This is a genomic window from Bartonella ancashensis, from assembly GCF_001281405.1.
Classification (GTDB): domain Bacteria; phylum Pseudomonadota; class Alphaproteobacteria; order Rhizobiales; family Rhizobiaceae; genus Bartonella; species Bartonella ancashensis.
In genome coordinates, this window is the sequence record NZ_CP010401.1 from 1,421,101 (window position 1) to 1,467,695 (window position 46,595).

At 38.3% G+C, this 46,595-nt stretch carries 32 protein-coding genes and 8 pseudogenes (1 of these 40 running past the window's edge); 8 read left to right on the forward strand and 32 right to left on the reverse strand.

Annotation, left to right across the window (positions count from 1 at the left end; translation table 11 throughout):
• Positions 1 to 509, forward strand: partial view of a sn-glycerol-3-phosphate import ATP-binding protein UgpC gene (locus PU02_RS06250; protein WP_053944553.1) — the 3' end only. It extends 529 nt beyond the left edge of the window; 509 of the gene's 1,038 nt are visible here — the last part of the coding sequence; its start codon lies off the left edge, out of view; the stop codon is at positions 507 to 509.
• 120 nt (positions 510 to 629) lie between these two features.
• Here PU02_RS06250 and PU02_RS06255 read toward each other — a convergent pair whose 3' ends face one another.
• From PU02_RS06255 to PU02_RS06275, 5 genes are all read right to left on the reverse strand, one after another.
• Positions 630 to 1,352 (reverse strand): glycerophosphodiester phosphodiesterase, encoded by a 723-nt coding sequence (locus tag PU02_RS06255; protein ID WP_053944554.1) that lies wholly within the window; start codon positions 1,350 to 1,352, stop codon positions 630 to 632.
• A gap of 134 nt (positions 1,353 to 1,486) precedes the next feature.
• Positions 1,487 to 3,043 (reverse strand): glutamine-hydrolyzing GMP synthase, encoded by a 1,557-nt coding sequence (guaA, locus tag PU02_RS06260; RefSeq protein WP_053944693.1) that lies wholly within the window; start codon positions 3,041 to 3,043, stop codon positions 1,487 to 1,489.
• Positions 3,044 to 3,183: 140 nt separating this feature from the next.
• Positions 3,184 to 4,470, reverse strand: a complete 1,287-nt coding sequence (locus PU02_RS06265) for an RsmB/NOP family class I SAM-dependent RNA methyltransferase (protein ID WP_053944555.1) — start codon at positions 4,468 to 4,470, stop codon at positions 3,184 to 3,186.
• Positions 4,471 to 5,178: 708 nt separating this feature from the next.
• Positions 5,179 to 6,678 carry an IMP dehydrogenase gene (gene guaB / locus PU02_RS06270; protein WP_053944556.1) on the reverse strand — a complete coding sequence of 500 codons (1,500 nt, stop codon included), beginning with the start codon at positions 6,676 to 6,678 and terminating at the stop codon, positions 5,179 to 5,181.
• Positions 6,679 to 7,495: 817 nt separating this feature from the next.
• Positions 7,496 to 8,866 (reverse strand): sigma-54-dependent transcriptional regulator, encoded by a 1,371-nt coding sequence (locus tag PU02_RS06275; protein ID WP_053944557.1) that lies wholly within the window; start codon positions 8,864 to 8,866, stop codon positions 7,496 to 7,498.
• A gap of 279 nt (positions 8,867 to 9,145) precedes the next feature.
• On the opposite strand from PU02_RS06275, the gene omp10 reads away from it, so the two are divergent.
• On the forward strand, positions 9,146 to 9,523 hold the full coding sequence (gene omp10, locus PU02_RS06280) for an outer membrane lipoprotein Omp10 (RefSeq protein WP_053944558.1): 378 nt from the start codon (positions 9,146 to 9,148) through the stop codon (positions 9,521 to 9,523).
• 233 nt (positions 9,524 to 9,756) lie between these two features.
• On the opposite strand, the gene PU02_RS06285 is transcribed toward omp10, so the two are convergent.
• Positions 9,757 to 10,731: a KpsF/GutQ family sugar-phosphate isomerase gene (locus tag PU02_RS06285; protein ID WP_053944559.1), complete on the reverse strand. Its 975-nt coding sequence runs from the start codon at positions 10,729 to 10,731 to the stop codon at positions 9,757 to 9,759.
• Between the two features lie 58 nt (positions 10,732 to 10,789).
• Positions 10,790 to 11,674: a UTP--glucose-1-phosphate uridylyltransferase GalU gene (gene galU, locus PU02_RS06290; protein WP_053944694.1), complete on the reverse strand. Its 885-nt coding sequence runs from the start codon at positions 11,672 to 11,674 to the stop codon at positions 10,790 to 10,792.
• A 290-nt stretch (positions 11,675 to 11,964) separates the two neighbouring features.
• Here galU and PU02_RS06295 point away from each other — a divergent pair, with 290 nt between their 5' ends.
• Positions 11,965 to 13,218, forward strand: coding sequence for a lytic murein transglycosylase (locus PU02_RS06295; protein WP_414947397.1), 1,254 nt, complete (start codon positions 11,965 to 11,967; stop codon positions 13,216 to 13,218).
• 507 nt (positions 13,219 to 13,725) lie between these two features.
• On the opposite strand, the gene PU02_RS06300 is transcribed toward PU02_RS06295, so the two are convergent.
• A complete protein-coding gene (locus tag PU02_RS06300; protein ID WP_053944561.1) occupies positions 13,726 to 15,750 on the reverse strand; it encodes a M3 family metallopeptidase in 2,025 nt (674 codons plus the stop codon).
• A gap of 276 nt (positions 15,751 to 16,026) precedes the next feature.
• Here PU02_RS06300 and mgtE point away from each other — a divergent pair, with 276 nt between their 5' ends.
• The 3 genes from mgtE to ppa all read left to right on the forward strand — a co-directional run bounded on the left by mgtE (position 16,027) and on the right by ppa (position 20,064).
• Positions 16,027 to 17,403: a magnesium transporter gene (gene mgtE / locus PU02_RS06305; RefSeq protein WP_053944562.1), complete on the forward strand. Its 1,377-nt coding sequence runs from the start codon at positions 16,027 to 16,029 to the stop codon at positions 17,401 to 17,403.
• Between the two features lie 255 nt (positions 17,404 to 17,658).
• Complete coding sequence (gene typA, locus PU02_RS06310; protein WP_053944563.1) at positions 17,659 to 19,485, forward strand: translational GTPase TypA; 1,827 nt, start codon at positions 17,659 to 17,661, stop codon at positions 19,483 to 19,485.
• 36 nt (positions 19,486 to 19,521) lie between these two features.
• Complete coding sequence (gene ppa / locus PU02_RS06315; RefSeq protein WP_053944564.1) at positions 19,522 to 20,064, forward strand: inorganic diphosphatase; 543 nt, start codon at positions 19,522 to 19,524, stop codon at positions 20,062 to 20,064.
• Positions 20,065 to 20,091: 27 nt separating this feature from the next.
• Here ppa and PU02_RS06320 read toward each other — a convergent pair whose 3' ends face one another.
• From PU02_RS06320 to PU02_RS06420, 24 genes and pseudogenes are all read right to left on the reverse strand, one after another.
• Entirely contained in the window at positions 20,092 to 20,415 is a 324-nt protein-coding gene (locus tag PU02_RS06320; RefSeq protein ID WP_053944565.1) for a DUF167 domain-containing protein, read from the reverse strand.
• A gap of 29 nt (positions 20,416 to 20,444) precedes the next feature.
• Positions 20,445 to 20,738, reverse strand: coding sequence for a YggT family protein (locus PU02_RS06325; RefSeq protein WP_053944566.1), 294 nt, complete (start codon positions 20,736 to 20,738; stop codon positions 20,445 to 20,447).
• A gap of 196 nt (positions 20,739 to 20,934) precedes the next feature.
• Positions 20,935 to 21,495: an invasion associated locus B family protein gene (locus PU02_RS06330; protein ID WP_053944567.1), complete on the reverse strand. Its 561-nt coding sequence runs from the start codon at positions 21,493 to 21,495 to the stop codon at positions 20,935 to 20,937.
• A 107-nt stretch (positions 21,496 to 21,602) separates the two neighbouring features.
• Positions 21,603 to 22,124, reverse strand: a complete 522-nt coding sequence (locus PU02_RS06335) for an RNA pyrophosphohydrolase (protein ID WP_053944568.1) — start codon at positions 22,122 to 22,124, stop codon at positions 21,603 to 21,605.
• 59 nt (positions 22,125 to 22,183) lie between these two features.
• Positions 22,184 to 23,493 (reverse strand): annotated as a pseudogene (locus PU02_RS06340) (S41 family peptidase).
• The gene (locus tag PU02_RS06345) at positions 23,483 to 24,685 is read right to left on the reverse strand and encodes a murein hydrolase activator EnvC family protein (protein ID WP_082311431.1); all 1,203 of its coding nucleotides are present in this window, start codon (positions 24,683 to 24,685) and stop codon (positions 23,483 to 23,485) included. Before PU02_RS06345 ends, PU02_RS06340 begins: the two are co-directional and overlap by 11 nt.
• Positions 24,686 to 24,823: 138 nt before the next feature.
• A complete protein-coding gene (gene rlmH, locus PU02_RS06350; RefSeq protein WP_053944571.1) occupies positions 24,824 to 25,306 on the reverse strand; it encodes a 23S rRNA (pseudouridine(1915)-N(3))-methyltransferase RlmH in 483 nt (160 codons plus the stop codon).
• 1 nt (position 25,307) lies between these two features.
• Entirely contained in the window at positions 25,308 to 25,754 is a 447-nt protein-coding gene (gene rsfS, locus PU02_RS06355; protein ID WP_053944572.1) for a ribosome silencing factor, read from the reverse strand.
• A gap of 30 nt (positions 25,755 to 25,784) precedes the next feature.
• Entirely contained in the window at positions 25,785 to 26,408 is a 624-nt protein-coding gene (locus PU02_RS06360) for a nicotinate-nucleotide adenylyltransferase (protein ID WP_053944573.1), read from the reverse strand.
• Positions 26,405 to 27,643 (reverse strand): glutamate-5-semialdehyde dehydrogenase, encoded by a 1,239-nt coding sequence (locus PU02_RS06365; RefSeq protein WP_200903963.1) that lies wholly within the window; start codon positions 27,641 to 27,643, stop codon positions 26,405 to 26,407. Before PU02_RS06365 ends, PU02_RS06360 begins: the two co-directional genes overlap by 4 nt.
• Before the next feature lie 58 nt (positions 27,644 to 27,701).
• Positions 27,702 to 28,841: a glutamate 5-kinase gene (proB, locus tag PU02_RS06370; protein WP_053944574.1), complete on the reverse strand. Its 1,140-nt coding sequence runs from the start codon at positions 28,839 to 28,841 to the stop codon at positions 27,702 to 27,704.
• A 4-nt stretch (positions 28,842 to 28,845) separates the two neighbouring features.
• Positions 28,846 to 29,868: a GTPase ObgE gene (gene obgE / locus PU02_RS06375; RefSeq protein ID WP_053944575.1), complete on the reverse strand. Its 1,023-nt coding sequence runs from the start codon at positions 29,866 to 29,868 to the stop codon at positions 28,846 to 28,848.
• Between the two features lie 163 nt (positions 29,869 to 30,031).
• A complete protein-coding gene (locus PU02_RS06380; protein ID WP_053944576.1) occupies positions 30,032 to 30,754 on the reverse strand; it encodes an RlmE family RNA methyltransferase in 723 nt (240 codons plus the stop codon).
• A 730-nt stretch (positions 30,755 to 31,484) separates the two neighbouring features.
• Positions 31,485 to 32,057, reverse strand: a complete 573-nt coding sequence (locus PU02_RS06760) for an invasion associated locus B family protein (protein ID WP_144417883.1) — start codon at positions 32,055 to 32,057, stop codon at positions 31,485 to 31,487.
• Positions 32,057 to 32,840: pseudogene (locus tag PU02_RS07020) on the reverse strand (YadA-like family protein); the annotation flags it as partial. The pseudogene PU02_RS07020 and the gene PU02_RS06760, both read right to left, overlap by 1 nt.
• Positions 32,841 to 33,629: 789 nt before the next feature.
• A pseudogene (locus tag PU02_RS07050) lies at positions 33,630 to 36,860 on the reverse strand (hypothetical protein); the annotation flags it as partial.
• A 634-nt stretch (positions 36,861 to 37,494) separates the two neighbouring features.
• Positions 37,495 to 40,674 (reverse strand): Vomp family autotransporter, encoded by a 3,180-nt coding sequence (locus tag PU02_RS06390; RefSeq protein WP_158404021.1) that lies wholly within the window; start codon positions 40,672 to 40,674, stop codon positions 37,495 to 37,497.
• 375 nt (positions 40,675 to 41,049) lie between these two features.
• Positions 41,050 to 41,601: pseudogene (locus PU02_RS07030) on the reverse strand (YadA-like family protein); the annotation flags it as partial.
• Between the two features lie 363 nt (positions 41,602 to 41,964).
• Positions 41,965 to 42,342 (reverse strand): annotated as a pseudogene (locus tag PU02_RS07035) (hypothetical protein); the annotation flags it as partial.
• 652 nt (positions 42,343 to 42,994) lie between these two features.
• Positions 42,995 to 43,261 carry an invasion associated locus B family protein gene (locus tag PU02_RS06400; RefSeq protein ID WP_053944580.1) on the reverse strand — a complete coding sequence of 89 codons (267 nt, stop codon included), beginning with the start codon at positions 43,259 to 43,261 and terminating at the stop codon, positions 42,995 to 42,997.
• 359 nt (positions 43,262 to 43,620) lie between these two features.
• Positions 43,621 to 43,836 (reverse strand): hypothetical protein, encoded by a 216-nt coding sequence (locus PU02_RS06405; RefSeq protein ID WP_053944581.1) that lies wholly within the window; start codon positions 43,834 to 43,836, stop codon positions 43,621 to 43,623.
• Positions 43,769 to 43,993, reverse strand: a pseudogene (locus PU02_RS06410) (hypothetical protein). The gene PU02_RS06405 and the pseudogene PU02_RS06410 overlap by 68 nt, the downstream one beginning before the upstream one ends.
• Positions 43,990 to 44,652, reverse strand: a pseudogene (locus PU02_RS06415) (lysozyme). The pseudogenes PU02_RS06410 and PU02_RS06415 overlap by 4 nt, the downstream one beginning before the upstream one ends.
• A 67-nt stretch (positions 44,653 to 44,719) precedes the next feature.
• Complete coding sequence (locus tag PU02_RS06420) at positions 44,720 to 45,007, reverse strand: type II toxin-antitoxin system RelE/ParE family toxin (RefSeq protein WP_053944582.1); 288 nt, start codon at positions 45,005 to 45,007, stop codon at positions 44,720 to 44,722.
• 166 nt (positions 45,008 to 45,173) lie between these two features.
• Here PU02_RS06420 and PU02_RS07040 point away from each other — a divergent pair.
• Positions 45,174 to 45,909: pseudogene (locus tag PU02_RS07040) on the forward strand (ERF family protein); the annotation flags it as partial.
• Between the two features lie 24 nt (positions 45,910 to 45,933).
• The gene (locus PU02_RS06775; RefSeq protein ID WP_053943610.1) at positions 45,934 to 46,557 is read left to right on the forward strand and encodes a lambda exonuclease family protein; all 624 of its coding nucleotides are present in this window, start codon (positions 45,934 to 45,936) and stop codon (positions 46,555 to 46,557) included.
• The last annotated feature ends 38 nt before the right edge of the window (positions 46,558 to 46,595 follow it).

A 46,595-nucleotide genomic window follows, 5' to 3' on the forward strand; every position in this document is an offset into this window, starting at 1 on the left:
TCAAGAAATTACAACGTTCATTAAAAACAACAAGCCTTTATGTTACTCATGACCAATTAGAGGCAATGACGTTAGCTGATAGAATAGTCGTTATGAATAAAGGATCCATAGAACAAATTGGGACTCCAACAGAAATTTATGACTACCCTGAAACAATCTTTGTTGCAGATTTTGTTGGTTCTCCTCCTATGAATTTTGTTGATCGTCATATCCTAGAGCAATCCTCAAATCTTTTACTTTCTTACAGCAAAGAAACTGATCTTTTAGCGTTTAGACCAGAAAAAATTTTATTGGGAGAATATCCTAATAAGGGCCTCGTTTTTCATACGCATATTGAACTGATTAAACCTATAGGTGTAGGGTGCCAGGTTTTAACATGTTGGAATAATATTCTCCTTACTATTGACATGAAAGAACGCATTACAGCAGACTATGGGCAAACTTTAAGTTTTACCGTTTCTTATGAAAATTTTCATACTTTTAATAAAAAAACGGGAAAACGCACGTAACCGGCTTAAGTAAAATCTTAGATCCTAGACAACCATGTCCATTAGTGAAAAAGTCTCATTACACATTCTTTATTGTGCCTCAGAACGACTGTCATATCCCTACATATCAAAAAATATCTGCTATTTTTTTGAACGCAATTTCAGGGCAAGGTCAGGTTGGTCCGTTGTGATGTAGTGCACAGGCATATCCAACCAATATGATAAACGCGCTACTCCATTTATGGTCCATACACCTACGGTAAATCCAGCATTTAGTGCAGATTCAATAAAACCATGAGATACAATTGAACCATCCAAGCTTAACTCGGAATATCCTAATTTTTTCCATTGAGAAAAGTGATGCGTCATGTCACCTTCAAAATGATCAATACATGGACCAGATGGAATTCCTTCCTCAATGAAAGGAACAAGGCTAACAGCATCAAAACTAATTGCCGAAACACGCTCTGTTAAATTTCTTTTACGAATCAATTCAAGTGCTCTCTGAGATAAAGCACTCTCATTATCAGGCTGACCACGTGTTTTAATCTCAAGGCGAAGAGAAACATTCGTTGGAACAAGAAGATCGAGAACTTCTTCTAATAAAGGAGGAGGTTCTGTACTTCCCTTTACATGCATCTTCTTGCGCATTTCATTATCAATATTGTGAATATATTCTTTTTGCCCAACTAATTGTTCAAGATAAAAATCGTGAAATACAACCACCTCTCCACTTTTCAAAAGATGAACATCACATTCAATTTCATCAACTTCCATTTCAACTGCATGACGAAAAGCTGACAGCGTATTTTCAGAATAGAAATTTGTTCCACCACGATGAGCAACAATCTTTGGCTTATGCATACACAATTTCATACCTCAAGATTTTATCAACTAAAACAAAGTAAAACGATGATTTGGTGACCAATATAAACCCACATACTTCCAAAGAGAAACCTCTTTCCAAATAATTCTCAAAAAAAAGCGGTTATGCTCAATCATTCCCACTCAATGGTGCCAGGAGGTTTTGAAGTCACATCATAAACAACACGATTAATACCTCGAACCTCGTTGATAATACGTGCAGCTATTTTACCTAAAAAATCCATATTATATGGATAAAAATCAGCAGTCATACCATCTACAGATATTACAGCACGGAGAGCACAGACAAACTCATAGGTACGCCCATCTCCCATAACACCAACAGTTTGAACAGGAAGAAGAACAGCAAAGGCCTGCCAGATTTTATCGTAAAGCCCAGCTTTACGAATTTCATCGAGATAAATTGCATCAGCTTCACGCAAGATTGCTAACTTACCATGTGTAATTTCCCCTGGACACCGAATTGCAAGACCTGGGCCTGGAAAAGGATGACGACCTATAAACTCTTCAGGCAACCCTAATTCTCTCCCTAGTGCACGAACATCATCCTTGAATAACTCACGCAACGGCTCTACAAGTTTCATATTCATTTGTTCCGGCAACCCTCCTACATTGTGGTGGCTCTTAATTGTCAGCGTCTCACCAATGGCTGAAACACTCTCAATAACATCTGGATAAAGCGTTCCTTGCGCTAAAAATTCTGCACCACCTATTTTTCTCATTTCTTCTTCAAAAATTTCAATGAAGAGACGACCGATTATTTTACGCTTTTTCTCTGGATCCACTTCACCTTTTAATGCATTGATAAATATTTCTGCGGCATTAACGTGCCTAAGTGCTATATTGTAGTGGTCTCGAAAAAGTTTAAGGACTTCTTCCGCTTCATTTTTGCGCATTAATCCATGATCTACGAAAACACATGTTAGCTGATCTCCTATCGCTTCGTGAAGTAACACAGCTGTAACTGACGAATCAACACCACCAGAAAGGCCGCAAATTACACGGCTCTTTCCAACTTTTTTACGTATCTCAATGATAGCTTGATCACGGTAAGCAGCCATAGACCAATCTCTTTTTAGACCAGATATTTTACAAACAAAATTCTGTAAGATTCTTTCTCCATCTAATGTATGGACAACTTCTGGATGAAACTGCACTGCATAAAAGTGTCTTTTTTCATCAGCGATAATAGCATAAGGTGCGCCTTTTGATGTTCCAATTACGCGAAATCCATCTGGCAAAACTGTCACGTAATCACCATGACTCATCCACACCTGCGGAGATGATCCTTTTTCCCAAATCCCCTCAATAAGAGCGCTTTCCTCTTTTATTGCTAAGGACGTACGCCCATATTCATGTTCAGACCCAACTTCAACTTTTCCACCAAGCTGAACACACATAACGTGTTCACCATAACAAATACCAAGAACTGGAACACCCGCTTTAAAAACCTCCATAGGAGCACGCGGAGATCCTTCATCAATAACTGAATGGGGACTCCCTGATAAAATTATGGCCTTAGGATTTATCCGCTTAATTGCTTCCAAAGACCGTTGAAAAGGAACAATTTCAGAGTACACACCTATCGCTCGCACCCGTCGAGCTATCAGTTGTGTAAATTGCGAACCAAAATCAATAATAAGGACCGTATCTGAACGTAATGTATACATAAAAAAACCAATCAATAATAGCAAAATAGCAAACGTTCTCTCCCCCTTACTATTTAATCATTCCTATTTCAACAAGGCCATTGTTGCAAGAAAAGTACTGTTTTAGTGAAATTCCTGATAAAAATGCAAAAAAATAGATCTCAACACCCTTTCTGCAAAATAGATAAAAAGAAGCCGTCTGTTTGTGTCACCGCCGGAGATAAAGTCAAACCGTGTTTTGAAAATGTCGGCTGCACACCTGAAGAACCAAAATGCCGTTGCCAAAGTGCCTTCATATCAACTGGATAAAAAACAGGATACCGCTTAAGAAAATAAGAAATTTGTTCTTCATTCTCACTGATAAGAAGAGAACACGTCATATACACTAGACGGCCACCCTGTTTAAGATAGTTAAGAGATGAATTTAAAATGGCACACTGTTCAGCTTGACGCCGCTTTACTTGCTCTGGTGTCAAGCGCCATTTCGCATCTGGACGGCGACGCCATGTTCCTGTACCACTGCATGGTGTATCCAATACAACAATGTCCATCTGCCCGATTAACGGTTTCAACTCCTCTGTATGCCCCCGAATTTGCACATTACGGACGCCTGCTCGCCGAAGACGATCAAAAATAGGAACCAAGCGAGTCTTATCAGAATCATAAGCGTAAATCTGCCCCTTATTACCCATATGAGCAGCCAAAGCCAGTGTCTTGCCACCAGCTCCTGCACAATAATCTAATAACTGCATCCCCGCTTTTGCCTCTACAAGACAAGAAATAATCTGAGATCCTAAATCTTGAATTTCAAAAAATCCCCTTTGAAAAGACGGCTCAACTTGAACGTTTGGATGGCGGCTTAATTTTTCAATAGGTGCAATTCGTAACGCTTGCGAAAACCATGGTAGAGCGTAAGCTTTTACTTTAGATAATTCTTTGCTTACCTTCTCCGGTGTTGCTTTTAAGCTATTTACACGCAAATCCAATGAAGGACGTGTTGCCAAAGCAGCTGCTTCAACAACCCAATTATCTGAAAACAAAAAAGAAAAATGTGTCTTACACCACTGAGGAATATCACCCCGAATATAATCTGGAGCATCACGTAACGAACGTTCTTCCCACAATTTACGCTGCTTAGGTTCTGGTAGATGAGGCGCGAATCGATCTCCTTCCAAAGATTTTTCAACTTGTTCAATAGTCATCCCCCCAAAATCCAAAAGGGCTCCAAAAGCTAAATCCCGAACATTACTGCTATCCATACGCCACTGTAATGAATGACGTCGTCTCAGGGCATCATAAACAATGTTACCAATTGCTGCACGATCACTTACTCCGGCAAAGCGATGAGAAAGCCCCCAATCTTTCAAAGATTCATTTGCAGGACGATGTTGCATTTCTACTTCTTTGAGAATATCTATCGCTGCCTGTAAACGCCCACCCAATCGCATTCATTCATCCTTTTCTAAATTTATAAAATTGATACACAAACAAAAACAATAATGAGCACATTTATTGCCCATATTACCATCAAATTAAACATTGAAAATTGAATATTTTTAACACTTTAATACGAATTTTTTAAAAAAACTATTGAATTAGAAAAAACAGAATTACCTCTAATATACAAAGCCATAAATAAAAATAGCATTATGCAAAACCCGCATATTTTCCTAATAAATCTATCAATTTATGAAAAATTTATACAATGAGCTGGTACACAATTATTAGTGTTTAAGTAGCGTATTTTTCTACGAAATTTATATCCCTTAATCATTCACTTATGGATAATTCCCACCACATTGAAACATATAATTTCAACTCTTAAACTAAAATAATCTTCTAAGGTTTATCATTCTAGCTACAAACCGACGAGAATAATACTCGCACTCTAGATCCATGAGAAACAAACGACCAAGAAGAAAACATCACTCATAGAGTATTTATCTTTACTAAAAAGAGAACAGAATCCCCGTATTAAAGAATAACTTGCTCCCTTCTTCAAATCATCTCGATCTAAAAGAGCACTACCAATTCATTCCTGCACAAATCATACACACATCCAAACTGCCTCATGCACCTCAGATAATTACAGATAAAAAAATTATATCGCCAGAAAAATTATTACACCACGACAAAAAAATACAAAAATCCATACTTCAAATCGGACCACGATAATTTGGACTTTCACGCGTAATAGCAACATCATGTGTGTGACTCTCATAGAGTCCCGCATTTGTGATGCGAACAAACGCTGCTTTTTCGCGAAACTCTGCCAAATTTTGCGCTCCAACATACCCCATTGAAGCACGTAACCCCCCAGCCAACTGGTGCAGAACAGATGCTATAGGTCCCTTATAGGCAACCTGCCCCTCAACTCCCTCAGGAACTAATTTGAGCTCATCACGCACTTCATCCTGAAAATAACGATCCGCAGATCCCCTTGCCATCGCCCCGACAGAACCCATACCGCGATATGCTTTAAAAGATCGACCTTGATAAAGATACACCTCACCAGGACTCTCTTCCGTACCCGCCAAAAGAGAACCAATCATAGCTGCACATGCCCCACCTGCTAAAGCTTTAGCAAAATCACCTGATGATTTTATACCACCATCTGCAATAACTGGAATACCTACCCTATCAGCAACTTCTACGGCATCCATAATAGCCGACAGTTGGGGCACACCAACGCCTGAAACAATCCGTGTTGTACAAATAGAACCAGGACCTATACCAACTTTCACAGCATCTGCACCACTATCGATTAAAGCTTGCGTTGCCTGCGGTGTAGCTACATTGCCAGCAATAACCGCCACAGAACGTGCCATTTTCTTAATCCGTTGAACCGCCTCCAGAACACGTTGGGAATGCCCATGGGCTGTATCTATTACCAAAACATCAACACCCGCATCAATCAATCGTTCCGCGCGTTCAATACCATCATTTCCAACACTGCTTGCCGCAGCAACACGCAAGCGACCTTGAGAATCTTTAGCTGCATTCGGATGCAGCTGTGCTTTCTCAATATCTTTAACTGTCACTAAACCAACACAACGATCCTGCTCATCAACAACCAATAATTTTTCAATACGATGATGATGCAGAAGATATTTTGCTTCATTCAATTGTACATTCTCACGCACCTTAATCAGATTTTCACATGTCATCAACTCGTGAATTTTTTGCTTTGGATCCGATGCAAAACGCACATCTCTATTCGTTACAATACCAATAAGCCTGCCAGAAACTCGACCTTCAACATCATTTTCAACGACAGGAATACCTGAAATACCATGAAAAAGCATAAGAGCCTTTGCTTCTTCAAGCGTTGCATCTGGTCCAATCGTCACTGGATTCACAACCATGCCAGACTCAAACTTCTTTACTTGGCGAACTTCTTCAGCTTGCTCAACAGCAGACATATTACGATGAATAACACCAAGCCCCCCTGCTTGAGCCATAGCAATAGCTAAACGCGACTCTGTTACTGTATCCATCGCGGCAGAAAGCAATGGTAAATTGAGCTCAATATCTGCAGCAATGCGCGTCTTAACATCAACTTGACTCGGCATAACAAGAGAATAACCCGGCTGCAACAACACATCATCAAAGGTAAGCGCCAATGCACCTGTTCTCGTCTCAATAATTTTTGCCATAACCAAATTCCTTTAACAGAAAAATACCGCAAAAACTCTAATATGCAACTACGGTTCTCATAAATCTCGGGTCTGAGCAAAATTATGCCATGCTATAAAAAAATTAAAAGAAAAATATTCCCTCTGTACCACACCTCACATAGATGGTAGTTATAATTTATTCGGTCATTAAGGAACATATTTAAATAAAATATTCGTTCCTATGCTTAACAAAAATAACTACTAAACAAAGCTTTAAGATCTAACAAGAATAATTTTACAATCAATTTTAAAACCGTATATACGAACTTTCTTGCAAGGTCGTAATTACCACAACTTATACTTAATATTATCTCACTTAAACTTATAAGATCTATCATACTTTCTTTGATAGATCCCTACTACAAAGGTGCACAATCAGCACATGCTACCCAAACAGCACTGGATGCTAAATAATTAGCAAACATTCTCGGTGTAAACATTTGTGAAGAGCAGTAATATTGAATTTTATATGCCTATTCCATCCCAAAAAATCCCGATGCCATATTGGAATTTTTTATCTTTTCGCCATATAGCGGTAAATTAAGTATACTGCAAACATAATGGCAATAAAAACACAGAGAAACCCGTAAATATCATACATATTCAAAAGCTCTGATTACTTAGGAACCATTTCAAACCTGTAAACCCTAGATAATAAAGTAATTTTCGCAACGAACCTAAAAACACAATCCCTACGAAACTTTGAAAAAAAGAATCCCAAATCTCCATTTTGTTGTCTGACATTTCCATCACGTATCCATCAACAAAATATCATAAATTTTACTTTCATCTGCAATTATTTATTGCTTTCATACTCTTCCATTTTACGATAAAGCGTTGAACGCCCTATACAAAGACGGCGAGAAACTTCGCTCATACGCCTTTTATAATGCTTGACTGCCTTTTGAATAATGTCACGCTCCATATCTGCAAAAGGGCGAACATGTCCATCAACATTCAAAAAATCTATAAACTTCTCCCCATAATACTCTCGGATATCACCCTTCATATTATTCGAAGAATTAAACAGCGGATTTCCTACCAATTGCGGAAAATCTCGAACCGTTAATAATGGCCCTTCACTAAGTAAGACTGCACGAAACAGCAAATTTTCGAGTTCACTATGATTTCCAGGCCAATCATACTGCATGAGTAACGCAAGAGCTGATCCCGTTAAACCATGTATATGAGATCGACCCGTTTCCACAATGATACGATCGATCAAACGCTGAGAAATTTCTAAAAGATCCCCTCTCAATTCTCTTAAAGCTGGGGCATTAACATGTAATGGAGAAAGAAATTCAAACAAACTGCGTAAAAAACTATCTTCATTAACCAAATCTGCAAGATGCGACGTCGAAGTAGAAATGATCCTAAACTGTGAATTTTCATTTTTCACAGATTCTGCTTTTTCTTTAAAGTAATGCATAAGGCGCTTTTGCTGCATCAACCCGAGCTTATCAACATCACAAAGGCACAAAGTCCCCTTTTTAAGGGAGGAAATCAATGGCAAAAAATTTTCAAACCATGCACGCTTCTCCTCCTCCGGATCAACGATAGATAAACATTGAAAACGAACGAAAGAACCTTCTGAAAAGATACTTTCATTGTGAATAATATGAGCTAAAGTCTCACGGTCAGTTCCAACCTCACCTTCTATTAAAAAATTTTGTACAGAGGAAACAGAGTTTCTTAGCTGCTCCAAAATCTTCTGCATCGCACTACTCTTCATATGAAGATCAGAAAATCGTAACTGATTCTTATTTTTTTTCTGAATATAACAAACTTCACGTTCTAGTGCAGAAATCAACAAAAGATTGCTAAGGGTAACTTGCAGCCGCAATGGTGTAACTGGGTAAATCCAATAATCGATAGCTCCAGCTTTTAAAGCCTTTTGGAGTAATTCTTGATTATCTTGCTGGGCTATAACGATAATAGGAGAAAAAATTCCAGCATTCCTAGCCATTGTGATAACATCACCCACACCTAAATCACTCATAACAACATCAAGCAACGCAAGTACTATATTCTTACGTCTATGTAAAAGATCAATCGTACGTAAGCTATTTTCTGCTTCAATAACACGATAACCAATACTTCGAAGCATAGCGGAAAACTCTAAACGTTTCCCGTGGTCTTCACTCGCAACAAGAACTGGACCAATCATAACTTTAATAATCTCCTTATGAGATTACTAAACGCGTCAATATAGGAATCACTATCGGAGTCACTGCAAACCATAAGAATGTATTTCACCTCTTGTGCCCCGCGTGCTCACTCTATGAACAATTTCCATTAGATACACTATTAAGATATTTTTTTCCAATTTTTTGCTTTTTCATTGATTTTCATAAAAAATTTCATATTGCTAAGAGTAATTCAACCGTGCTTTAAACTAAGATTTGACACAAAAATTAAAAAATAGACCAATTTAAGAGTAAAGTGAATGAAACGCACCTACAGCATTTTAAGCCTTACAATCACCGTTTTTATATTAACAGCCTGTGGTATCTTGCAAGATTATAAAAGATATTTCCCCCTGCAAAACATACCAAAGGGAATTGATGGTGAATGGATCGATACAAATGGTATCGTTTCCTCTTTCCACAATGGTATTTTTGAAACACGGGCCGTAGATACGGAGGAAAAATTATCAGAGGGAACCTATAATTATGTTGGCACCAAACATGTTGCAATTGAGATCCGCTCGATTATCCGCGGAACAATATCTCGAGCAGACTGCACAGTATCAAACGATGTAATGCGACTCTTCTGCACATCAAACGCTGGCTTGGAATTTTCTCTTAAACGCAAAATGAAATGAAAACTTCTGTTGTAGCGTCACAAGTACCCTCACTCTAATGAGAGTGGTTATATCTACTACTCTCAGAGGGTATTATGCTAATATCTTAATCAAAATGGCGATTTTGCGTCTACACATATAATAAGATATACAAAAGAACAACATCCGCAAACAATGTTTAATATAAATAACTTACATATAGAATTTTGTTGTTACTTGTAAAAGAAAAATCTTTTAAAGATTCCTTCCCAAATTTAAGCAGCACCGACGCGCAAAAGATCATGAAAATGAACAATCCCGATAGGTTTTTTGCGTTCAACAACAAAAAAAGCACCAATTTTATGCTCGTGAATGAAAGCCATTGCAGCACCAACAAGCGTATCTGGACTCAAAATCTTCGGATTTTTCATCATAATTTCATCTACATTGAACTTTGACAAATCATAATGAAGGGTTCGCGCAAGATCACCATCCGTTACAATCCCAACCAATTCCCCTTTTTTATTCACAACACCAACACAACCGAAATGCTTTTCAACTAAAACACGCATCGCTTCAGTCATAGAAACCCCCTGTGAAACTAAGGGGATATTCTGTCCGTGATGCATAATATCACCCACAGACTTGAGGTGCGCACCAAGACAACCTCCAGGGTGATAAATTTTGAAATCCGTCGCTGTAAAACCACGCATTTTTAGGAGAGCCACAGCCAATGCATCACCAATAGCTAATTGCATAATTGTGGAAGTTGTTGGGGCAAGACCATAAGGACAAGCTTCTTCCACTCTTGGTAACAATAACACTATATCAGCCTGCCGCCCCAATGTAGAATTCTCACCAGATGTCACTGCAATAAGTGGTATACGAAACCGCACCGCATGATTTATAACACCGCCCAGTTCTACAGTTTCACCTGACCACGATAAAGCAAGAATCACATCATCTGCACTAATCATACCAAGATCACCATGGTTCGCTTCTGCAGCATGCACAAAAAAAGAAGGTGTTCCTGTTGAAGCTAAAGTTGCAGCAATCTTTGTCCCTATATGACCACTCTTACCAAGCCCTGTAATTACTACACGGCCTCTTAAATTCCTAATAGTCTGCACAGCTGCTTTAAAAGGACTAGAAAGATCCTCTAAGAGAGCCTTTTCAAGAATTTCAAGTCCTGTTTTTTCACTGGAAATGGTTTTAAGCGCTGATGCAACAGCGCATTGTAAAACTGACATATCAATAGACTACCTTATCACGACAAAATTCAAGCGGAACCAGAAAGCTTACACTACCTTACACTTTAATGGTTTCAAGCAAATTTTTTAGTAAATCAGACACCTGCTGATGCAACTCATGACGAGATAAAGCAAAGGCAACATTAGCTTCAATAAAACCAATTTTAGAGCCACAATCAAAAGTGCGTCCATCGAGCTGAAAACCAAAAAAACGTTGTTTATCTAAAAGCCTTACCATAGCATCTGTTAATTGAATTTCATTCCCTGTTCCTCGTTCTTGATTAGACAAAATGTCGAATATTTCTGGCTGCAAAATATAACGTCCATTAATGTATAAATTAGATGGAGCTTTTCCTTTCGCTGGTTTTTCCACCATTTGTGTAATCTCAAAACCATTCTCAACTTGCTTTCCTCTACCGACAATACCGTATTTGTAAGTATCTTCAAAATCACACTCGTGAACTGCAATGATATTTCCCCCTTGAGTGTTTTCATAAAGACGTATCATTTCGGAAAGGCAGCCTTTTTCAGCTTGCATCAACATATCCGGCAATAATAAAGCAAAAGGCTCTCTGCCAACCAACTCACGAGCACACCAAAGAGCGTGTCCAAGACCTAATGGCTGCTGTTGCCGAGTGAACGAAGTCATTCCAGGACGCGGCTGTAAATCTTGTAAATACTCAAGCTCCTCCCTTTTTCCTCGTTCAGCTAAGATCGCATATAACTCAGCTTGTATATCAAAATAGTCTTCAATTACCGCCTTATTGCGTCCTGTGACAAAAATGAGATGTTCAATGCCAGCTTCAAGCGCTTCATCAACGACATATTGAATAGCAGGCTTATCAACGATAGTCAGCATTTCTTTGGGGATGGCCTTCGTTGCTGGAAGAAAGCGAGTCGCCAGACCTGCTACAGGGAAAACTGCTTTGCGAATCTTATGCACATACATTATCTTAGTTTCATTATCCTAGTTTTTACCATAATATTTATTCAGAGTTTATTATCCCAGTGATTATTTATCATATCTTAACCAAACTGTTAGAAGGATATTCTGCTATCTTTTTCACGCTTATTAAATGGTGCAATAAACAACTACGTAGGAAACTCTTAAAGCATTCATTTCAGCTTTTTTTGTAATATCTGATGATATCACTTATCAAGTAAAATACTAAAATATACAAAATTCAAGCTGATATTTTTTATACTGGGGGGAATTAAAAAATGAGAAAAATAATGTCCAATATATCCCTGAAGAAATTTATGAATAAAAAGATTCTCGCTATTAATGTAACTTTTATAATTTTTACCTTTTTAACATTTTTCTCTTCATTTACGCACGCTAACGATGGTTTTAAACTGTGGATTCAAGACTTTAAAAAAGTAGCCTTATTCTACGATATTTCATCATCTACATTCGATGCAGCCTTTGAAACAGTCCACACAATTGATCCTGAGGTACTGAGACGTGCAGCTTATCAACCAGAATTTATTGATTCGCCGTGGAACTATTTTGACAACCGCATTGATGACAGCGCTATTTTGGAAGGACGTAAGCATTCAAAAAAATGGGAACAATGGCTCGACAAGATCGAAAACCGTTTTGGTGTTAACCGTCATGTTCTTCTTGCCATTTGGTCAATAGAAAGCAGCTATGGCAAAGCTTTAGAAAATGGTAGTGCAATGTATGATGCTATTCGTTCACTTGCAACTTTGGCCTATGCTGATAAAAAACGCGAAAAATATGCACGCTCACAGCTCATTGCTGCTATGCAAATTCTACAAAGTGGTGAGATTCATCGTTCCCAACTTACTGGATCCTGGGCTGGTGCACTAGGACACACACAATTTATTCCAAGCAGTTACCTTGCTTATGCTGTTGATATGGATGGAGATGGGCGGCGTAATATTTGGACATCCATTCCAGATGCACTTGCTACTGCTGCTAATCTCCTCCGCATGAATGGCTGGCGATCTGATCTTTCTTGGGGACTAGAAGTAAAATTACCACATGGGAAACAGTTTTCAGAAAATTCACTTTCCTTTAAACAGTGGGCAGAACTGGGTGTACAAAGTGCAAATGGGCAACCCTTTCCCGCTCCTTCAGAGCAAGCAACCCTAAAATTGCTTGATGGGCAAGATGGACCTGCATTTTTGGTAACAAAAAATTTCTTTGTACTTAAGCGTTATAATAACGCAGATCGTTATGCTCTTGCAGTTTCTCTTCTTTCTGACCGCATTGCAGGACGCCCTGGATTAGTAAATGATTGGAATCGCCCTTTCAAATCTATTACTTTCCAAGAGCGTATGGAATTGCAATCTCTTTTAGCCGCTCTTGGTGATTATGAAGGCGAAATAGACGGGAAGATTGGCACAGGTTCTAAGCAAGCAATTAAAGCTTTCCAGACACGCCATGGCCTACAAGTGAATGGGTATCCTAGTCACGAAATTCTCCTGCTTCTGAGAAAGGAAAAATCTAACGCACGATAATCTTCAAGACCTTGCTCCACTTGTTGTACAAGATACTTGATTGATTTCTCTTCCTCATCTTTGTGAACGTGCTCAATGTCAAAGTAGGATGCAGCCAAGCAGAACAACTCTTCACCTTAAATTCCATGAAATTAGAAGACGACGTCTTACAGCCTTTCTATTCTTTCAAATAAAAAGGGAATGTCCCGCTATTTACGAAAATTTCAAGCGCTATATAATCAAGCTTATTCGTATAGCGCAAGAAATAAAGAATGGCACAAAGCAAAGACATATTCCAATTTTTAATTGGAGGTCTTGTTACTACCTTAATATCGAAGAAAACCATAGAATAAACACTGAATACCAAAGCTAAAAAAATTTAAAATACTCTAGTACCAAACAATGAATATACTGTGTATAGCTTCATCACCTTACCTCAATACACATAAACCCACCCAAATCAGAAATATATATTTCTAAAACGGTCCTCAAAAGGTCAGTATAGCTTCACGCTATACCATTTATGTTTTATAATCCACGCTTTTCAATCATCGCATTTGGTGAAGGCAATCGTCCTCGAAAAGCTTTATAAAGTTCTTCAGGATCAGCACTTCCTCCAGCAGAGTAAATAAAGCGCTTTAATCGGCAGGCAAGTTCTGGATTAAAAACATCACCTGTTTCTTCAAAAGCCTGGAATGCATCAGCATCAAGAACTTCTGACCACATATAAGAGTAATAACCAGCAGCATAACCACCCCCCGAAAATATATGTGCAAAATGAGGAGAACGATGACGCATAACAATCGTTTCAGGCATTTGCAGTCTTTCTAATTCTTTACGCTCAAACAGTATAGGATCGCTAACAACTTCCTCCCGATGAAAAGCAATATCTATTAAAGCAGATGCAATAAATTCAACTGCATAAAAACCAGAATTGAATGTACGCGCTGCTAAAATTTTATCCAACAAATCTTGAGACATGGGAAGGCCTGTTTTCACGTGAGTAGCATAAGATTTCAGCACCTCTGGCACCGTCAACCAATGTTCATAAAGTTGAGAAGGTAATTCAACAAAATCAAGTGCAACAGACGTTCCCGCTACAGATGGCCAAACCACATCAGAAAGCAGACCGTGCAACGCGTGCCCAAACTCGTGAAAAAGTGTACGCGCATCATCAAGCGACAAAAGAGCACTTTCTCCCCTTGAAGGCTTAGCAAAGTTACAGACATTATACACGATAGGCTTTTGTCCACCACCCAACTTATGCTGCAATTGCAATTTGCTCATCCACGCACCAGAACGTTTTGAAGAACGTGCAAAATAATCACCAATAAAATATCCAAACACAATTCCATCAATTTTTTTCACTTCCCATAAACGTGCATCAGGATGCCAAAGTGTAATGGATGTATTCTCTTCAAATGAAATTCCAAAAAGTTTTCCTGCAACTGCAAAAGCAGCTTCAATCATGCAATCAAGCTGAAAATGGTTCTTTATCTCAGATTCATCAAAAGAGAATTGCTTAGCACGCAACTTTTCAGCGTAATAACGCCAATCCCAAATTTCAAAAGCTTCACTCATTCCTTGACTTTTCGAAAAGTTCTGTAATTCAGCTTGTTCAACAGCAGCCTTAGCTCTTGCCTTTTCCCAAATGGGAATAAGCAAGTTTGTTACGGAATCAACACTTTTAGCCATCGTATCGTCAAGTTTAAAATCCGCAAAAGACTTATATCCCAACAATTTGGCTTTCTCACCCCGAAGCGTGATAATTTTTGTAATAATCTCCCGATTATCATTACCATTACCATTTTCACCACGTTTAAACCAAGCTTGACACGCTATTTTACGTAAATCACGGCGGTGAGAAAATTTTAAGAATGGCTCAACGATTGAACGTGCTAGTGTTAATGCATAGCCCTCCTTGTGCCCCCTTTCACGAGCACCTTCTTGCATCGAACCAACAAGATTATCTGGTAAACCAGACAAATCTTCTTTATCCAAAAACAAAACCCAAGAGGCTTCATCTTGAAGTACATTCTGACCGAAGGTAGCTTCTAATAAAGCCAACTTCTCATCTATCTCAGCAAGACGTTCTTTACTTTCTTCATTGAGATTTGCACCGCTACGTACAAACTTTTTCCACCATATTTCAATAACTCGTCTTGTTTCGCTGTCATATATCCCCCCCTGCATTTGTCTATAAAGCACACTCATTTTCGCGAATATACGTGCATCCATCATAATTTTTGAATAATGGCGAGAAAGCTTTACAACAAACTCTTGTTCTAATTGTTGAATCAATAAATTGCTATGTGCACCTGAACGTAAAAAAAATATTGAACATACGCGGTCGAGTGCTTTACCAGAAAGTTCAAAAGGTTGCAAAAAATTTTCAAGCGTTGGAGATTCTTCCACAATTGCAATTTTTTCTATTTCTTCTTCAGCTTCTTTGAGAGCCTCATCAAAAGCAGGCCTAAAATCATCATCATTTATTGAGGCAAAATCCGGAAGGCCTGAAAACCCTTTCCAATCTAATACCGCTTCCTTCGTCATAACACCCCATACCTCCATTATACGCCAAAAATGAAATAACCGTCTTTACAATATGCACTAATAACGATAGACCGTCCCTTAGCATATCTTTTTTATTTCAAAGTCTACATTTCAACACAAAAAACTTCACTCTAAAGAATAAAACCGCTTAAATTATACTATTAATGATGACTGAAGTAATTAAATAGCTATCTTCTTTAATTATTCATAATTTTAATTCACCCCTTTTTGTATTTCCAGATTTATAACTCTCTAACTTTTGGAAGGTGCTTAAGCATGACTAAAATTGAAACACCATTCGACTCCGCAATATTTTCTCCAGAGAAGCTTGCCGAAGAACTAAAAAATCGGCATTTCGCCGACTCCATTGATATAATCAACGGTCTTGACATAATGGAGCGTGTGGCTACTCTTAATTTTCTACCGCTTGATTATACTATTGAACTTTTCAATAAACCGGAGCTTGAACAATCAGCAGCTATTCTTGAACTCTTACCTATTAATCGTTCTGTCGAGATTCTTGACGGTATGTCCGCAGATGCGGCAACAGACCTTTTCCAAGAAATGAGTGAAGAAACTCGAACACAACTTTATGCCTTACTAAACCCCTTAACACGAACTGAACTAAAAAAACTAACTAGCTATCCAGATCATACAGCTGGTGCTTTAATGACAACAGAATTCATAGCTGTTCCAGCGGACTGGACTGTACAAAAAACTCTGGATCATATTCGTGATGTTGAACAAACACGCGAAACAGTTTACACAAGCTATGTTGTTGATCCTGCAACAGGCTCTCTTATAAAAGCTGTCTCACTTCGTAGTCTCATTCTTGCTTCACCTAGTGATAAAATTCTTAACGTCTCTACACATGATGAACCAATTACAATATCACCGCTTACAGACCATGAAGATGTTGCTCGCCTTTTTAGACGCCACGATCTTCTTTCCGTACCAGTTGTTGATGATAGCAACCACGTCATTGGTATTGTAACAGTTGATGATGTTCTTGACACAATAGTCGATGAAATGAGCGAGGATACACATAAATTCGGAGGATTAGAAGCCCTTGATAAACCCTACATGCAAGTAGGATTTCTTGGCATGATGAAAAAACGTGGTGGCTGGCTTGCACTTCTTTTCATGGGTGAAATGTTAACAGCTAGCGCTATGCAACATTTTGAAGATGAACTCGAAAAAGCACTCGTTCTTACACTATTTATTCCTCTCATTATGAGCTCAGGAGGAAACTCAGGATCACAAGCCACATCAATCATCATTCGTGCATTGGCTTTACGTGAACTCACACTGAAAAACTGGTGGAAAGTTATCATCCGTGAAATTCCAGCCGGGATAACTCTTGGTCTTTTGCTCGGAAGCATTGGAATAGTGCGTATTATTACATGGCAACAACTTGGTATCTATGATTACGGTGAACATTGGATGTTTGTCGCATTAACAGTGGGAACAGCATTAGTTGGAGTTGTTACATTTGGCTCTTTATCTGGCTCTATGCTTCCTTTTATCCTAAAGTCTTTTAAATTTGATCCAGCAAGCGCCTCAGCTCCTTTTGTTGCAACTTTAGTAGATGTTATGGGAATCATAATCTACTTTTCCATTGCTTCTCTCATCTTATCTGGAACTTTGCTTTAATACTTTGACGTAAGATAAACACACGCAATTAACATCTCTCCTTTCCATGAGTGATTTATTGCGTGTTTTGTTTTAACAGCCGCACAAATTTGAATATCCTTTAAAAGACCTGAAAATTTTAAAAATACTTTCTATAAAAAAGTTCTTCCTCTTCCAAAATTGCAAAAAAGCTTGTAAAAGCCTCAGACCACAAGATAATGAAATATGAAAAATTTATCTCAAATGAAATTTTGTTGAACAAAAAGAAGAAAATTTATGCAATTGCGAAATATCGCCATCATTGCCCACGTTGATCACGGCAAAACAACGCTTGTGGACGGGCTTCTCAAACAATCTGGAAACTTCCGCGATAATCAGCGTACTAGCGAGCGGATGATGGATTCTAATGATATTGAAAAAGAACGAGGTATTACAATATTAGCAAAGGCAACATCTGTTGTCTGGAAAGATACCCGAATTAACATCGTTGATACCCCTGGTCACGCTGACTTTGGTGGAGAGGTTGAACGCATTCTCAATATGGTAGATGGAGCAATTGTTCTTGTTGATGCAGCTGAAGGTCCTATGCCACAAACAAAATTTGTTGTTGGAAAAGCGCTAAAAGTAGGACTCCGTCCCATTGTTGTTATTAACAAAATTGATCGACCAGATGCACGTGCAGATGAAGTTATTAATGAGGTGTTTGATCTTTTTGCAGCTCTTGATGCAACTGATGAACAACTTGATTTACCTATACTTTACGGATCTGGTCGTGACGGATGGATGGCTGAAAATCCTGAAGGACCTAAAGACCAAGGATTAAGCTCTTTATTTGATCTTATTGTCCGCCATGTTCCTTTACCTTCTGTGGCAGAGGGACCATTTCGCATGATAGGAACCATTCTTGAAGCAGATCCATTTTTAGGTCGTGTTATTACAGGTAGAATTCATTCAGGGTCTATTAAGCCTAACCAAAATATTAAGGTTATTGGGCAAGATGGGAAACTTTTAGAAACTGGGCGGATTTCAAAAATTTTAGCATTCCGTGGACTGGAACGACAACCTATCGAAGAAGGTATTGCAGGTGATATTGTAGCAATTTCAGGTCTCCAAAAAGGAACTGTCGCTGATACTTTTTGTGACCCTTCAGTTCATGAGCCTCTCGTTGCCCAACCAGTTGATCCTCCTACTGTCACCATGAGCTTTTTGGTGAATGATAGTCCTCTTGCTGGAACAGAAGGAGATAAAGTAACAAGTCGTGTCATCCGTGACCGCCTGCTAAAAGAAGCAGAAGGAAATGTAGCCCTAAAAATTGAAGAATCTGCAGACAAAGACTCTTTTTACGTTTCAGGAAGAGGGGAGTTACAATTAGCTGTTCTCATTGAAAATATGCGTAGGGAAGGTTTTGAGTTAAGTGTTTCACGCCCACGTGTTGTCATGAAAAAAAATGAAGATGGGATAACATTAGAACCAATAGAAGAAGTTTTAATCGATGTCGATGAAGAATATTCTGGAACCGTTGTACAAAAAATGTCACAACGCAAAGGAGAAATGATTGAACTGCGTCCCTCTGGCGGTAACCGCGTGCGCCTTGTCTTTTATGCACCAACTCGGGGGCTTATCGGTTATCAATCAGAATTATTAACTGATACACGCGGTACAGCCATTATGAATCGTCTGTTCCACGCTTACGAGCCTTATAAAGGAGAAATTGATGGTCGTATTAATGGCGTTATGATCTCAAATGATAGTGGAGAAGCTGTTGCTTACGCACTTTTTAATCTTGAAGATCGTGGGCCTATGATTATCAATGCTGGTGTTAAAGTTTATCAAGGAATGATTATCGGCATACATTCGCGTAACAATGATTTAGAGGTGAATGTTTTAAAAGGAAAAAAATTAACTAACATGCGAGCTGCTGGAAAAGACGAAGCTGTTAAGTTAACACCTCCCATTAAAATGACGTTGGAGCGCGCACTTTCTTGGATACAGGATGATGAACTTGTGGAGGTAACTCCTAAAAATATCCGTCTACGCAAACTTTATTTAGACCCTAATGAACGTAAACGTTTTGAAAAAGCACGTTCATCAACTCTTAATTAAATACACTCTTAATTCTTCTTTAAAAAGGATATTAACATGAATATCAAAGAGATTCCTATTGGTAATAATCCACCAAATGATGTCAATGTCATTATAGAAGTGCCTGTTGATAGCCAACCTATAAAATATGAAATGGATAAAAAATCAGGATTATTATTTGTTGATCGCTTTCTTTACACACCAATGGTCTACCCTGGTAACTATGGCTTCATTCCACACACACTCTCCGAGGATAACGATCCTATCGATGTTCTTATCTGTAATACCCGTCCACTTCTTCCAGGTTGTGTTATAAATGTTTGCCCAATTGGTGCCCTCATGATGGAAGACGATGGAGGAAAAGATGAAAAGATTATTGCCGTACCAACCCATAAATTAACGCAACAGTATGTTAACATTCATAATTATACGGACCTTCCAGATATTACGTTGAAGAAAATTGAACACTTTTTTGAACATTATAAGGATCTTGAACCTGGAAAATGGGCAAAAATTGAAGGTTGGCGTGATAAGGATTTTGCGTGTAACTTAATTAAGAAAGCAATTGAACGCTGTAACAACGATCTTTCAAAAAATTAAATTCATTTCAGTAGAATTTTGATTCTATCATTTTTGTGCAGATGAATAAATACTTAAATGTTGCAATATCATTTCCAATTTCTCCAATTTTCCTGAAAAATGAACTTGTTTATAACGTGATGTTGCGCCATTTTTAAGAGTAATGAAAAGGGGAGGGATTCCCCATAATTTTGCTAAAAATTTAATTAATTCTCTGTTTGCTCGACCGTTCTCAGGAACAGAGCAAACGCGCACAACCAAATGCTGCTTTCCATCGTTCCTGTCTTCAATCCCAACTATGCCATTCGCTGAAGATTTCGGTACTAAGCGTACAAATAAAAGCAAGCCAGAAGCGTCAACTCGATAAAACACCTTTATCTGCCTAAAATATCAATCTTCACTTAAAAAAACATACCTGCGTAAGCACGCCACATAAAGATACGTACAAAATAAATAGCCATAAAGACAACAATAGGTGAGACATCAAGCGCTCCAAAACTTGGTAAGAAAGCCCGAACGCGATCTAAAACTGGTTCTGTAATCTGGTAGAGAAAATCTCTCATCGCCACAACTAATGGATTGCGCGCATTAATGATATCAAATGCACAAAGCCAATAAAAAACAGCATTCGCTATCAAAAGAACAATATATAAACTAAGCGCAAAGTCAGCCACACAAAGAAATGCATAAACCACTTCTCGTTTCCTTTATCAGTAACAAAGGAAAACATGACACAAAATCCTCGGTCCATCTAGAAAATCCCACACTTTCCTCTAAACTAAAAACGAAGAATCTTAATAAACAAAAAAGAAAGAGTAGATAGCCCCCCTCATTTAACCAATTCAGCTATCTTATTATTCACAGCAAAAACCGCTTTCACCCTATCTGATCTTACTTCTGCAAGGACGTTAAACGATTAAGAGCATCGCTAAAACCGTCTAATTGAACAAATAAAGTATCCAAATTAGGCTCACCTGGAGCAGCAACTGTCATAGCCAATTTCAACTGCTTACCTGAACGTAAAGATGACACAAAATTCTTATCAAAGGCGACTGGGACAACACAACCCGCTGGAACACAGGTTCTAATGTTAGTCTCTATAACAGACTTTGAATCATCTACATGCAGACGAATAGGTTTGGAAACCAATACACCAAAAGGTACTGTTAAATTCCCAGATACACCATTCGCATCAAGAATGATATTCATAGCTAACACCACACGATCTTGGTCATTAACCTCTTGACGAAGCATTATGCAAACTCTTTTGCCTTCTTGCACACCACAATTAACGCTCCATAAACCATAAGTTTCAGTTAATGAAGACGCACCATTAGGAAGAACATTTGTAGAGGGTTTTACCGCCACCGGTAATTTTGAGTTCTGAGCAAATACAACAGAAGAAATACTCAAAAAAGCAGGAATTATAAAGAAATTTAATAATTTTTTCATTTTACATCTAGTTCCTCAAATAAAATAGAATCATCTCTATTGTTCATGATATCCTCCTTATGATACTAAAAGACCGCAGTAAAAAACAATGCTTTATAATTGCAAACTCATAAATATTGAATACTATTTCGGAATTCGTTAACGACTCTTTTATACACATGTCTCTTAAAAAAGACAACCATTGAAGGAACCTTTTCTAGATCAACCCATCTCCATTGATCAAATTCTACTTTGTCATCGTCTTGTAGCGAATTAAGAGAAATTTCAGAAGGATCACCCATGAAGTAGAAAGCAAACCATTTTTGTGTTTGTCCACGATATTGGCTTCCAAATATACGCCTGGTGATATTTTCAGGAAAATCATACGAAAACCAACTCTCTGCCTCTTTAAGAAGTTTTATAGATTTCATACCTGTTTCCTCATAAAGCTCACGGTATGCTGCATCTAAAGGCTTTTCTCCCTTGTCAATGCCACCTTGAGGAAGTTGCCAAAGCTCGAATGTACTAGTATACACATGAGAAGACTTCACTAAACGGCGCCCAACCCAAACTTTCCACTCATCATTAAACACAAGCATTCCAACCCCTTTTCGATATGGAAGATCTCCAAAATCGATAGTTACATCCATGACCGTATCTTTCCTAAAGCACCCGCTCACGTTAAAAGCGAAAGTTGTGTACACATATTTTACTGTAAAATATCTTTGTGAGGATCTGGTGGAAACGCCGTATGAAAAAATTCACCCCGCAAAAGCTTATAAGCCTCATTTAACTGAACATCATCTTTGGGATCTTTCGGGACAAAAGCGACCGAACCAGATCCTTTATCACTTTCTTCTTTGCCCTTAATATGCCCCTTTAATTCAGATTCCCCGAGAGTCATATCATAACCTTTGTATTTTTCAGGCAACGGCTGCTCTACGATAATATCCGGTGTAATGCCAATTCCCTGAATAGATGTGCCAGATGGTGTGTAATAGAGAGCTGTGGTTAAGCGTAGAGCACCATCCTCACCTAACGGAATAATTACTTGAACAGATCCTTTACCAAAAGATTGAGTTCCTAAAATTGTAGCACGACGGTGATCTTGCAAAGCACCTGCCACAATCTCAGAAGCGCTTGCTGAACCACCATTAACAAGCACAATGATAGGTTTTCCGTGAGTCAAATCCCCTTGTTGAGCATCAAATCTCATCACATCATCCTTTTTACGACCACGAGTCGAAACAATTTCCCCTTTATCAAGAAAAGCATCCGTGACGGCAACAGCCTGATCCAAGAGACCACCAGGATTGAGTCGTAAATCAAGAACGTACCCTTTTAACTTATCTGCGGGAATATGAAATTGAATATCCTTAATGGCATCCCGAAGATCTGAAAAAGTCTTTTCAGTAAATTGGATAAGCCTTAAATAACCTATATCACCCTCAATACGATATTTAACTGCCTTTACTTTTATAACATCACGAACTACCTTAACATCAAACGATTTCTCAGAACCAGAACGAATAATCGTCAACGTAATGGATGTTCCAGCAGGACCTCGCATTTGATCAACCGCCTCATTCAAGGTTTGACCACTGACCTGTTTTCCATCAATTTTTGAAATAAGATCTCCTGCTAAAATACCTGCTCTTTCAGCAGGTGTATCATCCATCGGAGCAACAACCTTAACCAAATTATTCTCCATGGTTACTTCGATACCAAGGCCTCCAAATTCTCCTTTCGTTGAATCCTGCATATCTTTAGCTTTCGCAGCATCCATATAAGATGAATGTGGATCAAGTGATGAAAGCATGCCATTAATAGCACTTTCAATAAGCTTTTGATCATCTGGGACCGTAACATATTGTGCGCGTACCCGCTCAAAAATATCACCAAATATGGCCAGCTTCTTATAAGTATTTCCTTCATTATTAGCAGCTATAGGCTGTACCATAACCATCAAACCAGCGCTGAAAAACACCCCAGCGACAAAAAAACAACTTTACGAATCATTTTTGTTCCTTTTCGATCTTTCGGTACGCCACCAAGGAGTTGGATTCACAGGTTTTCCATCCTTTCTAAATTCAATGTAAAGCATCGGAGAATTTTTTCCTACATCTAATGCAAGGGTACTCGCAACAAACCGCGTCCCCATCATACCAATAGGTTCACCCGAAAGCACAAACTGCCCCTGTTTTACACCCGTTCTAGCCATCCCCACAAAGACAATATGATAACCACTTCCAACATCAAGAATGACTAGCTGTCCATATGAACGAAATAACCCAGAAAAAACAACAAGAGCATTAACAGGAGATAAAACCACAGCAGCCGCTTCTGTTTCAATGATTTCACCAAAACGGGTAGCGTATGAACCATTTTTAAATTGCTGGATTTTTTTTCCTGCAACAGGCGAAAGCAAGGCCCCTTTTTGATTTTCAAAATCAAGGTTTCTCAATAGTTGCAGATTCTCTTGCATCTGTACAGACAAATCAGAACTTACCTGTGACTGATGATTAAGCTCTAGAATTAACTCTTCTAAAGATTGGCTTTTTTCGGCAAGACGAACATTCCTCTGCTGTTGTTCCGTAAGCTCCTTCTCTGATATTTTTTGTAATTTTGCTTTTTCATCTAGTAACAGTTCCAAATGTTTTCGTTGCTCAACTTGCTTTTTTATTTCAAGTGCTAACGCTGTACGTTCTTTGGTAATTGACCGCGCTAAATCATTTAACTCTCGGAGCCTTTTTGTCAAATCTTGTATTTTTTCTTGCATCTGAGGAATGACATTCTCTAGCAAAACAGAGCTCCGAATGGAAGCTAATACATCTTCAGGACGTGCTATAATAGCAGGAGGAAGATCTAACCCTATTCGTTCTAAAATAGAGAGTACTTCTACAAACTCATCTCGATGATCTTTTAATTTTTGATGAGACTGCGTTTGCTGTTGTACAAGTTTCTTAAGTTTTTTCTCCGTTTCAGCCACACTGGCTACAGCATCACGTTCTGCTTTAGCAACCTTTATAAGTTCATTAGTCAAAATATGTTTGTCTTTCTTTAAATCATCAACTTTTTTAGTTAACCGCAAGATTTGCTCACGCGATAGGGAAATATCACGATAGACTTCTTCCAAAGTTTCATGTGTTACCTCAACGCTGTATATATCCCTAACATCCAAGAAAGACAAAAAACACACTATGCTCAACATCATAAACATTGTGCATTTTCTATATAAAAAACAGATCCCTTTATAAGGAAATAAATTCATCTACCTGACCGAAAACCTCATTGCAAAACAAAGCAAACCTTAGACGATATCGCCTAAAACAATATTAATATATAAAACTCAAAATCGATGATATGGGTGATTACTTAAAATCGTTACAGCGCGATATAACTGTTCTGTAAGTAGTATACGTGCAATTTGATGTGGCCACGTCATAAAACCAAAAGATAAAAGAAAATCCGCACGATCCCTAACTTTCTCGCTGTGCCCATCCGGACCTCCCAAAGCAATTATCAAATCACGAACACCTTCCCCACGGTATAATGCTATTCTTTCAGCAAAAGAAACTGATGATATCGATTTTCCACGCTCATCACAGACAATTAATCGGCATCTTTCCGGTAAAACTTCAAGCAATTTTTTTCCCTCTTCTTCCATACGTTGATGTGACGTCTGGGAACGACTTTCCGTTATTTCTTGCATTTTTCCGAAATGAAGGCCCATAGTTTTAGCGCTTTTAGAAAAACGATCCAAGTAACGATGAACTAATTTTTGTTCAATTCCTTCCTTCATGCGACCAATAGCAAAAATAGAAATTTGCACGTCAATTATCTCCAACTAAAATCGTCTGCATATTATCCAGATCTGGAGTAAGCCACATTTTTTCTAAATTATAAAATGCACGAATTTCTGGCCGAAAAAGGTGAATGATGATATTACCTGTATCAATCAGTACCCAATCTCCTCCTGAAAGCCCCTCTACTCGTGCTGTGCCATATCCGTTTTCTTTCCAAATACTCAACAAATGACCAGCAACAGCTAACACATGACGATGCGAATGCGCTGAAGCAATAATAACGTGATCGGCTAAAAACGACTCTCCTTGAAGATCAATGGAAACAATATCTTCTGCCTTCATATCTTCTAAGTTCTTAAGTATAATTTTAAGATTATCAATCACAGAAAAAAATTTCCTTTCTACTAAATAAAAAAAGAATCTATTATCATATTTTTTCCAAGTATTTTCTAAATAAGTTCCTCTTCTTATCATACCTAATAGCGAACTCTTCTCATAAGAATTTTAAGAAAAATTATCCGTCTTTAAACGCAACTTCGTCGAAGACAGAAAAGATAAAGGCCCATGCAAATAAATCCAAGCTGGTGGAGCCATAGAAGGTAATAAAATACTTTTTCTTTCATCTAAACGACAATATCGATAAATTTGTGCCATTGGAGAAGCAAGTGCTGACATGCGCGCAAAAGGACGATCAATCACTGCAATTGGAAGCATCCAAACAATATCTCGCCATCTATGCCAGTGATGAATTGTCGCTAAACTATCTGCTCCCATAACCCATACGAAAGAGATCCCCTTATAACGTAAATGAAGATAAGAGATCGTTTCTATTGATAATGTACTGCCTATCGCATGTTCAAAACTAGTAACACGAATCTTTGGGTGATGTGTTAATTCAGCACTTAGCCGTACCCTTTCATGCAATGGAAGTAGCTGTGTAGAATCTTTGAGGGGATTTCCCGGAGTTACCATCCACCATAACTGATCAAGACGTAAACGACGAATTGCTGTCTTTGCTACAAGAAGGTGTCCCATATGTGGTGGATTGAATGAACCACCAAAAAGGCCAACAATATTTGACCTCTCAACATGCGGTACACGATCTTCCCATAGAAAAAACTTCTTCAAGGCCTAACTTGTCCATTTCCTCTTACATGATACTGAAATGATGTCAGCTGCTCAACACCTATCGGACCACGTGCATGCATTTTACCCGTTGCAATACCAATTTCTGCTCCAAAACCAAATTCTCCTCCATCTGCGAATTGTGTAGATGCATTGTGAAGCAAAATAGCCGAATCTAAACGACTAAAAAATAAATCAACAACCTTCATATCCTCAGCAATGATTGATTCCGTATGTCCTGATGAATAACGTTCAATATGCTTAACTGCTTCTTCAATCCCTTCTACTGTTTTGACAGACAAAATTGCATCGAGATATTCCTGAGACCAATCTTCTTCACATGCAAGTGAGATTGTTGGCATAAGTGAAACAATATCCTCTGTTGCACGAATCTCACATCCATTTTCCTGCAACGCAATCAGAACAGGAAGAAATTTTTTTAACGCCTTACGATCAATTAAAACCGTCTCAACAGCCCCACATACACCCGTTCGACGTAATTTTGCATTGAGGACAATGTCGCGTGCCATATCCACCTCTGCCGATTGGTCAATATAAATATGACAAAGACCCTCTAAATGTGCAAAAACAGGAACACGCGCGTCAGATTGAACACGTGAAACAAGACCTTTTCCTCCACGGGGAATGATAACATCAATTGTGCCATCTAATCCCTTTAGCATCTCTCCAACAGCGCTACGATCAGTAGTTCCAACCATTTGAACAGCATCTACTGGGATACCAGCTTTTTCTAAACCGATAACTAAAGCAGCATGAAGAGCATGTGCAGAATGAAAACTATCTGAACCACCACGCAAAATAGAGGCGTTACCAGATTTTAGGCATAAAGCACTTGCATCCACTGTAACATTTGGCCGACTTTCATAAATTACACCGATAACGCCAAGGGGTGTCCGCACACGGCGTATATGAAGCCCATTTGGACGCACCCACTCATCCATAACCTGTCCGACAGGATCAGGCAAACACGCAATTTGATGAACACTTTTTACTATTGCAGACAAACGCGACTGATCCAATTTTAGACGATCAACCATCGCTGCTTTCATCTTATTTTGAGCGGCTCTTACCAAATCTTCACTGTTTGCACGCAAAATGTTATCTGATTGAGCTTCTAAACTCAAAGCTACCATTTCTAACGCATATTTTTTTTGTTCCGCAGAAATATTCGCAAGCACCAAAGAAGCATCACGTGCTTTCTTCCCGATAACCTTCATATTCTCTTCTAAAGTCATGCTATCATCCATTTCTCTAAAAATAGAAAAAATATCTCTCTCAAACCGAGTTGGTCAGCTCGTACAAAACCATATCATCCCGATGTACAACCGCAGAACGCGACTCATAACCCAAAATATGTCCTATTTCCTCACTTTTACACCCTATGATACGTACAACCTCATCTTTGTTGTAACTCACCAAGCCACGAGCAACTTCAACTTCATTTTCGTCAATAATTCTCACGGTATCTCCACGAGAAAATATTCCTTTAACCTCCGTAATACCTACAGCCAATAACGATTTGCCAGCTTGAAGTGCTTTTATCGCCCCTTGGTCAATAATCAAAGTACCAGATGGTTCTAAATAACCAGAAATCCAAGTTTTCCAAGCAGTTGTTGGCTTTTCACTAGGAGCAAAAAAACTACAGCGCTCTCCCTTATCAATCGCAGAAAGGGGATTCATACGTTTTCCTGAAGTAATAATCATGGCTATACCTGCTGAATGAGCTATTTTTCCAGCATCCAATTTTGTCTTCATTCCACCTCGCGAAAGCTCTGAAGCAGCAACTCCTGCCATTTTTTCAATATCACTTGTGATAGATGAAATAAAAGGGACAAATTCTGCGTCTGGATCCAAATGGGGAGAACTCGTATAAAGACCATCAATATCTGACAAAAGTATCAGAAGATCTGAATTCATCATTGTTGCAACGCGGGCAGCGAGGCGGTCATTGTCACCATAACGAATTTCACTTGTAGCAACAGTATCATTTTCGTTAATGACAGGAATTGCTTCAAAATGCAAAAGTACATTTATAGTTGCACGTGCATTAAGATAACGTCGACGCTCTTCCGTATCTAAAAGTGTAAGCAAAATCTGCCCACTCCTTAACCCATGCAAAGCAAGAGCTTCAGAATAAGCTTTGGCAAGCTCAATTTGGCCCAATGCTGCACATGCTTGACTTTCTTCCAATCTCAAAGTTCTCCTACGGAGACACAGGGCCGTTCGTCCTAATGCAATAGCACCGGAGGATACTAGTAAAACTTCTACTCCCTTCTTGTGTAAGGTAGCAACATCACTTACTAAACTCTTCAGCCATTCAGTTCGTAAACCTGCCTGAGGATCTACCAAAAGCACAGAACCAACTTTAACGACGATACGTTTATATTTTTCAAGCTTTTGTAATCCAATTGTCATACAATTAATCCCGTTCATCTCCACTGACATGAGCTTGGCTTGCTACTTCAACCACACGTAAGATAGAACGCAATACATGATCCAAACCCTCATGGCTAACCGCAGAAAACATTATAACGGGCTGATCAATTAACTTTTGTAAAACGTCTTGTTTAGCTTTTCGCTCTTCAATAGAGAGGGTATCTATTTGACTTAAGGCTACAATCTCAGTCTTATCACTTAAACCATTTCCATATGCTTCTAATTCTCGACGAATGATTTTATATGCTTTTGCCACATCTTCTTCTTGGGCAGAAATCAAGTGAAGTAAAACACGACAACGCTCCACATGACCTAAAAAACGATCGCCAATCCCTATACCTTCATGTGCTCCTTCAATCAAACCAGGAATGTCAGCCAAAACAAACTCACGGTTATCAACACGAGCAACACCAAGATGAGGATACAACGTTGTAAAAGGATAATCTGCAATTTTCGGTTTTGCTGTTGTTATCGATGCCAAAAACGTTGATTTTCCCGCATTTGGCAAACCAATAATTCCTCCATCAGCAATTAATTTCAAGCGTAACCAAAGCGCACGTTCCTCTCCACTCAAACCTGGATTAGCACGACGTGGAGCTCGATTGGTAGACGTTACGAAATGAAGATTACCAAAACCTCCATTGCCTCCTCTCGCAAGACAATAACGCTGACCAACCATTGTTAAATCACAAATCAATGTCCTGTTATCTTCTTCAAAAATTTGTGTACCAACTGGTACTTTTAGGACAACATCATCACCCTTCGCACCTGTCATATTTCGTCCTTTTCCATGTCCTCCTACTTTTGCTCTAAAATGTTGCTGATAACGGTAATCAATCAGTGTATTAAGCCCATCAACAACAACAGCCCAGACATCTCCACCACGCCCACCATTACCTCCATCAGGACCTCCAAACTCTATGAATTTTTCACGACGAAACGAAACCGCTCCTGCTCCACCATTACCAGAACGAACGTAGACTTTAGCTTGATCAAGAAATTTCATAGAAACGCTCTCTATACTACCATTATCACTGCGAATAACACGCTAGTCGTAACAGTTTTTTACCATTTAAAAAGAAAAACCACATACGACATCATTGATAACTTTGATATTCCGATATTTTAATTGCTTAACTTCTTTCCCTTTTCAAAAATAGAAATCACCATTACACACCTTTTTCCCCTTTAAACTGAAGTGCCAAAATATAAAGCTCAACAGATTCAGCTCTGCTAGAGGGAGGTTTTACGTGATGTACTTTCTTGAAGTTCTGTTTCAAAGTTGCAAGAAGAGCACTCTCCGCTCCTCCCTGAAAGGTCTTTGCTAAAAAATGTCCACCAGGCTTAAGAACCGAAATAGCAAAATAAGCAGCAGCCTCGCATAAATGAATTGTCTTCAAGTGATCTGTATAACGATGACCTGTCGTTGGTGCAGCCATATCAGAAAGTATAACATCTGGCTTTTCTTTTAAAACACTCATTAATTGCTGCTCAGCCTCCTCATGAAAAAAATCCATTTCCAATGCCACAACTCCTGGAAGTGGATCCATATGCAAATAATCAATACCAACCACACTGGGAGCATGGTTATTAGATCCCACTATCTGTACAGCTACTTGACACCACCCTCCAGGTACAGCGCCCAAATCAATGATTTTTTGACCTTTTTTTAGAATCTTATAGCGATTATTAATTTCAATTAATTTATAAGCAGCACGCGAACGGTAACCATCAATTTTTGACTGATGAACATAGGGATCATTTAAGTGCCTCTCCAACCACCGCCGTGACGACGCCTTAATAGTACCAGCTTTCTTCTTAACCCGTTGATACAGCTCATGAGAGCCTGCACCACCACGTCCACCTCGCGCTGTTTTTGTTGTTTTTTTCATAATTACTCATAATTTCTATATTCTAACTATTGCAAATTCTTTAGACATTTTCCTCGGTGATAAAATCTACATCACATCAGTTTCACCCTAATTTTTTCTTCAGTCCGCAAACAGAATTCTTGATTATTAATCACACTACACCTCTCACGACATAAAATTTACATAAATTAGCTAGGACAATCTTTTTCCTGCCTAATGAAAAAATATTCTACATTTTATTCTTAACAACGATAACCTTTTTGACCACGGAAAAACACACCATGTTCAGATATCATTCGCTTGATTCTAGTCATCATATTTTTAGATAAAGCTCACTCGCTACTAAAATCACAATTAACTCAAAAACCTCTGAAAACAATTTCGAAGTGATGTCATTGTGACATAATCATTTCAAAAGACACCATTTTTTTAAAATATGTGGCCAATATATCCTCATCAAAAAAGAAACAGTCTTAAACTATCATTGCTAAATACAAAATTATAGCATTGTACCAAAAATGACAAAATAATAGGTAAACTAATCTTCTGTGCCGTCATAAAAATATGATTGTATCAACTATGCACTTATGACCCATGTTGACAAACATATCATCTGCTCAAAAAAATGAGCTTCCAAATATCTAACCAATGCTTTTTAATTAAGGAAAAAACTACGCACTCAAAAAATACTATTCGTTTTTCTTACCGAAACAGCTGAGCAACGTAAAAAATAGAACATCTTATTCAAATTTTATCGCTGCAAAGAAGTAAGCGCTTCTCTTAACCCTTTAAATGGAGCCATAAAGACGAATTTTTTCTCATCCTTAAGCTGATAAAAAATACGAACAGAACTTTCCTGCTCTATTAGTTGACTGAGAACTGGTTCTAATAAAATCTGCGCTAAACAAACTGTATCATCACACTGCGTATAATTGATAAAAATAGGTTCTTTCTTACCCTCTATAAATAGTTGAATAGGAACATTTATATCAGCGTCTGGAAGCATCCGTAAAAGCATAACTGCTTGACCGCTCTTCGTTAATACAAGAGACCAACTAAAAATCGTATGATCTTCTTCATCATGAATCGTCTGCGTCACATTGCACACCCCCTGTCCAAGTGACGGATTTTCATCACAAAGCAGAGTCCAATGATAAAACTGCATAATAACTCGGCGCACCTCCCCTGGTTCACCACTAGGAACAGATAACCGAGGAGGATGTACAGTGTAAACACAATTATCCTCATGAGCAAAACCTGCGTTACTTACTAACGAGGAAAAAATCAATAAACAGCCAAAAACAATATTATGAAATTTTATCATTAATTTAAAGTAACACTCAACCCTGCACCAATGCCCCAATGCCGTCCAGTATTTGTCATAGAAAAAATTAGACCTTATTTTACCATCTTCTGATGTATAGCCAGCACCAAAAGCAAATGCTGACTGACTCCGCCAGAGGCCACTCCCAAACGCAATACTGAGCGCTCCAGGTGTATCGTCATAACGCAAATTAGCAACAGCCAAACCGATCGCAGCAGATTGTCGTGCTTCCTTTTTTGCATCTTCAACAGCATAACTTAAAGTATCAAATCTCATATCAGTGTATTTCTTTGATTCCTCAAGCACAATCTCCGTCTGTTCCTTAGTGTATTCATACAGCTGGCCACCATTAATTGCTTGTTTTGAACCTTCTTCGATTTTGCCATCAGCTACATTGTCAATTAAAACAGGTTTTCCCTCATCACCACCCTGTAGAGTAATACTGTTAGTTTTTTTGCCATTCTCATCTTTATCATAAACAACAGCAGCACCGTTATTCGCGCCATCAATTGAATTTTCAAGATCATTTATCTTATTCTCAAGATCATTCTTAACATCCCAAAGCTGACCACCATTGACAGCATCTTTTGAACCTTCTTCAACCTTACCATCAGCTACATTTACGATAGAACTAGGTTTCCCACCATGACTAGCATCATATGCACCTTCTTTTTCATTCCAATTTAGAGAATTATTATTCCCACCATGACCTTGTTCAAGATCATTAATACGATTATTAAGTCCTGCTATAGTTTCGTTCATGCCATTAAAAGCATCTCCAACATTATTATAGGACTTCCTTGAAGAAAGAGAACCATCAGCTAGAAATTGAATGACATTAAAGACAGGATTGGTCCACCGTTCGTTATTAAACTCAGCACCACCACCAAAATAAGAAGCAAGCTGTTTATTTAAAGAATATAATTGGTTCCCTGTGATGGCTTCTGTTGATTGATCGGTAATACTTCCATCCAAAAGGAACTTAAGTTTACTTTTTTTGTTTTCATCACCTTCCCTATGAAGAGCGACAAATGCGCCATCTTTTTCGCTCCATACCAGCGCATTTTCTCCAACTTTAGAGACATCATTCTTAATCTGTGTCAACGATAGATCAACACCTGAAAAAGCAGCTGCTACATTATGGTAATCACTGCCTTGGATCGTAAAAGTCGGTGCTGTATTTGCTCCACCATTGACACCAATAACGGCACCACCACCAAAATAATTTTCTACCGACTTATTTATGCTGTGAATCTGACGACCCGTGACAACATAATTCGATTTCTCATCAATCTGACCATCTGCTACATTCGCAATTAATGCAAGCTTTCCACCGTGACTAGCATCATACGCTCCTAAAGGCTTTCCTGTATTGGGATCCGTAGGCCCTATATCTTTATTCCAACTTAAAGCATTATCATTCTCACCTTGTGTAATACCAGCAAGATCTTTTTTAATCTGTGCAAGTGATAAATCAACACCTGAAAAAGCAGCTGAAACATTACGATAATCCGTGCCTTGAATCGTAAAAGTCGGTGCTGTATTTGCTCCACCATTGACACCAATAACGGCACCACCACCAAAATAATTTTCTACCGACTTATTTATGCTGTGAATCTGACGACCCGTGACAACATAATTCGATTTCTCATCAATCTGACCATCTGCTACATTCGTAATTAATGCAAGTTTTCCACCGTGACTAGCATCATACGCTCCTAAAGGCTTTCCTGTGCTAGGATCCGTAGGCCCTATATCTTTATTCCAACTTAAAGCATTATCATTCCCACCTTGTGTAATACCGGCAAGATCTTTTTTAATCTGTGTCAACGATAGATCAACACCTGAAAAAGCAGCTGAAACATTACGATAATCCGTGCCTTGGATCGTAAAAGTCGGTGCTGTATTTGCTCCACCATTCACACCAATAACGGCACCACCACCAAAATAATCTTCCACTGACTTATTTATGCTGTGAATCTGACGACCCGTGACAACATAATTCGATTTCTCATCAATCTGACCATCTGCTACATTCGCAATTAATGCAAGCTTTCCACCGTGACTAGCATCATACGCTCCTAAAGGTTTTCCTGTGCTAGGATCCGTAAGCCCTATATCTTTATTCCAACTTAAAGCATTATCATTCTCACCCTGTGTAATACCAGCAAGATCTTTTTTAATCTGTGTCAACGATAGATCAACACCTGAAAAAGCAGCTGAAACATTACGATAATCCGTGCCTTGGATCGTAAAAGTCGGTGCTGTATTTGCTCCACCATTGACACCAATAACGGCACCACCACCAAAATAATTTTCTACCGACTTATTTATGCTGTGAATCTGACGACCCGTGACAACATAATTCGATTTCTCATCAATCTGACCATCTGCTACATTCGCAATCAATGCAAGTTTTCCACCGTGACTAGCATCATACGCTCCTAAAGGCTTTCCTGTGCTAGGATCCGTAAGCCCTATATCTTTATTCCAACTTAAAGCATTATCATTCTCACCCTGTGTAATACCGGCAAGATCTTTTTTAATCTGTGCAAGTGATAAATCAACACCTGAAAAAGCAGCTGAAACGTTACGATAATCCGTGCCTTGAATCGTAAAAGTCGGTGCTGTATTTGCTCCACCATTGACACCAATAACGGCACCACCACCAAAATAATTTTCTACCGACTTATTTATGCTGTGAATCTGACGACCCGTGACAACATAATTCGATTTCTCATCAATCTGACCATCTGCTACATTCGTAATTAATGCAAGTTTTCCACCGTGACTAGCATCATACGCTCCTAAAGGCTTTCCTGTGCTAGGATCCGTAGGCCCTATATCTTTATTCCAACTTAAAGCATTATCATTCCCACCTTGTGTAATACCGGCAAGATCTTTTTTAATCTGTGTCAACGATAGATCAACACCTGAAAAAGCAGCTGAAACATTACGATAATCCGTGCCTTGGATCGTAAAAGTCGGTGCTGTATTTGCTCCACCATTCACACCAATAACGGCACCACCACCAAAATAATCTTCCACTGACTTATTTATGCTGTGAATCTGACGACCCGTGACAACATAATTCGATTTCTCATCAATCTGACCATCTGCTACATTCGCAATCAATGCAAGCTTTCCACCGTGACTAGCATCATACGCTCCTAAAGGCTTTCCTGTGCTAGGATCCGTAAGCCCTATATCTTTATTCCAACTTAAAGCATTATCATTCCCACCTTGTGTAATACCGGCAAGATCTTTTTTAATCTGTGCAAGTGATAAATCAACACCTGAAAAAGCAGCTGAAACGTTACGATAATTCGTGCCTTGGATCTTAAAAATTGGTGCTGTATTTGCTCCACCATTGACACCAATAACGGCACCACCACCAAAATAATTTTCTACCGCCTTATTTATATTAAAAATCTGACTGCCTGTCATAGCATGATCTGATGACGCATTAATTTGGCCTTCCTTAACCCCTCTAAGTATCCGCTTCATGCCATTACTGTGACCAATAGTTATCGAGGTAACGCGCCCTATATTTACCCCAGCCCAACCGATAGCAAGTTCAGACCCTCCAACACCAGCATCCGCACGAAATCTAATGTAGCTTTCTACCTCCTGCTTAAATGCACTCAATTGGAACATATTTACTGCATCGTTATCAGCAATACCATTTTGAACCCCTCTAAGTATCCGCTTAGTGCCATTACTATGACCTATGTTTATCAAGTTAACACGTCCTGCATCTACCCCAGAAAAACCAATAGAAATTTCAGAGCCCCCATTTATACCACCCCCCTTACGAAAACTAAAAAAATTGTTATCTTCTGTCCACTGTCTTAACGCTTTTAGCTGTGCCACATTTACTGCTTCATTATCCTCGCGACCAGCTGCTACCCCAGTTATTTGTCGCGAAGTTCCATTCGCTGTATTTCCAATACCAAGTTCACCGTGTGAACTTTTCCAATACTGATCATTCTTAGTTGAAATAGTATTGGTTATGGGATCGTAACCATAAACACCAGGTCCACGAATAGCTTGAGACTCATAGCCTAAAGCAACAGACCCCATTCCAAGAGCCTTGCTATAAACACCTATACACATTACGTTGCTAGAACCTGTACATAATAAATCATTAACACTTCTACTATTGGCAGATTGTAATCTCAAAGCCTCATCATGAAAATCAGCTACATGAAGAGAGACATCATCACGGTTATCATTATTCCTATTTCTCACAATAGAAATTAACGTAGTAGGATCACTGCCTACAGTACTAATAATTAACCTGTCATCACCTTTTTGATGCGTTTCCTCTTCCCCTTCTTCCGTTTTTATTACATTTTTATAATCACGAATACGCTCTTTTTCTTCACCCTGTAATGCATTTGGATACACTGCATCCACTGTTGCATCCTCTTCACGACTTACTGTAGAAGCTGTCATTTTCCACGATTTACTCCTCCTAACACCACTGGGAAAAAATAGATTAATTCCCCTTACATCATCACCTTCCTGTGTACGATCAAAAATTATAGAAGCATCATACCCCTCATTATTGCTGGATATTTTTGAAATAAATTTATTTTTCTCATGAGGAATTTCATTAAAAGTTTCTAACATTTCTACATTTTTTTCCGCGGTAGCAAAACCATCTGCAATGGTTGGGGATCCATTGAGCAAAAGTGTTACCATTGTAGTCCCGAATACAGTGGCCTTCAAAAGAGGTAGACGGTCAACAGGGAAAATATCTTTTGATTTGTTTGCTTTTAATATCGAAAGGATCTTCATTGTTCCTCCGGGGTTAGCAATGTGTGCTGTAAAAGTAGGGTTGCATGGTTAAGCAGAATTTCATGGAAATTCTAATGAATAGTGGCGCAGAAATTCGCAATTCCGATGCTGGATTTGTTGTTACATCGGTTTCTTGCAAGGTAATTCTGATATTATTGAGGATTATTGCTCATTGGATTAGGGGAATGCAGGAAGATTTCTTGTGTTCTTTGTAAATTTCCCGTTGCCATTTTCCTAGAAGAAGCTTTCCTTTAGGATTTTTTCGACACAACCGGGCGAACAGCCACCACCAGCCCTAGGAGACATGCGCTTCTTGAAAAAGCGACTTCTCCTACCAGATCTCTTAGAGCTAAGATATAATGCAGAGCTTACTGTACAGCATCACAATTCCCCCTTCAGGATACAGGCAGCCTTTCCACAAAAAAGGCATCTCCCACCCTTATAGAGGAGATCCGGAAAATAGCAAGAAAAAAATAATTCCCGTTATTATAAAGCAAGTTACAAATTGCCACTCACAGGTATTTGTTCTCCTACAACTCAAATGGAGGAGAACTCTCTTAACCGTATCCCCAAATAGATTAGAATTTAGTGAATATTACGCATAACATATTTCTGAAATTGTAGAATATTTAAGTCAATTCAAAGTGATGCTTAATCCAGCACCTATACCCCAATACCCTCCAGCACTTGTTGCTGAAAAATTAGAAAGAATGTTCCCATCTTCAGATGTATACCCAGTACCAAAAGAAAGCGCTGATTGACTGCGCCACAGACCACTTCCAAACGCAACGCTTAATTTACCCGGGGTATCATTATAACGCAAATTGGATACAGCCAAACTGATTGCAGCAGCCTGTCTTGCTTCTTTTGTTGCGTTTTCAATACCATAATTTAAAGTATTAAATTTCATATCAGTGTAATCTTTAGCTCGAGAAACTGCCTCGTTTATTACATTCTTTACTTTTTTATCCGTATATTTTTTTGCTTTATCAAAGATAATTTCCACTTGTTCTTGAGCATAATCATGTAATTGTCCACCATTAATTGCTTGTTTTGAACCATTTTCAATTTTACCATCGGCAACATTATCAATAACAACAGGTTCGCTTTCATTACCGCCTTTTAAGGTAATTGTGTTCGTTTTCTTACCATTTCCATCTTTATCGTAGTTAACACTACCATCCTTGGCTACAACATCTTTTATGATATCTTTCATATCATCGACAGAATTTCCTATATCACTCAGTTTATCGTTAAAATCATTTACCTTATCTTCAAGGTTATTAACTTGATTTTGAACTTTTTTAATATCATCCTTAGCTTCCCAGAGCTGGCCACCGTTAACTGCATCCTTTGACCCCTCTGTAATCTTACCATCGGCTACGTTTGTAATTACACTCGGTTTATCCTTATAACTAGCATCGTAAGATTCTGTCTCTTTATTCCAGTTTAAGGCACTTTGGCCTGTTTCTTGCTCGACCCCAGAAAGGCGATCATTAACATCTGCTACAGCTTTACTAATACCATCAAAGGCGTCAGAGACATTATTGTAGATTTTATTTGTAGAACGAGAACCATTACCAGAAAACTGAATAACATTAAAACTAGGAGCTAACCACTGTCCATTATCATATCCAGCACCACCACCAAAATAAGAAGCAAGTTGATTATTCATCATATAAAGCTGATGTCCTGTAATAGCTTCTGTGGAAGCTTCAGAAACATCTCCATCTAAAAGAAACTTCAATTTACTCTTTTTTTGTTTTTTGCCTTCTCCCTCAGCATGAAGCGCAACAAAAGCATCCTCACTATCACTCCACAATAAAACACGCTGTTGAATATCATCAGTAATATGGGTTTTAATATTTGTAAAAAACTGATCAATCCCAACAAAAGCGGAACCAACATCACGGTATGTTTGGCCCTGAATCTCATATGTTGGAGCAATACCATTCGATATATCTCCATTACCACCTAAATACTGGGATAAGTTACCCTCAGTCTTCCAAAGCTGAGCACCATTAACTGCTTCAGTTGAAAACTGAGAGATCGTTCCCGACTTTACACCAGAAAGTATTCGTTTATCACCATTACTTGCTGCGACACTAATCAGATCAGTTTCAACATCCTGACCAATAGAAATGTAAGATGGTTTTTTATCTTCCACAATTTTTACGCTTCCTGGATGATACTGAACTAAAAGATCCTTAGCACTGCTCATGTTAAGGATCTTTTCATAAAGATCCGTAAAAGAACCATCAATTCCAACAAAAGCAGCACCAATATCACGATATGTTTTACCTTGAATCTTATACATCGGAGCAATATTACTCGAAATATCTGCGCTACCACCTAAATATTGCGATATATTCTTCATAGAATTTTTCATATCAACTTCAAGACTTGCTGTATAATTTTTAACAGTCACTATATCGACAACTGCAGCATTGACACTTGTCTCCAATGTTTTAACCTTTTCATTAGTTACCCAAAGCTGTTTTCCTGTTACGGCATGATCTGAAGTCTCAGAAAGACTAGCGTCTCTAACACCCCTAATTGTTCTTTTTACTCCATCCTTAGTACCAACATTCATCACGCCAGTGTAATCGGGAATATCCCAAGCAATGGCAATTTCGTTATATCCAAAAAAATTCGCATGTTTACGAAACTGAATCAAGCTACTCGTATCTTTTCCTACCATCCAATCTCTTAATGCTTTCAGCTGTGCAACGTTGACCGCTTCATTATCTTGACGACCAGCTGCTACCCCTGTAATCTGTCGAGAGACCTTATAGTTCATATTACCAATACCTATTTCACCATACGTACTCTTCCAGATATAATCATTTGTGGTTGAAACATTACCTGTCACAGGGTCATAACCAGCAACATTAGGACCACGAATAGCTTCAGATTCATAACCTAAAGCGACAGAGCCCATACCTTCTGCACGGCTGTAAACACCAATACACATTACGTTATTAGAATTAGCGCACAATAAACTTTCAACGTTTTTGCTACCAATAGCGCCAGCTTTGCTATAAAATCCATCATCAAAATAATTATAAACGCCTGTAGAAAAATCTAAATCACTGCGATTTTTCTTAACTTCCAAAGCAATTCTTTGAGCAACAAGGTCGTTATTTGAAATACTAACTAAATTTTTTTCCCCTTCCTGATTTTTTTCTTTAGCTAAATTTTCTAACTCATGCACGTCCTGCTCTTTATTGTCTTCCAATTCCCTTAACCACATAATGGCTGCTGCATTATCTAGGCGTTTAGGTACAACTGATATCATATGCTGTACAGTCTTATTTTTTCTACCACCAATACTTATTTTACCAGCAGAATTTTCTTGCACTCTTTTGTAAATTTCTGAAATATCACCACTCTTATAGTCATGGTAATTTGCAATGTTAATACCATCAAAATAGGGATGATAATACAAACTAATAAATGGCAAATAACCATTTCTCATGTTAACCTTGTCATCAAAATACATAACAACATTTAGCGTGCTATTGCCGATAGAGTACGGGATAAGTATACTGCTATTCTGATCGTTGTTGTGCATTTCAAGAATAAGAGGTGCTTTTTTCCGCCTTGTTTCATTCATAAAAAAATCCATCACAAAAGCATCTTTCGGCACTATATTCTTTTCTACCACATCTGCAACAGCAGAAAAAACTGGAAAAAAACTTGATAAAAAGGCTGTTATTACAGCTTTTTCTACTCCGATTTTCGATAAAGGAAAGCAATGAACGAGACTACTATTACCCAAGCAATCCCATTTAAACCTCAATTTTTTTCCCATAATACCCCCTCCGTGAGACAACAGAATAACATCCAACATCGTTACAATGAAAAATGATGCTACCTACGGCGTCCCCTAATTTTCAGAAAAAGAAACGAACAATAATGCAGCTATGCTGCTTAACCACTCTCTCTCAATCTTCTTTAAATATTTTGAAAAAATTTAATTTCAAAAATTTACTCTCTGAGCATACTGCACCACTCATCTTGCAATGCAGCATTTTATTAAAACAATCTCACTGTATAATGATATGAAGTGGAGCAGAAAATCTTTTGATAGTTGCTAATTAAATAACTCTAGCTGATGAGATAGATATTATTCAGAAAATTTCAACTCCACATCATAAAAAACTCATAGCAGCAGTGACTTTCGCCGTTAATTTAAGGTGATTCTTAGTCCAGCTCCTATACCCCAATGACCTCCAGTATTTGTTGCAGAGATATTGGAACGAACCTTGCCACTTTCAGACATATAACCAGCACCAAATGCAAGTGCAGATTGACTGCGCCATAAACCACTTCCGAAAGAAACGCTCAATTTACCAGGCGTATCATCGTAACTCAAATTAGATACAGCCAAACCAACTGCAGCAGCCTGTCTTGCTTCTTTTTTGGCGTTTCTTACATCATAACTTAAAGCACTAAATCTTTTATCCGTATATTTATTAGCCTGATCAACGGCATCATCAATTGCGTCCACAACAATATTCTTCACTTTTTCATCTGTATATTTTTTTGCATCCTCAAGAACAATCTTCATTTTCTCTTGAGTATAGTCATGCAATTGACCCCCATTAACCGCTTGTTTTGATCCCTTTTCTACCTTGCCATCAGCAACGCTATCAATCGTCACAGGTTTACTCTCATCACCACCTTTTAGAGTAAGGCTGTTCGTTTTTTTACCATTCTCATCTTTATCATAAACAACAGTAGCACCATTATTTGCACCATCAATTGAATTTTCAAGATCATTTATCTTATTTTCAAGATCATTAAATATTCCACCAATATCTTCTATTACACTTGAAAGACTGTCCGCTCTTGTATTAAGATAGCCTATGTCCTTTTGAATTCCACTAAATTTATTCCCTATGTTCACTAAAGAATTATTCAAACCACTAAAAGCATCTGAAACGGATCTATGGCGATTTCCACCAGTAACCAGGCCATTTTCACCAAAGCTGAAAAGGCTAAAGATAGGATCTTGTACCCACTGTGCATCATCAAATCTAGCACCACCACCTAAGTATTTTGCTACCTCCGCATGAGCATCATAAAAACGATCACCAAAATTAGCGAGTCTTTCTTTAACTCTAAAAAGCTGAGAACCATTAACGGCTTCTGTCGAACTTTTAGCAACTTTTCCTCTCGCAAGACCTGAAATAATTCTCCCTTTTCCTTCATTATTTACAATATTAATCTTCTTACCACCTTTTTCTTTACCAATTGTGATTATATTGTTATTTTTGTTTTGCTTAACAAGAGTAACATCTGCTAAAGATGTCGGTTCGATAGTAGTATCCGTATTAGATAACGCAGTACTAGCTGAAAAAATTACAATACTAGACAAAAATATTGCTACTGTACCGCTCAATGAACTCATTTGGGATAAAGATATCCTTTTAAAAGAGTAAGGACGCATTCCGTTATTTTTTTTGAAATTAAACATGATTTTTTCATAATGAACTACTCAACTTTTGAATCAAAAAGAGAGAACACCCTTCCCCTCAACAAATGACGAACTCACCCTGCAAGACAACTTTTCTACGTAAAAATGGGAAAAAAAGACAAAAGAACAGCCACAACACTGAAGTTTACTCCAGCATCTTCGACAAAACTTTAAAAGAGAACTAGTTAATGTCAAAAGGACAAAGAACCTTTTGACAAAAAAAACTCAAATGCAAAATATAGCGAAAAAATCCCCTTGCCTAACAAACGCTCACTTCCACAAAGTGCCTACCGCAAACACTTAACTAAAGTCTAAGATAAAACACATAAACAAAATGGCAAGAGCACAAACCTAATTTATTTATTTCCTTAAAACTATTTTTTTAAAGAGATTCAGAAAACACCATCTTGCGCAAAGAACATTCGTCAGGAAACATCCTAAAAACTATACTACTTAAATAGAAAATACCTTTTCAATCTAAAATAAGAAGTGGCTTTTGTTGTGATATAGTTTCCTTAACGTTCCAAAAAGAACTGTTGTCATTACTCGCTGCACTATCTTTTTAATCATATAATTTTCAAAAATTGACAGAAAATTTATTATTTTTCAAACAATAGAATAATTTTACTAACCAAATCAGTTTATACAATTTCTAATGTTGCAAAGAAAAAATTGCTTCACTTAAACCCTTTAAGGGGGCCGTAAAAGAAAATTTTTGTCCACTTTTTACCTGATAGGAAATTTTTACATCACTCCTTTTTTCAACTTGCTCATTAAAGACTTTATCTACAGAAAACTGAGCCAAGCAAACTGCATCATCACATTGTGTGTAACGGACAAAAACAGGATCTTTAATACCCTTTAAAAATATTTGGATAAAACTATTCACATCAGCATCCGGTAATGTTCTCATAATCATAATAGCTTGCCCACTTATCAATGGCGGAGGGAGAGAGGGATTCGAACCGTTAATTTATGCAACATAACAATTTGATTTTATTGATCTTTTTTTAAGGTGCGGAACGATATAACAAGGTAAGGGAATAGGATTTTCCAATTTGCCTCTTGTATAACGGCTTTTAATTGCTTGAAAGCCATTGTTTCAAATGCGTGAAGATCGTATCAAGTGTATTCATAAGACGCTCAAGATCAAGAATGAACAAAAATATTATCAACACTATCCACCTCGTTAAACGAGACATCATTTTCACACCCTGGTAAGTACTGATCATCTCTTGCAAAAGTTCTTTCTCTGATTCTGTGAGCTCTGCATTTTTGTTACTTTATCTTCTTGCCATGTTGCCAATCACACATATGTTCACCTTGCTTGTTGTGCTTTAAAAGATCTCTCGCCAAATTTGGACCAATCATATCTAAATCGTAGCGCTCTAAATAAATTGGTAACCAACCAGTGCAAAACGCCCGTTCATTCGTTGCGCAACCATTGAGAAAGATCAGCACGTACATAAGCATCACTTTTTCTGTTAATCTCATTTTCTACCCCAAACCGTATTTTCGCTATCTTTAATGCACGCTCTGTTTGCTTGAGCTATTCATCTTTCTTTCCAAGATCAAAGGCTTTTACTAAAGCCATAAAAAAAGCAGCAAAAGCTGCTAGAGTAATCAGGAAATATTCTTTCAACCAGGTCATAAGCGTTTTTCCTGAAAACGTTTGGCAACAAAAACAATCCCTCTACAGGCTGCTAAAACCATAATCGAAGCTAAAGCCCATTGCACAGGACCTTGTCCTGTCAAAATTCCTGTTAAACCTGATAAGGATCCAATGATAGATGCTAGAACTTCTGCTTTAAAAGAATGAGTTGGCTCTTTTGTTTCTACTTTTTGATAATTTGAACAAACATAAGCCCCTTTAACCCAGAGCCCAGCTTCTGCTTCCCGACGATTGGCAAGCCCCTATAAACGTTTGCCACCTGCACTGATCCATTTTTGCAATTCAGCCAGGACGAATTCATAATCACCTTTGTTCAGCTTTTTCAAAAGGGTAGAATTACAAAAAGCTTCTGCTCCTACATTATAGCAAAACGATACAAGTGTAGCGAATTGCTGATCAGTCAAAGGAACAGTAACGGCCTGCTCAACAGTGCTCTCAAATTGTTTCAAATCTTGTTCCAGAATGGTCTCTGTTTGGCTTTCAATTATTTTCATACCTTCTTGTATAATAGGTTCTCCTGCTTGTACTGCATGGCCATAATCTATTGTCCATACCCCAATAGCATCTTCATAGGCATGCAAGCGCAGCCCTTCCCATTGCTTAATAAGTGCAAGTCCTTCCTTGGATATTTTCCGCATATGTCTCTCCCCATAAAAAAGCCTATCCTTTACGGACAGGCAGCATTCGTTTCTATTTTGAAAATAGCTAATTTGTTATATTTTTCTCAAACGCCGTACGATTTTGCCATTCAGAGTGATAAGATTGATCATTAGTACGGATAGAATATTGGCCTTGGCGGTCACTTTTCAATGCTTCTAAACGATTGCCTAGAGGACTACGCAGACCCTCAAGTTCAACAGCCTTATCCAGCATGAACAATTTTCTTTGAGCTGTACGCACTAAAGACACAGGAAAACTTTTGGGCGGATTTCCTTCTAAAAGATCCTTACATCGCTTACCAGCAAAGGATTCAATCACTAGATTACTTTTCATTTCACCGCTTTATGCATAATAACATGATACTAATCTAAAGGAAAGGACAAAATCGACATCATCATCGCCCTAAAGAGCAAGGTTTTGCAGCAATCTTTGATAGCTATTTAACACATACGTTCTGCACGCCACAGAGGAAGTGCGCTCCAAATTAAGGATGTGAGACATGAATGAACAAAGCTCAACAATAACTCAACAATCAGAAAACCTAGAAATCAAAACCACAGCTTTAGATAAAATTCTCGATAAAGCCTTAGAGAACGATGTGGATATGAACCGTCTAGAACATCTCATTGCTTTGAGAGAAAAAGAGATCGATCGACAATACTATGAAAAATTCGTGTCTGATCTTTCAGCGATGCAATCTGAATGCAAAGAAATCATCAAAACCGCTACAAATAACTTTACCAATAGTAAATATGCTACTCTTGATTATTATATCGACGGGGTTAGAGAGGCTCTGGCAAAACACCGCTTTGCTCTCTTTTTCTAAAATTAAAAGCCAAACCACAACAAATATTGTGATAGAAATGACACTGGCACATCCCTCTGGTCACAAAGTTTCAACAGATGGAGAATTTCCTATTAATGGAGCCGGTTCCAAAATAAGCATCCAGTCTATTGGTTCAACCATTACCTATGCTCGCCGCTACCTGTTAGGAATGTTACTCAATGTCGCCAGCAAAGATGATGATTTAGATGGGAACAGCTTAGAGACTGTTATGCCTGCATCTCCTCAACAAATCACTGAAATCAAACAATTAATCAAAACAACCAATGCAAATGAAACAAGAATGTTGGCTTTCGTGAAAGCAAATAGCATTTCAGAAATGTCCGATCATCAAGCACAAATCGCTTTGAATAGTTTGAAGGACAGACAACGCATTCAAAGCTCCCAAACACCACAACAAAAATGGTGGCGTAACATGAAACAAAGAACAGCAGAATGGTTTCAAGCACGGTTAGGAAGAGTGACAGCTTCAAACATTGACTATGTCGTCAACAGAACAGTGAAAGGTTTACCAACCAGCAAATATGAAGATTATAAAATCAAACTCATCACAGAACGCTTAACAGGTCAAATCAACCCATCTTATGAAACACAAGCGATGCAATGGGGCGTTGAGCATGAAGATGAAGCCATTGAGGAATACAGTTTCATCTATGATACCCATGTCACCCGATGCGGTTTCATACCCCATCCAACATTTAAAATGGCTGGAGCCAGTCCTGATGGCCTGATTGGGAAAGATGGATTAATTGAGATTAAATGTCCTCAATCAACAACGCATCTACGCTTTTTCCTGAATGGCGATATCAAACCTGAATATCTCTTACAAATGCAGTTCCAAATGGCTTGTACAGGAAGAAAATGGTGCGATTTTGTAAGCTACGATCCACGGTTTACAGACCAGTCAGCCAGATTACGGATGAAAGTTCAACGCATTAACCGCGATGATGAGCAGATTGAACACATTAATAAGGCTGTCGAGAGATTCTTGACAGAAATCGAACAAGACATAAAGCAGATCGGCATCAGAGCTGCTTAAGAAATAGAGAGCGCTTTTCTTCCCCCTAAAGAGTTCTC

What these genes read in the sequence shown, in the direction of transcription:
- PU02_RS06255 (WP_053944554.1), bottom strand. Translation starts at nt 1,352, where the DNA reads ATGCATAAGCCAAAGATTGTTGCTCATCGTGGTGGAACAAATTTCTAT.
- guaA (WP_053944693.1), bottom strand. Translation starts at nt 3,043, where the DNA reads ATGTATACATTACGTTCAGATACGGTCCTTATTATTGATTTTGGTTCG.
- PU02_RS06265 (WP_053944555.1), bottom strand. Translation starts at nt 4,470, where the DNA reads ATGCGATTGGGTGGGCGTTTACAGGCAGCGATAGATATTCTCAAAGAA.
- guaB (WP_053944556.1), bottom strand. Translation starts at nt 6,678, where the DNA reads ATGGCAAAAATTATTGAGACGAGAACAGGTGCATTGGCGCTTACCTTT.
- PU02_RS06275 (WP_053944557.1), bottom strand. Translation starts at nt 8,866, where the DNA reads ATGATTGGTCCAGTTCTTGTTGCGAGTGAAGACCACGGGAAACGTTTA.
- omp10 (WP_053944558.1), top strand. Translation starts at nt 9,146, where the DNA reads ATGAAACGCACCTACAGCATTTTAAGCCTTACAATCACCGTTTTTATA.
- PU02_RS06285 (WP_053944559.1), bottom strand. Translation starts at nt 10,731, where the DNA reads ATGTCAGTTTTACAATGCGCTGTTGCATCAGCGCTTAAAACCATTTCC.
- PU02_RS06295 (WP_414947397.1), top strand. Translation starts at nt 11,965, where the DNA reads ATGTCCAATATATCCCTGAAGAAATTTATGAATAAAAAGATTCTCGCT.
- PU02_RS06300 (WP_053944561.1), bottom strand. Translation starts at nt 15,750, where the DNA reads ATGACGAAGGAAGCGGTATTAGATTGGAAAGGGTTTTCAGGCCTTCCG.
- mgtE (WP_053944562.1), top strand. Translation starts at nt 16,027, where the DNA reads ATGACTAAAATTGAAACACCATTCGACTCCGCAATATTTTCTCCAGAG.
- typA (WP_053944563.1), top strand. Translation starts at nt 17,659, where the DNA reads ATGCAATTGCGAAATATCGCCATCATTGCCCACGTTGATCACGGCAAA.
- ppa (WP_053944564.1), top strand. Translation starts at nt 19,522, where the DNA reads ATGAATATCAAAGAGATTCCTATTGGTAATAATCCACCAAATGATGTC.
- PU02_RS06330 (WP_053944567.1), bottom strand. Translation starts at nt 21,495, where the DNA reads ATGAAAAAATTATTAAATTTCTTTATAATTCCTGCTTTTTTGAGTATT.
- PU02_RS06335 (WP_053944568.1), bottom strand. Translation starts at nt 22,124, where the DNA reads ATGGATGTAACTATCGATTTTGGAGATCTTCCATATCGAAAAGGGGTT.
- PU02_RS06345 (WP_082311431.1), bottom strand. Translation starts at nt 24,685, where the DNA reads ATGTTGAGCATAGTGTGTTTTTTGTCTTTCTTGGATGTTAGGGATATA.
- rsfS (WP_053944572.1), bottom strand. Translation starts at nt 25,754, where the DNA reads ATGATAAGAAGAGGAACTTATTTAGAAAATACTTGGAAAAAATATGAT.
- PU02_RS06365 (WP_200903963.1), bottom strand. Translation starts at nt 27,643, where the DNA reads ATGAAGGTTATCGGGAAGAAAGCACGTGATGCTTCTTTGGTGCTTGCG.
- proB (WP_053944574.1), bottom strand. Translation starts at nt 28,841, where the DNA reads ATGACAATTGGATTACAAAAGCTTGAAAAATATAAACGTATCGTCGTT.
- obgE (WP_053944575.1), bottom strand. Translation starts at nt 29,868, where the DNA reads ATGAAATTTCTTGATCAAGCTAAAGTCTACGTTCGTTCTGGTAATGGT.
- PU02_RS06380 (WP_053944576.1), bottom strand. Translation starts at nt 30,754, where the DNA reads ATGAAAAAAACAACAAAAACAGCGCGAGGTGGACGTGGTGGTGCAGGC.
- PU02_RS06760 (WP_144417883.1), bottom strand. Translation starts at nt 32,057, where the DNA reads ATGATAAAATTTCATAATATTGTTTTTGGCTGTTTATTGATTTTTTCC.
- PU02_RS06390 (WP_158404021.1), bottom strand. Translation starts at nt 40,674, where the DNA reads ATGGGAAAAAAATTGAGGTTTAAATGGGATTGCTTGGGTAATAGTAGT.
- PU02_RS06400 (WP_053944580.1), bottom strand. Translation starts at nt 43,261, where the DNA reads ATGATTATGAGAACATTACCGGATGCTGATGTGAATAGTTTTATCCAA.
- PU02_RS06405 (WP_053944581.1), bottom strand. Translation starts at nt 43,836, where the DNA reads ATGAGATTAACAGAAAAAGTGATGCTTATGTACGTGCTGATCTTTCTC.
- PU02_RS06420 (WP_053944582.1), bottom strand. Translation starts at nt 45,007, where the DNA reads ATGAAAAGTAATCTAGTGATTGAATCCTTTGCTGGTAAGCGATGTAAG.
- PU02_RS06775 (WP_053943610.1), top strand. Translation starts at nt 45,934, where the DNA reads ATGAAACAAAGAACAGCAGAATGGTTTCAAGCACGGTTAGGAAGAGTG.